The 54,477-nt window shown below is 60.5% G+C and carries 56 protein-coding genes, 1 tRNA gene and 1 pseudogene (1 of these 58 running past the window's edge); 24 read left to right on the top strand and 34 right to left on the bottom strand.

The annotated features are described in order from the left end of the window. On the top strand, positions 1-481 hold the 3' portion of the coding sequence (locus FP026_RS01965) for an NmrA family NAD(P)-binding protein (RefSeq protein WP_149632949.1). Its footprint begins 350 nt before the window's first position; the window shows 481 of its 831 coding nt (coding positions 351-831); its start codon lies beyond the left edge, outside the window; the stop codon is at positions 479-481. Then, positions 478-957 carry a DUF1772 domain-containing protein gene (locus tag FP026_RS01960; RefSeq protein ID WP_149632948.1) on the top strand — a complete coding sequence of 160 codons (480 nt, stop codon included), beginning with the start codon at positions 478-480 and terminating at the stop codon, positions 955-957. Before FP026_RS01965 ends, FP026_RS01960 begins: the two co-directional genes overlap by 4 nt. 144 nt (positions 958-1,101) lie before the next feature. Here the strand turns inward: FP026_RS01960 and FP026_RS01955 are convergent, their stop codons facing one another. From FP026_RS01955 to FP026_RS01930, 6 genes are all read right to left on the bottom strand, one after another. Beyond that, complete coding sequence (locus FP026_RS01955; protein ID WP_149633144.1) at positions 1,102-2,253, bottom strand: GGDEF domain-containing protein; 1,152 nt, start codon at positions 2,251-2,253, stop codon at positions 1,102-1,104. Positions 2,254-2,453: 200 nt separating this feature from the next. After that, entirely contained in the window at positions 2,454-3,494 is a 1,041-nt protein-coding gene (gene pyrC, locus FP026_RS01950; protein WP_149632947.1) for a dihydroorotase, read from the bottom strand. A gap of 143 nt (positions 3,495-3,637) precedes the next feature. Further along, positions 3,638-4,270: a nucleoside triphosphate hydrolase gene (locus FP026_RS01945; RefSeq protein ID WP_149632946.1), complete on the bottom strand. Its 633-nt coding sequence runs from the start codon at positions 4,268-4,270 to the stop codon at positions 3,638-3,640. After that, entirely contained in the window at positions 4,267-5,076 is an 810-nt protein-coding gene (locus FP026_RS01940) for an ATP-binding cassette domain-containing protein (protein ID WP_188112471.1), read from the bottom strand. Before FP026_RS01940 ends, FP026_RS01945 begins: the two co-directional genes overlap by 4 nt. Next, complete coding sequence (locus FP026_RS01935) at positions 5,052-6,116, bottom strand: ABC transporter permease (RefSeq protein ID WP_149632945.1); 1,065 nt, start codon at positions 6,114-6,116, stop codon at positions 5,052-5,054. Before FP026_RS01935 ends, FP026_RS01940 begins: the two co-directional genes overlap by 25 nt. Positions 6,117-6,292: 176 nt before the next feature. Continuing rightward, complete coding sequence (locus tag FP026_RS01930; protein WP_149632944.1) at positions 6,293-7,318, bottom strand: sugar ABC transporter substrate-binding protein; 1,026 nt, start codon at positions 7,316-7,318, stop codon at positions 6,293-6,295. A gap of 246 nt (positions 7,319-7,564) precedes the next feature. Here FP026_RS01930 and FP026_RS01925 point away from each other — a divergent pair, with 246 nt between their 5' ends. After that, a complete protein-coding gene (locus tag FP026_RS01925) occupies positions 7,565-8,812 on the top strand; it encodes an ROK family transcriptional regulator (RefSeq protein ID WP_149632943.1) in 1,248 nt (415 codons plus the stop codon). Continuing rightward, entirely contained in the window at positions 8,796-9,230 is a 435-nt protein-coding gene (locus tag FP026_RS01920) for an RbsD/FucU family protein (protein ID WP_149632942.1), read from the top strand. The genes FP026_RS01925 and FP026_RS01920 overlap by 17 nt, the downstream gene beginning before the upstream one ends. Before the next feature lie 201 nt (positions 9,231-9,431). On the opposite strand, the gene FP026_RS01915 is transcribed toward FP026_RS01920, so the two are convergent. The 5 genes from FP026_RS01915 to FP026_RS01890 all read right to left on the bottom strand — a co-directional run bounded on the left by FP026_RS01915 (position 9,432) and on the right by FP026_RS01890 (position 14,951). Further along, positions 9,432-10,469, bottom strand: a complete 1,038-nt coding sequence (locus FP026_RS01915; RefSeq protein ID WP_149632941.1) for a 4-hydroxyproline epimerase — start codon at positions 10,467-10,469, stop codon at positions 9,432-9,434. Positions 10,470-10,648: 179 nt separating this feature from the next. Continuing rightward, a complete protein-coding gene (locus FP026_RS01910) occupies positions 10,649-11,941 on the bottom strand; it encodes an alpha/beta hydrolase (protein ID WP_432444082.1) in 1,293 nt (430 codons plus the stop codon). Positions 11,942-12,502: 561 nt separating this feature from the next. After that, on the bottom strand, positions 12,503-13,384 hold the full coding sequence (locus FP026_RS01900; RefSeq protein ID WP_149632938.1) for an aldo/keto reductase: 882 nt from the start codon (positions 13,382-13,384) through the stop codon (positions 12,503-12,505). 211 nt (positions 13,385-13,595) lie between these two features. Continuing rightward, on the bottom strand, positions 13,596-14,240 hold the full coding sequence (locus FP026_RS01895; RefSeq protein WP_149632937.1) for a TetR family transcriptional regulator: 645 nt from the start codon (positions 14,238-14,240) through the stop codon (positions 13,596-13,598). Between the two features lie 12 nt (positions 14,241-14,252). Next, positions 14,253-14,951, bottom strand: a complete 699-nt coding sequence (locus FP026_RS01890) for a class I SAM-dependent methyltransferase (protein WP_149632936.1) — start codon at positions 14,949-14,951, stop codon at positions 14,253-14,255. A 224-nt stretch (positions 14,952-15,175) separates the two neighbouring features. Here FP026_RS01890 and FP026_RS01885 point away from each other — a divergent pair, with 224 nt between their 5' ends. Continuing rightward, on the top strand, positions 15,176-16,102 hold the full coding sequence (locus FP026_RS01885) for an oxidoreductase (protein ID WP_149632935.1): 927 nt from the start codon (positions 15,176-15,178) through the stop codon (positions 16,100-16,102). A gap of 47 nt (positions 16,103-16,149) precedes the next feature. Here FP026_RS01885 and FP026_RS01880 read toward each other — a convergent pair whose 3' ends face one another. Continuing rightward, positions 16,150-16,617: a BA14K family protein gene (locus FP026_RS01880; RefSeq protein ID WP_432444073.1), complete on the bottom strand. Its 468-nt coding sequence runs from the start codon at positions 16,615-16,617 to the stop codon at positions 16,150-16,152. 147 nt (positions 16,618-16,764) lie between these two features. Between FP026_RS01880 and FP026_RS01875 the strand changes: the two genes are divergently transcribed. Continuing rightward, positions 16,765-17,214, top strand: a complete 450-nt coding sequence (locus tag FP026_RS01875) for a MarR family winged helix-turn-helix transcriptional regulator (RefSeq protein WP_149632934.1) — start codon at positions 16,765-16,767, stop codon at positions 17,212-17,214. Beyond that, complete coding sequence (locus tag FP026_RS01870; RefSeq protein ID WP_149632933.1) at positions 17,211-18,767, top strand: MDR family MFS transporter; 1,557 nt, start codon at positions 17,211-17,213, stop codon at positions 18,765-18,767. Before FP026_RS01875 ends, FP026_RS01870 begins: the two co-directional genes overlap by 4 nt. Before the next feature lie 124 nt (positions 18,768-18,891). Here FP026_RS01870 and FP026_RS01865 read toward each other — a convergent pair whose 3' ends face one another. After that, positions 18,892-19,482, bottom strand: a complete 591-nt coding sequence (locus FP026_RS01865; RefSeq protein ID WP_149632932.1) for a TetR/AcrR family transcriptional regulator — start codon at positions 19,480-19,482, stop codon at positions 18,892-18,894. Positions 19,483-19,652: 170 nt separating this feature from the next. Between FP026_RS01865 and FP026_RS01860 the strand changes: the two genes are divergently transcribed. After that, positions 19,653-20,534 carry a haloalkane dehalogenase gene (locus FP026_RS01860; protein ID WP_149632931.1) on the top strand — a complete coding sequence of 294 codons (882 nt, stop codon included), beginning with the start codon at positions 19,653-19,655 and terminating at the stop codon, positions 20,532-20,534. Positions 20,535-20,694: 160 nt separating this feature from the next. On the opposite strand, the gene FP026_RS01855 is transcribed toward FP026_RS01860, so the two are convergent. Further along, on the bottom strand, positions 20,695-21,138 hold the full coding sequence (locus tag FP026_RS01855; RefSeq protein ID WP_149632930.1) for an SgcJ/EcaC family oxidoreductase: 444 nt from the start codon (positions 21,136-21,138) through the stop codon (positions 20,695-20,697). Between the two features lie 61 nt (positions 21,139-21,199). Between FP026_RS01855 and FP026_RS01850 the strand changes: the two genes are divergently transcribed. Further along, a complete protein-coding gene (locus FP026_RS01850; protein WP_149632929.1) occupies positions 21,200-21,640 on the top strand; it encodes a MarR family winged helix-turn-helix transcriptional regulator in 441 nt (146 codons plus the stop codon). Positions 21,641-21,777: 137 nt separating this feature from the next. Here the strand turns inward: FP026_RS01850 and FP026_RS01845 are convergent. The 3 genes from FP026_RS01845 to FP026_RS01835 form a co-directional block, all read right to left on the bottom strand. Next, positions 21,778-21,854: transfer RNA gene (locus FP026_RS01845), tRNA-Arg, on the bottom strand. A gap of 125 nt (positions 21,855-21,979) precedes the next feature. Then, positions 21,980-23,470, bottom strand: coding sequence for a sensor histidine kinase (locus FP026_RS01840; protein ID WP_246665211.1), 1,491 nt, complete (start codon positions 23,468-23,470; stop codon positions 21,980-21,982). Between the two features lie 202 nt (positions 23,471-23,672). Next, positions 23,673-25,682: a HAMP domain-containing methyl-accepting chemotaxis protein gene (locus tag FP026_RS01835; RefSeq protein ID WP_149632927.1), complete on the bottom strand. Its 2,010-nt coding sequence runs from the start codon at positions 25,680-25,682 to the stop codon at positions 23,673-23,675. Positions 25,683-26,101: 419 nt separating this feature from the next. Between FP026_RS01835 and rpmH the strand changes: the two genes are divergently transcribed. Genes rpmH through yidC form a run of 3 tightly spaced genes read left to right on the top strand, consistent with a single transcriptional unit; the run spans position 26,102 to position 28,465 of the window. After that, on the top strand, positions 26,102-26,236 hold the full coding sequence (rpmH, locus tag FP026_RS01830) for a 50S ribosomal protein L34 (RefSeq protein WP_149632926.1): 135 nt from the start codon (positions 26,102-26,104) through the stop codon (positions 26,234-26,236). Between the two features lie 25 nt (positions 26,237-26,261). Then, on the top strand, positions 26,262-26,663 hold the full coding sequence (gene rnpA / locus FP026_RS01825) for a ribonuclease P protein component (protein WP_092715044.1): 402 nt from the start codon (positions 26,262-26,264) through the stop codon (positions 26,661-26,663). Continuing rightward, complete coding sequence (gene yidC / locus FP026_RS01820) at positions 26,663-28,465, top strand: membrane protein insertase YidC (RefSeq protein ID WP_149632925.1); 1,803 nt, start codon at positions 26,663-26,665, stop codon at positions 28,463-28,465. Before rnpA ends, yidC begins: the two co-directional genes overlap by 1 nt. 122 nt (positions 28,466-28,587) lie before the next feature. Here the strand turns inward: yidC and FP026_RS01815 are convergent, their stop codons facing one another. Next, the gene (locus FP026_RS01815) at positions 28,588-29,649 is read right to left on the bottom strand and encodes a DMT family transporter (RefSeq protein WP_149632924.1); all 1,062 of its coding nucleotides are present in this window, start codon (positions 29,647-29,649) and stop codon (positions 28,588-28,590) included. A 262-nt stretch (positions 29,650-29,911) separates the two neighbouring features. Here FP026_RS01815 and yihA point away from each other — a divergent pair, with 262 nt between their 5' ends. After that, positions 29,912-30,571: a ribosome biogenesis GTP-binding protein YihA/YsxC gene (yihA, locus tag FP026_RS01810; protein WP_149632923.1), complete on the top strand. Its 660-nt coding sequence runs from the start codon at positions 29,912-29,914 to the stop codon at positions 30,569-30,571. Positions 30,572-30,694: 123 nt separating this feature from the next. On the opposite strand, the gene FP026_RS01805 is transcribed toward yihA, so the two are convergent. The 3 genes and pseudogenes from FP026_RS01805 to FP026_RS30080 form a co-directional block, all read right to left on the bottom strand. Beyond that, positions 30,695-31,408, bottom strand: a complete 714-nt coding sequence (locus tag FP026_RS01805; protein WP_149632922.1) for an anti-sigma factor — start codon at positions 31,406-31,408, stop codon at positions 30,695-30,697. Then, positions 31,405-31,725 (bottom strand): annotated as a pseudogene (locus tag FP026_RS01800) (sigma-70 family RNA polymerase sigma factor); the annotation flags it as partial. The gene FP026_RS01805 and the pseudogene FP026_RS01800, both read right to left, overlap by 4 nt. Next, positions 31,719-31,880, bottom strand: a complete 162-nt coding sequence (locus FP026_RS30080) for a hypothetical protein (protein WP_188112470.1) — start codon at positions 31,878-31,880, stop codon at positions 31,719-31,721. The pseudogene FP026_RS01800 and the gene FP026_RS30080, both read right to left, overlap by 7 nt. Positions 31,881-32,075: 195 nt before the next feature. Between FP026_RS30080 and argB the strand changes: the two genes are divergently transcribed. Further along, complete coding sequence (argB, locus tag FP026_RS01795) at positions 32,076-32,963, top strand: acetylglutamate kinase (protein ID WP_120662855.1); 888 nt, start codon at positions 32,076-32,078, stop codon at positions 32,961-32,963. Between the two features lie 154 nt (positions 32,964-33,117). Here argB and FP026_RS01790 read toward each other — a convergent pair whose 3' ends face one another. Then, on the bottom strand, positions 33,118-33,888 hold the full coding sequence (locus FP026_RS01790) for an isocitrate lyase/PEP mutase family protein (protein ID WP_149632921.1): 771 nt from the start codon (positions 33,886-33,888) through the stop codon (positions 33,118-33,120). 217 nt (positions 33,889-34,105) lie between these two features. Here FP026_RS01790 and FP026_RS01785 point away from each other — a divergent pair, with 217 nt between their 5' ends. Together FP026_RS01785 and FP026_RS01780 are read left to right on the top strand one after the other, a co-directional pair. Continuing rightward, positions 34,106-34,810, top strand: a complete 705-nt coding sequence (locus FP026_RS01785; RefSeq protein WP_149632920.1) for a pyrimidine 5'-nucleotidase — start codon at positions 34,106-34,108, stop codon at positions 34,808-34,810. Positions 34,811-34,923: 113 nt separating this feature from the next. Beyond that, a complete protein-coding gene (locus FP026_RS01780) occupies positions 34,924-35,559 on the top strand; it encodes an EF-hand domain-containing protein (RefSeq protein ID WP_149632919.1) in 636 nt (211 codons plus the stop codon). A gap of 62 nt (positions 35,560-35,621) precedes the next feature. On the opposite strand, the gene FP026_RS01775 is transcribed toward FP026_RS01780, so the two are convergent. Further along, a complete protein-coding gene (locus FP026_RS01775; protein ID WP_149632918.1) occupies positions 35,622-36,494 on the bottom strand; it encodes an LOG family protein in 873 nt (290 codons plus the stop codon). Between the two features lie 214 nt (positions 36,495-36,708). Here FP026_RS01775 and dapD point away from each other — a divergent pair, with 214 nt between their 5' ends. From dapD to FP026_RS01760, 3 genes are all read left to right on the top strand, one after another. Then, complete coding sequence (gene dapD, locus FP026_RS01770; protein WP_149632917.1) at positions 36,709-37,566, top strand: 2,3,4,5-tetrahydropyridine-2,6-dicarboxylate N-succinyltransferase; 858 nt, start codon at positions 36,709-36,711, stop codon at positions 37,564-37,566. A gap of 158 nt (positions 37,567-37,724) precedes the next feature. Further along, on the top strand, positions 37,725-38,918 hold the full coding sequence (gene dapE, locus FP026_RS01765) for a succinyl-diaminopimelate desuccinylase (RefSeq protein ID WP_149632916.1): 1,194 nt from the start codon (positions 37,725-37,727) through the stop codon (positions 38,916-38,918). Beyond that, entirely contained in the window at positions 38,905-39,504 is a 600-nt protein-coding gene (locus FP026_RS01760) for a hypothetical protein (RefSeq protein ID WP_149632915.1), read from the top strand. Before dapE ends, FP026_RS01760 begins: the two co-directional genes overlap by 14 nt. A 9-nt stretch (positions 39,505-39,513) precedes the next feature. Here FP026_RS01760 and arsC read toward each other — a convergent pair whose 3' ends face one another. From arsC to def, 6 genes are all read right to left on the bottom strand, one after another. After that, positions 39,514-39,915: an arsenate reductase (glutaredoxin) gene (gene arsC, locus FP026_RS01755; RefSeq protein ID WP_149632914.1), complete on the bottom strand. Its 402-nt coding sequence runs from the start codon at positions 39,913-39,915 to the stop codon at positions 39,514-39,516. Then, a complete protein-coding gene (gene truA / locus FP026_RS01750; RefSeq protein WP_149632913.1) occupies positions 39,893-40,699 on the bottom strand; it encodes a tRNA pseudouridine(38-40) synthase TruA in 807 nt (268 codons plus the stop codon). Before truA ends, arsC begins: the two co-directional genes overlap by 23 nt. Then, positions 40,699-41,646, bottom strand: a complete 948-nt coding sequence (gene fmt, locus FP026_RS01745; protein WP_149632912.1) for a methionyl-tRNA formyltransferase — start codon at positions 41,644-41,646, stop codon at positions 40,699-40,701. The genes truA and fmt overlap by 1 nt, the downstream gene beginning before the upstream one ends. Positions 41,647-41,716: 70 nt before the next feature. After that, complete coding sequence (locus FP026_RS01740) at positions 41,717-42,139, bottom strand: type II toxin-antitoxin system VapC family toxin (RefSeq protein ID WP_149632911.1); 423 nt, start codon at positions 42,137-42,139, stop codon at positions 41,717-41,719. Then, positions 42,136-42,417 (bottom strand): plasmid stabilization protein, encoded by a 282-nt coding sequence (locus tag FP026_RS01735; RefSeq protein ID WP_141694455.1) that lies wholly within the window; start codon positions 42,415-42,417, stop codon positions 42,136-42,138. Before FP026_RS01735 ends, FP026_RS01740 begins: the two co-directional genes overlap by 4 nt. Positions 42,418-42,483: 66 nt before the next feature. Further along, entirely contained in the window at positions 42,484-42,999 is a 516-nt protein-coding gene (gene def / locus FP026_RS01730) for a peptide deformylase (RefSeq protein ID WP_149632910.1), read from the bottom strand. 186 nt (positions 43,000-43,185) lie between these two features. Between def and FP026_RS01725 the strand changes: the two genes are divergently transcribed. The 3 genes from FP026_RS01725 to FP026_RS01715 all read left to right on the top strand — a co-directional run bounded on the left by FP026_RS01725 (position 43,186) and on the right by FP026_RS01715 (position 47,895). Continuing rightward, positions 43,186-44,364, top strand: coding sequence for a DNA recombination protein RmuC (locus FP026_RS01725; protein ID WP_149632909.1), 1,179 nt, complete (start codon positions 43,186-43,188; stop codon positions 44,362-44,364). A gap of 103 nt (positions 44,365-44,467) precedes the next feature. Beyond that, positions 44,468-45,367 (top strand): ribokinase, encoded by a 900-nt coding sequence (locus FP026_RS01720; protein ID WP_149632908.1) that lies wholly within the window; start codon positions 44,468-44,470, stop codon positions 45,365-45,367. Between the two features lie 194 nt (positions 45,368-45,561). Further along, complete coding sequence (locus FP026_RS01715) at positions 45,562-47,895, top strand: methyl-accepting chemotaxis protein (protein ID WP_149632907.1); 2,334 nt, start codon at positions 45,562-45,564, stop codon at positions 47,893-47,895. A gap of 79 nt (positions 47,896-47,974) precedes the next feature. On the opposite strand, the gene FP026_RS01710 is transcribed toward FP026_RS01715, so the two are convergent. Next, positions 47,975-48,919: a nucleoside hydrolase gene (locus FP026_RS01710; protein ID WP_149632906.1), complete on the bottom strand. Its 945-nt coding sequence runs from the start codon at positions 48,917-48,919 to the stop codon at positions 47,975-47,977. A 230-nt stretch (positions 48,920-49,149) separates the two neighbouring features. Here FP026_RS01710 and FP026_RS01705 point away from each other — a divergent pair, with 230 nt between their 5' ends. Next, the gene (locus FP026_RS01705) at positions 49,150-49,581 is read left to right on the top strand and encodes an Hsp20 family protein (protein WP_149632905.1); all 432 of its coding nucleotides are present in this window, start codon (positions 49,150-49,152) and stop codon (positions 49,579-49,581) included. Between the two features lie 157 nt (positions 49,582-49,738). After that, positions 49,739-49,996: a DUF1150 family protein gene (locus tag FP026_RS01700; protein ID WP_149632904.1), complete on the top strand. Its 258-nt coding sequence runs from the start codon at positions 49,739-49,741 to the stop codon at positions 49,994-49,996. Between the two features lie 163 nt (positions 49,997-50,159). Here the strand turns inward: FP026_RS01700 and trmB are convergent, their stop codons facing one another. The 4 genes from trmB to lnt form a co-directional block, all read right to left on the bottom strand. Continuing rightward, positions 50,160-50,861 (bottom strand): tRNA (guanine(46)-N(7))-methyltransferase TrmB, encoded by a 702-nt coding sequence (gene trmB / locus FP026_RS01695; RefSeq protein WP_149632903.1) that lies wholly within the window; start codon positions 50,859-50,861, stop codon positions 50,160-50,162. After that, complete coding sequence (metK, locus tag FP026_RS01690) at positions 50,858-52,111, bottom strand: methionine adenosyltransferase (RefSeq protein WP_149632902.1); 1,254 nt, start codon at positions 52,109-52,111, stop codon at positions 50,858-50,860. The genes trmB and metK overlap by 4 nt, the downstream gene beginning before the upstream one ends. A gap of 188 nt (positions 52,112-52,299) precedes the next feature. Continuing rightward, positions 52,300-52,719 (bottom strand): helix-turn-helix domain-containing protein, encoded by a 420-nt coding sequence (locus FP026_RS01685; RefSeq protein WP_112343842.1) that lies wholly within the window; start codon positions 52,717-52,719, stop codon positions 52,300-52,302. 151 nt (positions 52,720-52,870) lie between these two features. Beyond that, a complete protein-coding gene (gene lnt, locus FP026_RS01680; RefSeq protein WP_149632901.1) occupies positions 52,871-54,472 on the bottom strand; it encodes an apolipoprotein N-acyltransferase in 1,602 nt (533 codons plus the stop codon). Between the last annotated feature and the right edge of the window lie 5 nt (positions 54,473-54,477).

Genomic DNA, 54,477 nt, shown 5'->3' with positions numbered 1-54,477 from the left:
GGTGCTGCGCGCCAGCTGGTTCAACCAGAATTTCAGCGAGGGTGCTTTCGTCGACGGCCTTTTGCAGGGAAAGCTCGCCTTGCCGGCCGGCGATGTGCCGGAGCCTTTCATCGATGCCGACGACATCGCCGACGCGGCCGTCGCGTGTCTCACCGACCCCCGTCATCGCAACCAGACCTACGAACTGACGGGACCCCGCGCCCTGACCTTTCGCCAGGCGGTGTCCGAAATCGCGGCGGCCTCCGGCAGGATCATCGGGTATGAAACCGTTCCGATAGGTGCTTTCATCGCCGAGATGACCGCCTATGGCCTGCCGAAAGAGACGACCGATCTCCTGCATGAGCTTTTCACGCAGGTGCTCGACGGCCGCAACTCGCCTGTCATGGACGGCATCCGCCGGATCCTCGGCAGGCAGCCGAAAGACTTTTCCGATTATGCCCGACAAACCGCCGCAACCGGCATCTGGAGTGCCCAGTCATGACCTTTCCGATCACGAATATCGCCCTCATCGTCGCAGCACTCAGCAGCGGCCTTCTCGCCGGCGTCTACTTCGCCTTTTCGACCTTCATCATGCAGGCCTTCGCCCGCCTTCCCGTCGATCAGGGGATCGCTGCCATGCAATCGATCAACACGACGATCGTGCGCTCGCCCTTCATCGTTCTGTTCCTGCTGACGGCCGCGCTGTCGCTCTTCATCGCGGTGATGGCAATTCTCTACTGGCGGGGCAGCATCAGCATGCTGATGCTGGCGGGTGCGGCGCTCTACATCGTCGCGAGCTTTCTTTCGACGATGGTGTTCAATGTGCCGCTCAACGACGCGCTCGACAAGGTCGACGGCCACTCCGCAGAGTCGGCACGGCTATGGTCGACCTATCTCAGCGACTGGGTCTGGTGGAACCATGTACGCACGGTGGCTTCCCTATTAGCCGCCTGCGCCTTCGTGAAAGCCCTGTTCTGAACGCATCGGAAGAGCAGCCGTACGCCCCTGAAGATGACCGGCTAGAGCATTTCCAGGAAAAGTGCGCAGCGGTTTTCCGTCCGGAATGCGTTGGGAAATGAGAAGATAGAGCGTTTTCGCGATTCGAAGAAAAGCGGAAATGCTCTAGACGGCGTGCAGATAGGCCGCAACCTCGACACGGTTGCGGCCGTTGCGCTTGGCCTCGTAGAGCGCCTTGTCGGCGGCACGAAGGACGTCGTCGAAACCCAGGCCCTTGATTGTGCCGGTGGCTACCCCGGCACTGACGGTGCAGACCAAAGTCTTGTCGTCGATGCTGATCGCCCGTGCCGCAAAGGCATCACGCACCCGCTCTGCGACCTGCTCCGCGCGCCCCGGCAGCGCATTGTCGAGAACGAGCGCAAATTCTTCGCCTCCCAGACGCGCTACCGTGTCGGAAGGCCGCAAACCGAAGGCGAGCTCCTGGCCGAAAAGCTTGAGCACAAGGTCGCCGGTGGCGTGGCCGTGCTGATCGTTGATGGTCTTGAAGCGGTCGATGTCGAAGATGATGACGGCCATGGACGGACCGAAGCTGCGGCGACCGTAGAGATCGAACAAGGCCCGGCGGTTCAGCAGCCCGGTCAGAGAATCGGTGATAGCCTCCTGGCGGTGGAATGCGGCCTGGCGCCACTGGTGCAGCGCAAGCGACAATGCACCGATCCCGGTCATCCCCGCAATGCAGACGGCAAGGCTGACATCCTCCGCCCAATTGTCCGGCGCATGGCCAAGCACGAGCTTGCCGTCGGCGATCAACACAGCCGCGCAGAGCGCAAAGGAAATGGCGGTCAGCGTGTAAAGCACGGTGATACCGTAAAGAGGCGTGGGCGCTTCACGTCGGCTCAGCCAGTATTCGCGCGCCGTCAGAAGCAAAAGGACACTGATGACGATATTGTCGCCGATGAAGGCCAGCCCGTCGTAGCCGGCGAGCATAGGTCCCCCCGAAGCGCCGATGCCGGTCAGGCAGCCGAGAGCAAAGCGAGCTTTGGAGAGGTGGCGCGTGCGGAACTGATGACCTGCCATCCAAATGGTCGCAAAGCCGACGAAAAACAGCACGAAAGTCAGGATAGCAAGAAGCGGCCGCGGCTGGTCGACATAGGCGCCATAGATGAAGATCCCGGCGACGAGAGGCACAAGGCCGGCAGAGCACGTCAGGAGAAAGGTATCGGGCCGGCGGGAAAACCAGCTTCCGACCAAAGTGACCGCGAGGCAGGACGCGGAAACGCCGAGGGCCAGAAGTAGGGAGTTATAATCGACCAGCATCATGCTCTTTCAACGGTTTCATTTTCTACCGTAGGGGGATCGATGACACGCTAGGCTTCAAGGGGTATCAAATTGGTTACGGCAAATAATAAAGAAAATATATATCAGTAAAATATACGTTCCATATCGCGGCAAATACGGATGAATTACTACAATATTGCGTGTAAATTTTAATTTACTTATATAATATAAATCTAAATTCAGCCTTCAACATCCCAATGCAGAGGAAACATGGGATCGAAGACGGTGAGCGGACCGGCGCCCGTTTCGATCTTGGCCGGGAATGTCACGGCATCGGGGCGACGCACCAGAGTGATGCTGTCCTCGTTGACCGGCAGCCCGTACCAGGCGGGTCCGTTCAGCGATGCGAAAGCTTCCAGCCTCTCCAAAGCACCCTCCTGCTCGAAGACATGGGCAAGGCAGCTCATAGTATTGATCGAAGTATAGATGCCGGCGCAACCGCAAGCGCACTCCTTCAACGGATCGACATGGGGAGCCGAATCCGTGCCGAGGAAGAACCTGGTATCGCCACTCGTTGCAGCCGCGCGCAGCGCCAGGCGATGACTTTCGCGCTTGGCGACCGGCAGGCAATAATAGTGTGGGCGAATGCCGCCGACGAGGATGGCGTTGCGGTTGATGATCAGATGATGCGTCGTGATCGAGCCGGCGAGGTTTGCCTTCGCCGATTGGATGTAGTTGATGCCATCCGAGGTGGTCACGTGCTCCATCGTGACCTTCAACTCCGGCAGTCGCTTGCGCAACGGATCGAGCACGGTTTCGATGAACACGGCCTCGCGATCGAAAATATCGACCTCGGGCGTCGTCACCTCGCCATGGACGCAGAGCGGCAGGCCGATCTTCGCCATGCGCTCCAGCACCGGCATTGCCTTGTTCAGATCGCGCACGCCGCCGTGGGAGTTGGTCGTTGCGCCCGCCGGATAGAGCTTGACCGCCGTAATCAGGCCGCTCCCCTTGCCCTCCTCGACATCGTCGGGGCTGGTGTGTTCGGTGAGGTAAAGCGTCATCAGCGGCTGGAAGCGATCACCGGCCGGCAGCGCTTTAAGGATACGCTCGCGATAGGCAGCGGCGTCCGCCGTCGTCACGACGGGCGGCACGAGATTGGGCATGATGATGGCGCGGGCGAAATGCCTGGAGGTATCGCCGATCACGCCTTCGAGCATGGCTCCGTCACGCAAATGCAGATGCCAGTCGTCGGGACGGCGGATAGTGAGCTTTTGCATGGGCGCGACCTCTGGAATGTGAGCGCGATCTAGCCCGAAAGCTGCCTCGGCCTTTTCGGGATCGTGCTCTTTGATAGTGCGCTTCGATAGCACCAACCGCCATCGCAAAACAATCCGCGAGCGCAGTTAAATGACAGAGAAGCTCAATCCTGCACGATATCGATGGTAACGTCTGCGCGGCGGCGGTTTTCCAGAATCAGCCGGCCATTCGGGAGATCGTTGCCGTAAACCTTGGCGCTGGCCGCCTCTTCGTCGAGATCGTAGCCTCTCCAGCGCGCCCACAGCCGCTCTTCCAGCACTTCCATGGGTGGAGCAAGCATGATCGAATAGTCGAACAGGCCCTCCAGCTCCGCCCATTTGCCCTGGCTGAACAGCAAGTAGTTTCCCTCGACGACGATGAAGCGGTGATCGGCCGGGACAATGCGGGCCGAGGCGATGGCAAGCTCGCGCGAGCGGTCGAAGACCGGTACCAGCACCTCCTGGTCGGCGGCGCGCACGGCTTTGACGATGTCGAGAAAGGCGCGGACGTCAAAGCTTTCCGGCACGCCCTTCCGCTTCAAAAGTCCCTTCTCGATCAGGACGGCATTGTCCATGTGGAAGCCGTCCATCGGCAGGACTTCGGCGCTTTCGCCCCTCGCCTCCAAGGCCTTGGCGACATTGTCCGCCAGTGTCGACTTGCCGGCGCCGGGAGGGCCGGCGATCGCCACCAGGAAGCGTTTCGCGTTGCCGGCGCGTGCGATGATCTCGCCGGCAACATCGTCAAGAGAGACGCTCATGCAGCGACATTCTCGACCGGCGGCGCTTTGGCGCCGGTCATGAAGGCAACGGCGTCGGACATGGTATATTCCTTCGGATTGATGACGGTCAGCCGTCGTCCAAGACGATGGATATGAATACGGTCCGCAACCTCGAAGACATGCGGCATATTGTGCGAGATCAGAACGATCGGCAAGCCGCGCGCACGCACATCAAGGATGAGTTCCAGAACCTTGCGGCTTTCCTTGACGCCGAGTGCGGCCGTCGGCTCGTCCATGATGACGACCTTGGAACCGAAGGCGGCGGCACGCGCCACGGCGACACCCTGGCGCTGGCCGCCGGAGAGCGTTTCCACCGCCTGGTTGATATTCTGGATCGTCATCAGGCCGAGTTCGGTGAGCTTATCGCGGGCGCGCTTTTCCATCGCCGGCCGGTCGAGCATGCGGAAGACGGAGCCGAGGACGCCGGACTTGCGGATCTCGCGACCGAGGAACATGTTGTCGGCGATCGAGAGCGCCGGCGACAGCGCCAGGTTCTGGTAGACCGTTTCGATGCCAGCCTCGCGCGCTTCCATCGGCGACCTGAAATGAACAGGTTTGCCTTCCAGCTTGATCTCGCCTTCATCGGGTGTCACCGCGCCGGAAATCGCCTTGATCAGCGAGGATTTTCCGGCGCCGTTGTCGCCGATAACAGCAAGGATTTCGCCGGGATAGAGATCGAAATCGGCGTTGTCGAGCGCGGTCACGCGCCCATAGCGCTTGACGAGGCCACGCGCGGTGAGAAGGGGTTCGCCAGTCGTGGTCATGCCGATACCTTTCTGATCCATTGATCGATCGCGACGGCGCCGATGATCAGCACGCCGGTCAGGAGGACCTTCCACTGCGGATCGGCTCCGAGCATATTGAGGCCCATGGAGACGACGCCGACGATCATGGCGCCGAAGAGCGTGCCGAGGATCGAGCCACGGCCGCCGAAGAGCGAGATGCCGCCGATCACCGTCGCGGTAATCGCCTGAAGATTGAAGTCCGTCACGGCCGAAGACGGTGAGACCGAGCCGTTGCGGCCGATCGAAACCCAGGCGGCAAAGGCCGCGATCAGTCCCGAAACGCCATAGACGGCGAGCAGCACCTTCTTGGTCTGGATGCCCGACAATTTCGCCGCTTCTGGATCGTCACCGACAGCATAGACATGCCGGCCCCAGGCGGTGTGGTTGAGAATATACCACAGGCCCAGCACCAGCAGCACCATGGCGATGACGCCGAGGGTCAGCACCGCGCCGCCAAGCCGGAAGCTGATCGCGAAGAGATGCAGGAGCGGCGCCTTTTCATCGACATCGGTGTCGCGGATAGTTTCATTGGCGGAATAGATGAAATTCGTCGCCATGACGATATTCCAGGTGCCGAGCGTCACGATGAACGGCGGCAGCTTCATGTTGGCGACGAGGAAGCCGTTGAGCAACCCACAGAGGCCGCCCGCGGTCATGCCAGCGATAATGGCGACCGGCGCGGGCAGGCCGTAAGTGACGGCGACGTTGCCCATGACGACGGAGGAAATGACCATGATCACGCCGATCGACAGATCAATGCCGGCGGTCAGGATGACCAGCGTCTGGGCAGCGCCGAGAATGCCGACGATCGCGATCTGCTGCAGGATCAGCGTCAGCGTATAGGCGGAAAAGAACCGCCCGCCGATCGCGATACCGAAGATCACGATCGCCATCACCAATACGATCAACGGCACGGCGGCCGGCGTCGAATGTAGAAAGTGCTGCACGCGCTTGAGAAAAGAGGCATCGTGCTGCTCGAACGACGCGACGTTCTTGTCGCTGCCGTCGAGAACACGTTCGAATTCCTGTGCTCCGGACATATTATTCCTCCGCCACCGCGCTCATGCACGGAAACCGCCGGCTGTTAGGGGCCAGCCGAGGAGATAAACCCCGGCCGACGTGACTGTTGCGATTGTCTGCTCCCTTATAAGAAGAGCCGCGCCAGCAGGCGCATGACGCGGCTCCCGAAGGGATTATATCACATTTCGTAAGGGGCTTAGCCCCAGCACTTTGCCGTGCCTTCCTTGGTGTCGATCGACTTCAAGCCGGAAACCGGCTTGTCCGTCACCAGCGACACGCCGGTGTCGAAGAAGGACTTGCCTTCGGTCGGCTTCGGCTTCTCGCCGCTATCGGCGAACTTCTTGATCGCCTCGACGCCGAGGGCAGCCATCATCAAAGGATACTGCTGTGACGTTGCGCCGATCACGCCTTCCTTGACGGACTTGACGCCCGGGCAACCGCCGTCGACGGACACGATCAGAACCTGCTTTTCCAAGCCGACGGCCTTGAGCGCCTGGTAGGCGCCGACAGCGGCCGGTTCGTTGATCGTATGGATGACGTTGATGCTGGAATCCTTCTGCAGGAGGTTTTCCATGGCCTTGCGGCCACCTTCCTCGTTGCCGTTGGTGACATCATGGCCAACGATGCGTGCATCGGTTTCGTCGCCGATCTTGTTCGGATCCTTCGGGTCGATGCCGAAGCCGATCATGAAGCCCTGGTCGCGCAGAACGTCGACGGAAGGCTGCGACGGCGTCAGGTCGAGGAAGCCTATCTTGGCATCCTTGGCCTTATCGCCCAGCGTCTTGTTGGCCCATTCGCCGATCAGCTTGCCGGCAAGAAGGTTGTCCGTGGCGAAGGTCGCGTCGGCAGCGTCAGCCGGCTCCAGAGGCGTATCGAGCGCAATGACCAGCAGGCCGGCGTCGCGTGCCTTCTTGACCGAGGAAACGATACCCTTCGTGTCGGAAGCGGTGATCAGAATACCCTTGGCGCCACTGGCAATGCAGCTTTCGATGGCGGCGACCTGGCTTTCGCTGTCACCGTCGATCTTGCCGGCATAGGACTTCAGCGTCACGCCGAGTTCCTTGGCCTTGGCGGTCGCGCCTTCCTTCATCTTGACGAAGAAGGGATTGGTATCGGTCTTGGTGATGAGGCAGGCGGAAACGCCGGCGGCCTTGGCAGGCGCTGCAAATGCGACGCCGATCGCCAGAGCAGCAACTGCTGCGGAAATAACGGATTTCTTCATTCAATCCTCCCGATGTTTGAAAAGCCGAACCCTCCGGCGATGACCGGCCGGAACCCGGCGTGGAGACGCGAAATGCCTGTCGGATTATTTCCGGTGGACCTCCTCCAAGGTCATTTTCACGTCCTCGACGCCTATATCTGAGCTTAAAGATTTCCGGCTGTCAATAAATAAATCGGATTGAATTATTAATTCGATGTGGCATTTTGGAAAAAAATAGGGCATGGCCATGATGGAAGGAGCAGGCCCATGTCTCTCGTGCACGGCCCGGAGGACACACCCACAATACCGGCGATTCTCGACCCCTCCGGGGGTGCGAACCAGGTTGGCGTGCGCGCCCATAACGAACGGCTTGTGCTATCGCTCGTGCGCCGTCATGGTGCGCTCTCGAAAGCCGATATCGCGCGGCGGAGCGGGCTTTCGGCGCAAACCGTGTCCGTCATCATGCGCGAACTGGAAAAAGACGGGCTGCTGTCCCGCGATGCGCCGGTACGCGGGCGCGTCGGCCAGCCATCCATTCCGATGCGGCTCAATCCGGACGCCGTACTCTCCTTCGGGGTCAAGATCGGCCGGCGCAGCGCTGACCTCGTGCTGATGGATTTCGTCGGCGGCATCAGGATGCAGCTCCACCAGATCTATCCCTACCCGCTGCCACAGGACATTATCGCCTTCGTCGCGGCCGGCATCAAGGAACTTGAGGGACGCCTCAGCGACGAGCAGCGCCGCAAGATCGCCGGAATGGGCGTTGCCGCGCCGTTCGAGCTCTGGAACTGGGCCGAGCAGGTGGGCGCGCCGCCGGGAGCGATGGATGTCTGGCGTGGTTTCGACCTAAGAGCCGAAATCGCCTCGCGCGTGACTTACCCTGTCTTCATGCAGAACGACGCCACCAGCGCCTGCGGTGCCGAGCTGGTCTTCGGCGTCGGGCCACATTATCCGGATTTCGTCTATTTCTTCATCGGCTCGTTCCTTGGCGGCGGCATCGTCTTGAATTCGTCCGTCTTCGTTGGCCGAACGGGAACGGCCGGCGCACTTGGTCCCCTGCCCGTGCGCGGCCGCAACGGCGAGAACCGCCAGCTTCTGGAGATCGCCTCGATCTTCGTGCTCGAAAATCTTCTGCGGGATCATGGTTTCGACCCACGCCCTCTTTGGTATTCGGCCGATAATTGGATCGATTTCGGCGAGCCGCTGGAGATCTGGATCCAGGATACGGCCAAGGCATTGGCACAGGCTATCGTCGCCTCCGCCTCCGTTCTTGATTTCAGCGCCGCCGTCATCGATGGCGGCTTCCCCGCCTGGGTGCGGGAACGCGTGGTGCGCGCAACCATGAAGGCAGCGGCGGAGCTGGATCTTCAGGGGGTCGTCATGCCCGAGATCATCGAGGGTGCCGTCGGGCCGCAGGCACGCGCCGTCGGCGGCGCCAGCCTGCCGATCTTCGCGCGCTACCTGATCGACCAGAACGTTCTTTTCAAGGAGATTGAGCATGCTGAAGGGCATTGACCCGCTATTGAGCCCGGAGCTACTGGCGACGCTGCGCGCCATGGGCCATGGCGACGAAATCGCCCTTGTCGACGGCAACTATCCGGGCCTCGAGCACGGCCGCCGCCTGATCCGTCTCGACGGCCACGGCGTCATCCCCGTGCTCGATGCCGTGCTGAGCGTACTGCCGATCGACGATTTCGTGCCGCAGGCGATGTTCCGGGCGACCGTCAAGCAGGATCGCGATGCTATCGACCCCGTTCATGCGGAGATGATCGAGTGCTGCGCCCGGCATGTGCCCGACATGCGGGTCGTGCCGCTGTTGCCGGCGGAATTCTATGAGCGGGTCAGGCAGGCGCATGCGCTGATACAGACCAGCGAGCCGCGGCTCTATGGGAATATCATTCTGCGCAAGGGTGTGATTTATCCAGCAAAATAGCAGGCCCGCCCCTCATCCGGCCTGTCGGCCACCTTCTCCCCGCTTGCGGGGCGAAGGGGATGGGGGCGCCTACAGCCTTCTTTCCAGAAAATTGCTGAGACGAGATTGAGAGGTAGTCCCCTCTCCCCGCATGCGGGGAGAGGGTTAGGGTGAGGGGCTAACTCTCTGCCCGACCTAGAGCAGCCCAGCCTTCACTCGCCCTCAAATATCCCCCGCCGAAGGTCCCCAGACATCCGTCATGGCAAAGCCTTCCGCCATCGGGTCGAAAGGATCGAGCGCCACCTGGCTCAAGCCGAAGGTGAAGCCGCGGCCAGTGATCGTCGGGATGATGGCCGCCTTGCCGGCAACCTCGGTCTCCGCCTGCAGACCGACTTCGAATTCCGAACCGATGATCGAGCGGGACTTGAAGACATCGCCGACCTTAGCCTTGCCGCGGGCATGCAACGTCGCCAGATTGGCGGAGTTGCCGGTACCGCAGGGCGAGCGGTCGGCGCGGCCGGGCCACATGGTCGTGCAGGTGCGGATGGCGCCATCGGCATCGACATCGCGGAACATCACATAGGCGACGCCCGAGATCGCCGGAATTTCGGGATGGACCACGGTCATCGCCCGATTGATCGCTTCCTTGATGATCATGCCGGCCTGAACCAGGGCCGCCGCATTCGCCTTTTCGATCTTCAAACCGATCTGGCCGACATCGACGAGCCCATAGAAGATGCCGCCATAGCAGAGATCGAGCTTGATCCTGCCCCATTGCGGCGTGTCGAGTTCGACATCCAACTCATGCACGAAGGACGGCACCATGGTCAGCCGCACTTTCTCGCAGCGTCCGTCGCGGCAGGTCGCCGTGGCGCGGACGAGGCCGGCCGCCGTGTCGAGCGTTACCACCGTCTCCGGCTCCTTCATCTCGACGATGCCGGATTCGAGCAGGGCCGTGGTCACGCAGATGGAATTCGAACCCGAGCTTGCATGCGCCTGATCCGGCTGCAGAATGATGAAGCCGGCATCGGCCTCGGGGTGCTTCGCCGGCAACAGCAGGTTGACGGAGCCGATCGGCGCACCGCGCGGCTCCAGCACGAGGAAACGGCGCAGCTCCTGGCCCTTCGGATCAGTATTCAGCCAATGCAGCTGCTCGGCAATGCTGTTGCCCGGGATCTTCGGGACGCCGCCGATGGCAACCTTGCCGATTTCCCCTTCGCAATGAACGTCCAGCAACTGGATCGTGCGCTTCCATCTCATCTCATAGGCTCCAATCAGACATGTCGCGGTATGCCGCCGTCGACGCGGATATTCTGGCCGGTGATGTAGCCGGCGCCATCCAACCGGCAGGCCCTTCTGATATATCAGATCGATTAACGTGGCTATGGCGTTTTGCAGCAGCGATGAAAGCCGCCGCAGCTGGTCAAGTCATAATAGCACTATTGCTTCAATGCTTCCCCGACATTGCTGCCGGTCGCCTCGACGCTGTCGCCCAGCGAGCCGACGGTATTGCCGGCGGAAGCACCGACACGGCGCCATTGTTCGCCGTAGTTCCGACGAGTGCGCGGATCGAAGATGGCAATCGGGGCGCTGACGGCCGCGCCCGCCACACTGCCCACCGTTTGTGCGGCCCCCATGGCGACGGCGCCGACCGCGTCGCCGATACCCACATCGGAATCGGTGATCGTCTGGCCCTCGATCAGCCGGGCTCCGATCAGCTTCACCACTTCAGGGCTTTCGGCGAACTTACCATGGTTCAGGCCATCGCCGGTCTTAAGCTTGGTGAGATCGAGAACGGTGATGCCCTGCTTCTCCAGCTCGCTGCGATAGGGTTCGGCCGCCGGATCGATCTGGCCGAGGCGATCTATGTTGCCGGAAATGCGTCTTGAGAGGGAGAGCGCGCGATCGTCACGCGAGACGAATAGCGTGAAATGCGGCTTGTCCTTGCCAAGTGCTGCGAACTGCCTCCCGAAGACATCGACGTCGAGATCGGGAGAGGCCAGGATGACGTTCTTGATCTTCGGTGCGACGCGGCCGTTGCGGATCGCCATCTGCCGGAGGGATTCGACCGCGAGCCAGCTTCCCATCGAATGTGCCATGACGGTGATATCGCCGACGGCGGGATCGGCCGCGACACGCCGCAGCAATTCCTCCAGCGAATCGCGGGAATAGTTGGTGCTTTCCTTGTCGTAGGCATAGTCGAAGATGCTGGCGCGCGACGGCCAGGTGAAGACGATCGGCGCGACGTCGGCATGGGAATCGTGAACGATCTGCGCGAAACGATAAACGGCATCCTCATAGCGGTTGTTGAAGCCATGCACGAAGATCAGCACCCGCTTGTTCTTCGGCAGTTCCGCATGCAGCCAGGCGCGTCCATCCGTTTCGGTCGCCAGCGATTTGACACCAAGGGTGACGAAGTTCTTCAAGGGGTTGCCGGGCAAGCGGCTCGGCCACTGAACCTGGCCGACCTTGCGATTGGCCTCTGGCGGGATGGAGACGCTGACGGCATCCACCTTCAGGCCCAGGCCGCGCTCGCCCGAGAAGAGAATTGCCGGATCCTGGTCCGGCAGGCGTGTCGTGGCAACGAGAAGATCGACCTTCGATGTGCCCGGCACGTTTTCGGAAACGGGCTGCATGACGCCGATCGGGCGACCGCAGGCGGTCAGAGACAAGGTGACAACCATGGCGGCAGTTCGGAAAAACGCCCATTCCCATCGGTGCGAACCCGCCATGTGCTGCATCATGCAACCTTTCCTTACCGCCAGAATGTTGCGCCACTCTACGCATGCATATCCACTGCGCAAGCGAGTCCGGCGGTTCTTTGGCTCATGACGCGATGCTAATTCGCGACGGCATTGCAAAGGCGCAACGCAATCGCCCAAAACCGCTAACTGATAATCTGGCTGAAAATAAAAAAGAGCCCGATGCGGGAGGAGGATGCATCGGGCTCTTGATCCGGATTGGCAACTGGGAGGAGGAGGAGTGTTGCCAATCATTGAAGGAGCGCTGGGAGGAGGAGTGCGCTGCCTTCGAGTGATTAGATATAACGAGCGGGTCGGGATGAACAGGCCGGCTTTCGCAATGCAGCAATGCACTGAACGCATCACTCACCTCACAGACGCCGAAAATATCGCATATTTCCGGCATTTTCGGGGGTGTGACGCCTATTTTGCAGTCGTTATTTACCCAAATCCAGAGATTCACATGATTGTGATCGTCGTTTTTGCATTGGAAGCACCTCTCACTGCCATCCGACCGGTGAGCAATCTCCCACCGGCCGGGTGACTTTCAATTCAAGCGGCCTTGAACGCCTTCTTGCCTTCGGCATCCAGCGCGGCAAACTCCTCGTCGGAAAGGACGATATCGACCGCCGCGGTGTTTTCCTCGAGGTGTTTGACCTTGCCCGTTCCGGGGATCGGCAGCATCACCGGGCTGCGCTTCAGCACCCAGGCAAGCGCGATCTGGCTCGGCGCGGCATTATGCTTCTTCGCGATGGTATCGAGCAGCGAGCCCTCCTTGGCGAGATCGCCAGCGGCAAGCGGGAACCAGGGGATGAAGCCGATGCCGTGCTTTTCGCAATAGTCGAGCACGTCCTCGCTGGTTCGATCGACCAGATTGTAGCGGTTCTGCACCGTCACCACCTTGAAATGCTTCGATGCAGCCTCGATGTCGGCAACAGAGACTTCGCTCAGGCCGGCATGGCGGATGATACCGTCATCCAGCAGCGATTTCACGGCATCGAATTGTTCTGCCGCAGGCACCTTGGGATCGATGCGATGGAGCTGCCAGAGATCGATGCGGTCGACGCCGAGATTGCGCAGGCTTTTGTGCGCCTGCTGGATCAGATATTCGGGACGGCCCACGGGCACCCAGACATTCGGTCCGGTTCGGGTGAGCCCGCCCTTGGTCGCGACGACGAGACCGTGGCCATAGGGGTGGAGCGCCTCCTTGATCAGACGTTCGGAGACGTCCGGACCATAGGAGTCGGCCGTATCGATGAAATTGATGCCGAGTTCCGGCAGGCGCCTCAGCGTGCGGACGGCTTCGTCATGGTCCTCCGGCTCGCCCCAGATACCCGCGCCCGTGATGCGCATGGCACCGAAACCGAGACGATGAACGGGAAGGTCACCACCGATCTTGAACTGACCGGACTTGGCTGCATCAAATGCTGACATGGTTATAGTCCCTTTTGCTGATGTGAAATGTGTTGAGCGTTTCGGCATCCGGGGAGGAGCCGAGATTTGACGGGCAAATCGAATTTTCGCGAGGGAGAGATGGGCGTCGCGACCGATACTACATGGGTCTGCGGCGCGGCTTATGCAATGTGTCGATGCACGATGTGTCGGGACCGATCAGGCGGCTTCCCTTGGGTCTAGTCTGGCACCGTCATGTGCGCCGTTGCACCTGTTTGCCGAGATCGGCAAGCGTGGCCCAAAGCTCATCGAACAGGTTGCGGGCGAACTGCTCCACCGAAACGTCCTGTGGAGATTGCATCCAGCGCTCGCTGCCGATGCGCAGCATCGTCACGACGGCGGCCGCAAGCATGCCAAGGCGGAGATGCTCCTCCTGGCTGCCGCTGCCCCGGGCAAGCAGCGCGTCCGCGAGCTTCTTCTCCAGCTTGGCGTATTTCAGCTGGTCGCGGGCTTGAAGCGTCGGCGTATTGTGAATCAGGGCGGCCAGAGCAAGGCTTTGCGGATCGGCGACGGCAGTACGAAGGGCAGAATTGACGGCCGCCTCAATGACGTCGACGATCGACGCATCTTCGGGCTGGACGGCAACCGCGCCGATCAGCTCGCGGGCAAAACTGTCCTGCCAGGCGCTGACCACATCCTCCTTGCTGGGGAAATAATCAAAGAAGCTGCGCTTGGAAACGTCGGCCGCTTCGGTGATATCCTCGATGGTGGTGGCATCGAAGCCACGCTCGAGGAAGAGCTTCAGGGCGCTGGATTCGATGCGTTCGCGCGTCTGACGGCGCTTGCGCTCGCGCCGACCTTCCTTCACCGCGATATCGACATCCGGCTTATGCGCCATCCACTACCCCCGCTACGCATTTGCTTCGGGCCGCCCCTTATCGGCATGGCCGGGTTCCGGCATTAACGCACCGATTCCGACGCCCTCTCCGGTGCTACGATATTTGGAACCGCCGATCGAGAGCTCCAGCGGATTTTGCCGCGATATCCTGTAGACACCGGCGGGCGGGATGTTGCGTACCGTGCCGCCGATGCGCATTGCCTTCAGGCCGAGACTTTCCAGGATCGCCTTCTGCACCGGACAGCGCGGGCCATAAGTGAACTGATAAAAGGCCCCTCCGGGTTTCATCGTTTCGAAGGCACCGCCGACGATGGCCTCAACTTTCAAAGGCGGCATGGACAGCAGCGGCAAGCCGCTGACGACGGCGCCGAAAGGCGCGTCATCGAAAAGGCCGCATTGGCCGAGCTGCGCCGCATCCATGTGCACGATGCGCGCCTCGGGAAAGCGTCGGCGCAACCGAACGGCAAATTCCTCGCCGAACTCGACGAGCGTGAGCGCGCTTTCCGGAATACCACGCGCCAGCAACGCGCGTGTGAATACACCGGTGCCCGGGCCAAGCTCGAGGACCGGGCCATCGAGCGGCTCGATTTCCTGCGTCATCAATCTCGCCAGCCGCTCGCCCGAGGGCGCAACTGCGGCGACGCGCAAGGGATTGCTGACCCATGAGCGGAAGAACTGCACAAAATCAGCGCATGAAGTCTTTGTCGTCATTCCGCAAATCCAATCTCGGACACGATACCATATGTGGGGTGATGAGGACCGAGCAGCGTGGCAATTCAAAGGCATGCCGCGCCATTAAACCCTCTAAATCGCTGATATGCAGGCGTGAGCGTGAATTTCGTGCCCACATATTTTCATCTATTGCAAACTTGCATTTAGTATAGAAATAACCAGATACAATGGGCAATGGCAATCTCTTTACAGGAGTTTCCGCAATGCCAGACTGGACAGTGAAGGATATCCCGCCACAGACGGGCCGCATCGCAGTCATCACCGGCGCCAACAGCGGCATAGGCTACGAAGCGGCAAAGGCTCTGGCGGGCGCTGGCGCAAAGGTCATCATCGCCTCGCGCAACGAGACCAAGGCCAATGAAGCGCTCGCCAAGATCCGCGCGGCGACACCTGCAGCGGACGTCACGTTCGAACCGCTGGATCTCGCCAGCCTCGATTCCGTCGCCCGCACCGCAGGCCGTATCGGCGCCACTGTGCCGCGTATCGATCTGCTCATCAACAATGCCGGTGTCATGGCCATTCCCGATCGGCATGAGACGGAAGACGGCTTCGAGATGCAGATGGGCGCCAATTATATCGGACATTTCGCCTGGACAATGCGGCTGTTGCCGAAGATTTTCGCCGCCGACAACCCGCGCGTTGTCACCGTCAGCAGCTTGGCACATCGCAGCGGCAGGATCAATTTCGACGATCTGCAGTGGCGCAGGCGCTATCGGTCCTGGTCCGCCTATTGCCAATCGAAGCTGGCAACGCTGCTGTTCAGCCTGGAGCTCGACCGCCTCGCCCGCGCCGAGGGCTGGAAGCTGAAAAGCATTGCCGCCCATCCCGGCTACGCCGCGACCGGCCTGCAGACCACGGGTCCGCGCATGGGCCGCGACCGGGCAGGCGGTCTCGAAATCATGACGAAATTGCTGGGGCCGCTTCTATCGCATACGGCAGCGGCCGGCGCCCTGCCGACGCTCTTTGCCGCCACCTCACCCGCGGCGGAGGGCGGCGCCATGTATGGCCCTAATGGTTTTTACGAACTCAGGGGGCCGCCGGTGCGCGCCAAGATCGCTTCGCATGCCCGCGACCAAGCCATCTGGCGACGGCTGTGGGATGTTTCGGAGCAGTTGACCGCGGCAGCCTGAAACGAATCCCTCCCCGCTGCGCGGGGAGGGATCGAATAACCGTCACGTCACGAGCTCACGCACTGGCGGCGCGGGCCTTTGCTCGGCTGATAGGTATTGTCGGAAACGCGATAGGTCTTATAGCGGCTCGCGCACCAGCGAACGTGAGCGCTGCCACGTGGCGGCTGTGAAACGGCCCCGCCGATGATCGCACCGGCGGTGAAGGCGGCCATCGGATACCACCAGCCATCATTATAACGGCGGTAGCCCGGACGGGCATAGCGATAGCCGCGATGGCCGTGCCAATAGCCCGGGCGATGATGCGGGCGGTAGTGCGGCCGATAATGCCGGCGATAGTGCCGGTTGTGATGGCGATATTGGACTTCGATCACCCCGGCGGCAGGCTGGCTTTCGGTCTGCTGGATTGCCGGCTGGATCAGGGGTTGGATCGGCGCGGCGGCGGCCGGATCGAAAGAGGTAATGCTAAGCAGAGCGCTCAGGGCAGTCACTGTCACGGTTGTCAGGAAACGTTTCACAGCTCTCCTCCTCCTCGCGGGTCGCAACAGGGTTGAACGACGCGCATTGATTGAAAATGTTTCATAATATTATTGCTTGCGCAAGTACATCCCGCGCGATAGATCTATAGGTAGGAAGCCTACCTATCTATTAGCAAGTGAGGCTCGATGAGCAAAACCGACGGCTATCACGGGATCGAAGACGCGTATGCGCTCGCCGAAGCGCTGCGGCCTGCCCTCCATCGTCTTTATCGGCAATTGCGGCGCGAGAGCGACGAAGCCGAGCTGTCGCCGCTGCACGGCCTGCTGCTGGTCGCCATCATCCGCCAACCAGGCATCGGCGTTGCCGAGCTGGCGCGGATGGAGAAGCTGCGCGGACCGACGATATCAGGGCATGTGAAGGCCATGGAGCGGGATGGGCTCATCGCGCGCGCGGAGCCGGATCCGAACGATCGGCGCCGCAATGGCCTGATTGCCACCGAGAAGGGGCAGGAATTCATTCGCCGCCTGAAGCAACGGCGAACCGATTGGCTCGCCTCGGAGCTCGTCAAACTATCGCCTCAACAGCGCGAAGCCATCCGTGCCGCGATCGAACCGCTGATGGAGATCGGTCAATGAACGCCGAAAGTATGAACACCGCTCCGGTGCCGGTGCCGACGAAGGCCGATCAGCCCGACCGCCGCGAGATCCGCGCCGTCATATTCGGCTTGATGATCGTTCTCGGCCTCGGCGCCATCGACCAGAGCATCGTCGCGACCGCGCTGCCGCGCATCGTCAGCGATCTCGGCGGGTTGACGCATCTTTCCTGGGTCGTCAGCGCCTATGTGCTTGCCTCGACCAGCACCATGCCGCTCTATGGCAAGCTTAGCGACCAGTACGGCCGCAAGCCGATGATCTATGCGGCGATCCTCATCTTCCTTTTGGGTTCGGTGCTGAGTGGCATGGCGCAGACGCTGATGCAGCTCATCATCTTCCGGGCGATCCAGGGCATCGGCGCCGGCGGATTGCTGCCGCTGGCGCAGATCATCATCGGCGATATCGTGCCGCCGGCGAGACGCGGGCGCAATCAGGGTTCGATCGCAGCGGTCTTCGCCATCTGCAGCGTCATCGGCCCGATCGCCGGCGGCATCATCACCGATCTCCTGTCGTGGCATTGGATCTTCTACGTCAACCTGCCGATCGGCGCCGTCGCCCTCGTGATGATCGGACGGGCGCTGAAGCGGCCGCATCAGGCACGCAGCCGCCGCATCGACTATCTCGGCGCGGCGCTGCTGACCGGCTGCACGACGAGCTTCCTGCTGGTGCTCGCACTCGGCGGCAATGAATGGGCCTGGAACTCGCCTGAGATCTTCGGCCTCTCCGCCGTCGCGCTCGTCCTTTTCGTCTTTCTCATCCTTCACATCCGGCGCGAGCCCGAACCGGTGCTGCCGCCCGATCTCTTCCGCAACCGGCTGTTCGTCGTCGCCTGCCTCGTGCTGGCTTTGACCTTCATGGGCATGCTCGGGGCAAGCCTGTTCTTTCCGCTGTTCTTCCAGATGGTCATGGGGGTCAGCCCCTCGCATTCGGGCCTGCTTACCGGTCCGCTGATGATCGGCGTCGTCATCTCCTCCATGGTCAACGGGCGCGTGCTGCTGCACCGCTTCGGACGCTACAAGCCGGCGCAGCTCTGCGGCCTCAGCCTGGCAACAGCTGCCTTCGCGACGCTCGCCTGGGCGGCGGCCACCAGCCAGGGCTTCTGGGTCATCGAGCCCACCGTTTTCGCCCTCGGCCTCGGTCTCGGCCTGGTCATGCCCACGATGACGATCGCGGTGCAAAATGCCCTGCCGCTTGCCCATCGCGGCGTCGGGACGGCGACGCTTGCCTTCTTCCGCTCGCTCGGCGGCCTCATCGGCGTCACCGGCTCGGGCGCCATCCTGGCCTATCGCGTGCAAAATGCCGGCGGCGTATTGGATGGGGTCCACATATCATCCCTGACAGAAGCCGGCATGAAACAACTCGCCACCGCCTCCCCTGAGGCTCACGCCGCGGCAATAGCGCTCTATCGTCACGCAATCGCCATGACTTTCGCGACGGGAACCGCCATCGTGGCACTGGCGGTGATCGCGCTGCTGTTTCTGCCGGAATTGCCGCTGAAGATGGATCAAGGACAGGAAAAGGCACGCCGCAGCTGAGCTGCGCACGGGCAAAAGCAATTGCGAAACGGCAGCGCAACGCATCCACGAGAGACGCGTGCGTGAAGCCGCTACTCGCCTCATGCTCAATCTGCTTATGCCAGGTTGATTTCCAACCTCCCGCTCAGACGCCGCCGACGAAAATCGTCGCAAAGGCAATGCGTTTGAACCTGTCGAGAGGCTCTGGCCCGCGTTCCACCTTCATTCGCAGAATTGCCCCTTCCCACGAGCTGAGCAGAAAATCCGCAAGATCGTTTGCGGGAAACCGCGTGCCGATCTCGCCGGCCTGCTGAGCCTCTTCGATACAACGCACGAACGGCGCAAGCCATTCCCGGTAGATCTGGGAAAGCCGTTCGCGCAGCAGCTCGCTCGTCTGCGAAACCTCGATGCTGAAATCGCCGATCAGGCAGCCACGAAAATAGTCGTCGGCTGCGAGGCGTTCGGTGATGATGTCGAGATAGCGCAGCAGGCGATCGCGGGGACGCAGCGAGCGATCGTTCAATGCTTCCCCGACGAGCTTTCGCGTATGCGCGAAATAGTGGTCGAGAACTTCGACAGCGAAGGCTTCCTTGGAGCGGAAGTGATTGGTGAAGGACCCTTGCGGCACGCCCGCTTCGGCAACCACGTCCCTGACACCGGCCGCGTGGTATCCTTTGCGGAACATGACGCGCATCCCGGCTTCGATGATTTCATTTTTGTTCGACGGCTTTGACATGACTTGACAATACGTACGTCTGTATTAATAGTCAAGACGCGGCCGAAGGGCATTCCAAATAGGTGGATGCCGCCTCCGTCCGCCCCCGGCTGAGCCGTGGGAAGACATACATGTCGCTCGCATCGCGCCCTCATAAAATACGGACGTCCATATTTAAAAAGGAAAGCCTCATGTCTCTCAATATGCAACAATCTCGCGTAGAAGTCCTCGACATGCATATGGCCTATAGGGAAGCAGGGCAGAAGGATGCACCGGTTGCTCTCTTCCTGCACGGCAATCCCACCTCGTCCTACATCTGGCGGCATATCATGTCAGATGTTTCGCCCGTAGCCCGCTGCATCGCGCCCGATCTCATCGGCTTCGGCCAATCGGACAAACCCGACATCGAGTATCGTCTTATCGATCACATCCGCTATCTCGATGCGTTCATCGACGCCCTTGAAATTTCCTCGGCCTATCTTGTCGCCCAGGATTGGGGCACTGCACTCGCGTTCGAACGCGCGGCGCGCCGACCGAACTTCGTGCGAGGCCTCGCGTTCATGGAATTCATCCGGCCGATGAAAAGCTGGGACGAGTTTCACCACGAGCCGGCGGCCAGAGAACTGTTTCAGAAATTTCGCACGGCAGGCATCGGCGAAAAACTCGTTCTGGAAGATAATGTCTTTGTGGAGCGTGTTCTTCCCGGCTCTATCGAGCGTCAGCTCACCGAAGAGGAAATGTCGGCGTATCGCGCGCCGTTCCCCACGCCTGAAAGCCGGCGTCCAGTGTGGCGTTTTCCCAATGAACTGCCGATCGCCGGTCAGCCTGGCGATGTGTCGGCGCTTCTGGAAAACGCCCATGCAGCGCTACGGGAAAGCACCTATCCGAAGATACTTTTTGTCGGAGAGCCTGGGGCGCTGGTTTCTCCAGAATTTGCCAGAACCTTCGCGTCCACTCTCCACAACTGCGAAGTCGTTCAGCTCGGCGCAGGCGCACACTATCTGCAAGAAGACCATCCTTCGGCGATTGCGGCTGGTGTTCGGCGCCTGATCGGCGATGCTACGCAAAAGTAGGCCGTTCATCGGCAAGCGCTTTTCGCGAACCAGATATTTGGCTTCGGCCATGAGATTGCGGTGGAGGAATCTGCATACCTCCACCGCGTATCGATGGATTCCGGCGCGGTATCGCTACGCAAGCAGAAGCCCCGCTTTGCTTCCGGCTCTGAAGAGCGCGTCAACTCTGCAACTTACGCTGAGCTTCCGCTTTGCCGTCCTCGGGCAGGTCCATATTGTGCATGACGGCAATTGACCAGGCGTCTTGTTCGCGCACGATCACCATGTTGATCAGCCCATGGCGTTCAGGCCATTCATTCCCTTCCGGATCACGCGCGCCCGTCATGCTCCAGTGAATGTCGAGCGCGATAACATCGGGGCGGATAGGATGCATTTGGGTTTTGATGGCTTCGAGGTGACTATCCTTGAACATCGTCTCGAATATGGGCCTGTGAAACTGCTCGATCGATGATCGACCCGTTGCCTTCATTCCAAATACGTTAGTGAAATCGGCGTCTTGCGCAAATATCGCGGAAAAGGCGCCAGCATCGTGGCTATTCCATGCGGCGACGAACGCATCAACGATTTGTTGCGCGGCTTGTCCAACGTCCGGATGCAGTGACATCTCACGTCCCCTCCTTTAGTATGAATGCCATACTATATGGCAACCGGACTTAATTGGAAATATGGTAACACCTTACACGCAATCACTTCTGCTCTACGCCTATCAAGCGTCCGCACACGCGCTCACCCAGACGCTGCACGAGCGCGGCCATCCAGCCATCCGACCGAAGCATGGTGCAATCTTTGCCAATATTGATGAAGAGGGAACCAGAGCCAGCCTGCTTGCCGAGAGGGCCGGCATGGGCAAGGCCGCGATGGGCGAGCTGATCGATGATCTGGAACGTCTTGGCTATGTCGAGCGGGCGCCGGACCCTACGGACAGGCGCGCCAAACTCGTCACCCTTGGGCCGAAGGCGCGGCAGGTGATGCAGATCGTTCACGAATTTAACGACGGGATCGAACGACGATATCGTGAGCTATTGGGAGAGCAAGCCTATCAGATGCTGCGCACCGCCCTGCGGACCATCGCGGCAAAGGACGACATGCAGCCCAGAATGCGTTAGGGCAAAGCAGCAGGCAGACATTCTGGCGGGTTACAACATTCGGCGGTGGCATCGTCGGCCGCACAACCTATAGCGAATGCTTGCTTAGTTCGAAGCCAAGCCAAGTAGCTTAAAGCTTGTTCCGATATAATGGAAAATGGCGCACCCGAAGAGATTCGAACTCCTGACCCCCAGATTCGTAGTCTGGTGCTCTATCCAGCTGAGCTACGGGTGCGTGGCCGAAACGGAAGAAACCGTTGGCGTGGGCGGTTCTCTAAAGCGTCCCTTGAGGGAATGCAAGTGGATTTGTGAAAAAGATCGCGATTTTCGTGCATATTGGCGCCAAGCAGCTGAAAATAATCATCTTTCTTGGAAGCTTCTGCTGCGATAGTCGTCAAGGGATACCGGGCGGTCAGGAATCTCGATGCGGAACTGCGTGCCGGCTACCGGCTTTTCGACGAGTGCAATAGTGCCGCCATGGGCAAGGACGAGCTCACGGGCGATCGCCAGACCAAGGCCGGTGCCGCCGGAACGGGCCGAACCTCGGAAAGCGGTGAAGAGATTTTCGCGCGCCTTCTGCGGCATGCCGGGGCCAGTGTCATCGACGGTGATGCTGACGACACTGCCGATTCGATGCGCCCATACCGTGATGCGCCTGACACTGTCTGGATCCGTCTCGCCGAAAGCAATCAGTGCCTGATGGGCATTGCGGCAGAGATTGTGAATGACGCGGAACAGCTGCTCGCTGTCGGCATCGACCTCCAGATCAGGACTGAGCTGCTCGGCGAATTCTATGCCGCTGTCGGGATCGATCGCGAGGATATCGCGAACTTCGCCGACGAGCTCGAGGAGACGGATCTTGCGCCGGCGCGGCGCCGACTCGGAGGTCTGGCCGTAAGACAGGACTTCGGTCGTATAACCGACCGCACGATCGATGGTGCGCAGCAGCTTCGGCGCGAAGCGCTTGACCATCGGATCATCCACATCGACAAGACGGTCCGACATGAGTTGCGCGGCCGAGAGGATGTTGCGCATGTCGTGATTGATCTTCGAAACGGCCAGCCCGAGAGCGGCGAGATTCTTCTGCTGCTTCAGGGTCTTCTGCAGTTGCGACTGCATCGAGGCGAGATGGCGGCCGGCCACGGCAAGCTCGTCGCCTCCCCTGTCGGGAACGAGGATACGGCCCGGATCCTCAGGATCGTCCGAATAGGCCTGCATGCTGTCCGTCAGCCGGCGGATCGGGCGGATCATCATGCGGTTGATCGCAAAGAAGATCAGCGTCGCCGTGAACAGCGAGATCAGGATGGAGACGAAGAACACACTGACCGAATAGGCCAGCATCGCATTGCGCAGGCGGGTATCCTTCAGCACTACCTCGATGCCGGTATTGGCATCGCCGCCGACGGGGCCGAAAACACGGATGATGCGGTTACCGCCAAACAGCAGCGTATCGAGCGCATCCTTGATCGCAGTCGGCTGGGACACGTCGCTAAGATCGTATTTTTCATCGACGGAGGCCGGCATTTCGGCTGTGGCCAACAGGCGCGAGGTGCCGTCCTTGCGCAGAACGATGGCCCGCGTTCCCGTGGCCATCAACGTTTCCTTTTGCAGCGCACGGGGCAGTTCGGCCGGCTGCAGGCCGTCGATGACGATCGCGGCAGCGGCGGCCGTATTCAGCCGATCCTCCAGCCAGCGCAGCCGCATATTGGCGACGGAGGGCACGAAGATAAGGACTTCCGCCACGGAAATGAAAACAACGGTCAGAATGAGGAGCTTGCCGGAAAGGCCGCCGAAGATGCCCGTGGGCCGGCAAAACTGGGACAGGACGCCCTTGGCGACCTTGCCGCCCATTGCGGCGTCCTTATCCTGCCCACTGTCCATTTCAATTGTCCCGCTTCGCTGCAGAGCGACCTGATGGCGACCTAATCGAAACTAGATAATAGGTGATTGCAGGCTTTTTTCCAATCGACTCCGCGCTTGGACAAACAGACAAGGCCGGCCGTGCCGCTCGGGCGCCTCCGCCGGCCTTCTATTTGGCCTCATGGCTGAAGGATCAGAATTCTTCCCAAGCCTTCGCCGCGGTGGCCGGTGCGGCCGCCGCCCCGCCGCCGAACGCGGTCGCGACCCTATCGATCATGCGGCGTGCCGGCGACGCGGTGGGACGATGCGTCTCGGTGCGCGCGGGCACGGGTGCCGCGACGTTGACGGCATCCACCTTGAAGCGCGAAACGAGATGGACAAGGCCGTCGGCTTCGGCCGCCAGGCGATGGGTCGCGGCCGAAGTCTCCTCGACCATGGCGGCATTGCGCTGGGTGACTTCATCCATCTGGTTGACGGCCTTGTTCACCTCGGACAAGCCCGTTGCCTGTTCGCGCGCCGCTGTCGCTATCGAATGAATGTGATCGTTGATCTTCAGCACCCGGGCCTCGATGGAGGACAGTGCCTCGCCGGTCGCCTGCACGAGCTTGACGCCGACCTGCACCTCGCCGCCGGACTTGCCGATCAGCGCCTTGATATCCTTGGCAGCGGTGGCGGAGCGCTGAGCGAGCTCGCGCACTTCCTGCGCGACGACGGCGAAACCCTTGCCCGCCTCGCCGGCGCGCGCTGCCTCGACGCCCGCGTTCAATGCGAGAAGATTGGTCTGGAAGGCGATGTCGTCGATCACGCCGATGATCTGGCTGATCTCGCCCGATGCCTGCTCGATGCGGCCCATGGCGTCGATCGCGTTGCGAACCACCGTGCCGGAACGAGCCGCGTCGTCCTTGGCTTCGCTGACCATGACGCTCGCCTCGCGCGCCCGTTCCGTCGAATTCTGGACGACAGAGGTGATCTCGTCTAGCGCGGCCGAGGTTTCCTCCAGTGCCGCCGCCTGCTGTTCGGTGCGCTTGGAGAGGTCATCGCTGGCGTGGCGCAGCTCATTGGTGTTGGAGTTGATCGAACCGGTGGTCCCGCGCACTTCGCTCATGGTGCTCTTCAGCGTCGCAAGCGTCGCATTGACGTTCTGCTGCAGTTCGGCAAAGGCGCCCTGGAATTCGCCCTTCATCGCCTGCGTCAGGTCGCCGTCAGCCAGGCTCGCGATGACGCGGCGAACCTCGCCGATGCCTCTATCGACGCTCATCAGCAACTCGTTGACGTTGCCAGCGAAGCGATTGAGGTTGACGTCGCCGTAATCCTTCTCGATGCGGTGGCTGAAATCGCCGGCCGCCGCGGCCGAGACCGCGAGAGACATGCTCGACTGAAGCTCGTCGCTCTTGGCGCGCATGGCCGTTTCCTCGGCATTCATACGGCGCACGGCATTGCCGTTTTCCTTGAAGACGTCGACGGCCGCCGCCATCTCGCCGATTTCGTCGCCACGGCCGGCAAACGGCACCTCTATGTCGAAATGGCCGTCGGCGACATTCTTTATCGCATCGGTCACCTTGCGGATCGGGCGGCTCAGATGGACGGTTCCGATATAGCCGCCGAGGCCGACACCGGCCACGATACCGGCGATCATGATGCCGAGGACCACCCACAGGACATTGCCGTGGAAGGTAGCAATTTCGGCCTCCACCTTTGCAAGTTCCGCCTTGTCGGTCTGGACGACCGCATCGATCTCTGCCTGGAAAGCCTTGCGGTTGGCGCGGTTCGCCTCATTGTTGCCCTGCTTGCCTGCGGCATCCGGGCCATCGGTCACGCCAAGCCTGGCCGTTTCCGTGCGAAAGGCGCGAAACTCCTGGGCACGGGTCTGTAGCTTGGTGAATTCCGGCTTCTGCGCCTCCGGCACTAGAGGGGCCCAGTTCGTCAGCACCTTGTCGATTTCGTCGAGATCGGCCATCAGCCCATCGGCAAAGGGTTTGGAATCCTTTGCGGCAGCCGCGGCATAGATACCGCGCGCTTCCATGACCACTGCGGTCACGTAGCGATTCAGGCGCTCGCCCATGTAAGCGCGGCTCGCCGTCTGCTCATAGTTCTGTAATTTCTGGTCATATTGATGTAGCGCATAAAGGGCAGTGGCGCCAATCAGAAGCGCCGCCCCGGCCATGACAGATACAAGCAGATTTATTTTGCCGCGAATTTTCACAATACCCCTCCGGCGCAGATCCCATCCCCTATAAATCGATGGGTTTCACCACACAGATTTAGATATCGACTAAAATCATTAAAGTTATATTGAGTTATTTTTAATCTAAGCGCCTCACATTCTTCACTATACTTGCCATATATTTTAGGAATTGCGCAATTTATATTTAGGGTTGCGCACGCATTCCGCTGGGAGTAGTGGCCAGATAGCAACCAGCCGCCGCCGATTGCGCGAAATTGCCGGAATTCAAGGAATCTGCGCCCATATAATTGACTTCCGGGGCCTTGATCCGTATAAGCCCGCGCACGTCCGGTCATGGAGCCTGCTTTTGCGGGCCAAGTCCGTTCGCCATAATCAACAACGCTCCTTGCTATTGAAGCAAAGCTCAAGAAGGGCCGCACTCCGCGGTGTTTAAATAAATGAAGCGTACCTACCAACCATCCAAGCTTGTCCGCAAGCGTCGCCACGGCTTCCGTGCGCGCATGGCCACCAAGGGCGGCCGCGCGGTTCTTACCGCTCGCCGTAACCGTGGTCGCAAGCGTCTTTCGGCCTAAGGGCCGAAGTGCCCGATGATCCAGTATGGCGGGCAAATTGACGAATGAACGACCCAAAAAGACTGTCGGGCGGCTGAAAAGCCGGCCGCAGTTTCTTGCCGTCCGCGAAGGCGAGAAGCGCCGAGGCAGCTTCTTCCTGATAGAAATGCTGGACCACAAGACCGCCGACGCCGAACCCCGCGTTGGTTTTACCGTTACCAAAAAACATGGCAACGCGGTGGAGCGCAACCGCATGCGGCGCAGGCTGAAAGAAGCCGTGCGGCTTCACGCCGGATTTGCAATGCAGCCCGGACACGACTATGTGGTTGTCGCGCGACGCGAGGTGCTGACCGCGCCTTTCGAAAAACTGGCGAGCGAACTCGTAAGCCGCATCGAAACCAGGCCGAAACACCGGCGGTCGGAAATGGACCGCTCCAGGAAAGTATGATGGAAAACAACCGCAATTACTTCATTGCAATTGCACTGTCTGTGCTGATTGTTCTCGGCTGGCAGTTTTTCTACATGAACCCGCGCCTCGAAGCGCAGCGCCAGGCCGAGCAGGCCGCCAAGCAGCACCAGCAGACCCAGCAGGCTCAGACGACGCAGTCGCCTGCCGCAGGCACCGCCGTAAACGGTTCGCTGCCGGCAAACGGCCAGACGGCGCCGACGGTTCTCAGCCGCGACCAGTCCGTCGAAAAGACCGCTTCCTCGCGCGTCGTCATCGATACGCCGGCACTTGCCGGTTCCATCAACCTGGAAGGCGCCCGCCTCGACGATCTCCGTCTCAAGACCTATCACGAGACCGTCGACAAGAGCAGCCCGATCATCACCCTGTTCAGCCCGGCAGACACCAAGGACGGCTACTTCACCGAGCTCGGCTATGTCGGCAGCGAAGCAACGGGCGCGGTTCCCGGCCCGTCTACCACCTGGACACTTGCAAGCGGCGACAAACTGACCGACAAGACGCCGGTGACGCTGTCCTACACCAATGACAAGGGCATCACCTTCACCCGCACGATCTCCGTCGACGATCGCTACATGTTCACGATCAGCGACAAGATCGCCAACAGCGGCCAGGCACCGGTTTCGCTGTCGAGCTACGGCCGCGTTACCCGCTACAACAAGCCCGAGACGCCTTCTGCCTACGTTCTGCATGAAGGTTTCATCGGCGTCATCGGCGATGACGGCCTGATCGAGACCAAATATGCATCTACCGAAAAGGAAGCCACGACGCCCGCCAAGGCGACCGGCGGCTGGCTCGGCATGACGGACAAGTACTGGGCTGCAACCATCGTGCCGCCGCAGTCGACCGCATATGATGCCCGCTTCTCGCACTTCACCGACGGTACGCCGCGCTACCAGGCCGACTACAAGGAAGACGCCGTCACGGTTGCTCCCGGCCAGTCGATCGACTTGAAGAACCTCGTCTTCGCCGGTGCCAAGGAAGTTCCGGTCATCGACCGCTACGAGACCAGCTATTCGATCCCGCGCTTCGACCGCCTGATCGACTGGGGCTGGTTCTATTTCATCACCAAGCCGATGTTCAAGCTGATGGACTTCTTCTTCCGCTACTTCGGCAATTTCGGCGTCGCCATCCTCTGCACCACCATCGTGGTCAAGGCGCTCTTCTTCCCGCTCGCCAGCCGGCAATATGCCTCAATGGCGAACATGAAGCGCATGCAGCCGAAAATGGAGGAGCTGAAGGCCAAGTTTGACGACGACCGCATGGGCCTGCAGCAGGCGACCATGCAGCTCTACAAGGAAGAGAAGATCAACCCAATCGCGGGCTGCTGGCCGGTGCTTCTGCAGATCCCGATCTTCTTCTCGCTCTACAAGGTGATCTACATCACCATCGAGATGCGCCATGCACCGTTCTTCGGCTGGATCCAGGACCTTTCTGCGCCGGATCCGACCTCGATCGTCAACCTGTTCGGCCTGCTGCCCTTTGCGGCTCCGACCTTCCTGCATCTCGGCGTCTGGCCGCTGATCATGGGCGTCACCATGTTCTTCCAGATGCGCATGAACCCGACCCCGCCGGACCCGACCCAGGCGATGATCTTCAACTGGATGCCGCTGGTATTCATGTTCATGCTGGCAAGCTTCCCGGCCGGCCTCGTGATCTACTGGGCCTGGAACAACACGCTCTCTGTCATCCAGCAGTCGATCATCATGAAGCGCCATGGCGTGAAGGTGGAGCTCTTCGACAATCTGAAGGGCCTCTTCAAACGAAAACCGGCGCCATCGAAATGACGAAAAAAGCCCCGCTTCGGCGGGGCTTTTCTTTATTTGGCGGAAAGTCCCACCGATAAGAACGCCGGCATCGATAAACCGTATGCCGCAAAGACGCGCCAAGGCCCCTTATGCCCGGTTATCTAGTCGTGGGAATGGCGATGGTGCAGGTCGGGGTAATGAGGATGCTTATGCCGCAGCGGCTGGTGGCGATGCCAATGCGAATGCGGCTCGCTTACCGGGCCGTCATGGGAATGTTGATGATGCTCGTCATGGACATGCGAGTGCTCATGTTCGAGCATCTCATGCTCATGCTCGTGGTCGTGACGCTCGGCTAAATGAAGCCATAGGCCAATCGCCATGAGGACGCCTGCCGCAATGAGCTGAAACGTCACATGCTCGCCGAAGATCATGACCGCAAGCACCGCGCCGATGAATGGCGCTAACGAAAAATAGGCACCCGTGCGAGCAGTCCCAAGGTGGCGAAGCCCAAGCATGAACATCACCAGGCTGACGCCAACGCCGAGAAAGCCGACTAACGCTCCCGCTCCGAAAAGACCGGCATTCGGCAGCGACGCACCCAAGCCGAGCGCCAAGACAAGGTTGCTGGTGCCCGCAAAGACGCCCTTGATCATAGCGATCTGAACCGGATCAGCCGACGACAATTTGCGCGTCAGATTATTGTCTATGCCCCATGAAAGGCAGGCGGCTGCAATGAAGAGGCTGCCCGCATCAAGCCGCAGGGCTTCACCATTCCACGTTAGCAGCACCGCACCGGCGAGGATGGCGCCAGCGCCGACCAAAAGCCGCCTGTCGACATTCTCGCGAAAGACAAGCCATGCGATGCCCATGGTCGCCAGTCCCTCCAGGTTGAGGAGCAGCGACCCCGAAGACGCGGAGGTATGGGAAAGCCCCAGCATCAGGAACAGAGGGCCGAGCATCCCACCGAACAGGACGACGAAGGCGAGCCAGGGGAGGTCCGCTCTTTGGAGCGGAGCCTCGACGTTTGGAAGCCCGATCAAACGACGTCCCCAGTGAACGACGGCGAGACCAAGTCCTGCCCCCACATACAAAATGCCCGCCAGCAACCAAGGATCGATCGATCCCATCAGCAGCTTGGAGAGAGGCGCCGACGCGCCGAACAGGATGGCTGAACCGAGAGCAAGGGGAACGCCGGGCCAGAGATGCGTGTGTTTGCTGATCATGACCTATGAGGTATCACAATGAATGATCGCGTCAAAACGGCCCGGCGCAGTTGGGCGACCGGTTTACCGTGAACCATAGGCCTGCCGAAATGTCAGCGGAAGTTCCACAGCCATGCATAACAATTCCGGGCCGGTGGAGGACGGCAATTGCTACCTAGCGGCGGCTATTCTGCTGCGGCCCAGGCCATATGCCGATCAAAACTTGACTTTCATGGGCAAAACCCCGAAGCCAGACCATCAAACCAAACAAAAGACTGAGCAAATGGCAGATCAGACGACCAAAGACGACAAGCCGCTTTTCGGGCGTCCGTGGATTTTCATCCGCGGCGTGCCGGCCATGAAGTTTCTACCGCCGGAAGGGCCGCTGGAAGTCGCTTTCGCCGGCCGCTCCAATGTCGGCAAGTCGTCGCTGATCAATGCATTGGTGGGGCACAAGGGGCTTGCGCGCACGTCCAACACGCCGGGCCGCACGCAGGAACTCAACTATTTCGTGCCCGATGGCTTTTCCGGCGAAGGCGCCGATCTGCCGCCGATGGCGCTGGTGGACATGCCGGGCTACGGCTATGCGGAAGCGCCGAAGGAACAGGTGGATGCCTGGACGAAGCTCATCTTCGACTATCTGAGGGGACGCACGACGCTGAAGCGCGTCTACGTGCTCATCGACAGCCGCCACGGCATCAAGAAGAACGACGAGGAAGTTCTGGGCCTGCTCGACAAGGCCGCTGTTTCCTACCAGATCGTGCTCACCAAGACCGATAAGATCAAAGCCGTCGGGGTGCCGAAGCTGATCGCCGATACGACGGAAAAGATCCGCAAGCGCCCCGCTGCCTATCCCTTTGTTCTCGCGACTTCCTCGGAGAAGGGCGAAGGTCTCGATGAGCTGCGTCAGGCGATCGGGCAGACGGTCGGGATCGACGTCTGACGCTCGCCTCCACGGAATGAGGCCGCCGCTCCCTGCCCGCTCCCGAACAGGCGGGTCGGAAGAAGGTACGGAGCGCACTGAAAAGAGTTTCAGCCGCAATTGCGTTTCCGCAATACGCGTTCATCAAGGGAAATGGATCGTACCGGAAGCGACGACATCGCCCGTAGGCTTGCCGGTTGGCGAACCGCCGAAGGGCTCGACGCTGACCGCGATGATCGCGCCTTCGGTCAACTTGCCGTGTAGTTCCGGCGGCAGAACGATTTCGCCGTCGCCGGTCTGCGGCAGGACACCCAGAGCCTCGGCGGGATCGCTGCCGCGAATCAGCCATAACTCCAGCGATTTCTCTTCCGGTTTGCCAGCAGCGATCGGCGTCACTTTCAGGCGCCCATTGGCGGCGTCATAATTGGCCAAGAGATTGATGGGGCTGTTTTGGCCGGAAAGGGATGCGGTGAGCTGCTTGCCGGGGGCAGGCCGCAAGGCGCCCTCGTTCGTGATGGCGAAGACAAGCACGCCGGCTGCCACAAACAACGAGCCGAAAGCGGCCGAACGCCAAAGCATGAGTGAATTCCAGAGATGGGCGCCGAACGCCACTTCCCCGAAAATCCTCTTTTCGATCTTCGGAAATACGGTGGCCGCCGGCGTCACCGCTTCATATTCTTCGTTGAATTCCGATAGGTTCTGTTCCCAGCGGCTGACGATGGCGGCAAATTGGCGATCGCTGCGCATGCGGCGCTCGACCTTCTGCCGATCCTCCAAGGAAAGCACGCCAAGCACATATTCTCCGGCCAGGACTTCATCGCGGGAGCGGCCTCCCTTGCTTTGATCGGGCGTACTCATCGGTCCATGCACTCTCTCAGTCTGATCAGGCTTCGGCGCAGCCAGGTGCGCATAGTATTCAATGGCGCAGCGTGTTGGTCGGCGAGCTCTTGGTAGCTCAAGCCCTCGACATAGGCACTGCGAACGGCCCGTGCGCGATCAGCTTCCAACTCTTCCATGCACCTGTCAATCCGCCTTCCCTCTCCCTTCACGATTGCTTGCTCTTTAGGACCGGGTTACAGGTCGGCGAGATCGTAGGCCGTATCTATTTCGTCGGCTACGGGCTTGTGGGCGCGGACGAAATCGATGGACCGATTGGGCGCGATTGCCATCAGCCAGGGCATTGCCACCCCATCGACATCAGTAAATTGCTCGGCGTGCCTCCATCTCCTCGCTCGCCATCCAATTTCCCGGGGGTGACGCCCGCACCATCTTTAGAAGAAAACTGTCCGGCGGCAAACGTGCCGAGGCCATCAATTTCGGCGACGCTCATGTGACATAGCGTCAACTAAAGCGCTGCGCGATCTTCCAGATACGCTTTTCGCGCTTTAGGTCTTTGATTGTGCGCAAGTCGTTGCGGCAAAACCGCTGCACACTTTTGCGCAACATGCCTTTAATCCCGAGATCATTATTCCCTCTGTCAAAAACTTGAGATAAAAGGCCCGCGAACAATTTCGAAGGGTGCACCATGTCCGAAGCCCAAAGCGAACTCCAAGCCAACCTGCTCGCACAGGCGCTGCCCTACATGCAGCGTTATGAAAACAAGACCATCGTCGTGAAATATGGTGGCCACGCCATGGGCAACGTCGAACTCGGCAAGGCGTTTGCCGCCGATATCGCCCTTTTGAAGCAATCCGGCGTCAACCCGATCGTCGTCCACGGCGGCGGCCCGCAGATCGGCGCCATGTTGACGAAGATGGGCATCGAATCGAAGTTCGAAGGCGGGCTGCGCGTCACCGACCAGAAGACGGTCGAGATCGTCGAAATGGTGCTTGCCGGCTCGATCAACAAGGAAATCGTCGCGCTGATCAACCAGACCGGCGAATGGGCGATCGGCCTTTGCGGCAAGGACGGCAACATGGTCTTCGCCGAAAAGGCGCACAAGACCATCAAGGATCCGGACTCCAACATCGAGCGCGTGCTCGATCTCGGCTTCGTCGGCGAGGTGGTCGAAGTCGACCGCACCCTGCTCGACCTGCTTGCGAAATCCGAGATGATCCCGGTCATCGCCCCGGTCGCCCCCGGCCGCGACGGCGCGACCTACAACATCAATGCCGATACCTTTGCCGGTGCCATCGCTGGCGCGCTGAGCGCCACGCGCCTGCTGTTCCTGACCGACGTCCCGGGCGTGCTCGACAAGCAGGGCCAGCTCATCAAGGAGCTTTCCGTGGCACAGGCGCATGCGCTGATCGCCGACGGCACGATTTCCGGCGGCATGATCCCGAAGGTCGAGACCTGCATCGACGCCATCAAGGCGGGTGTTCAGGGCGTCGTCATCCTCAACGGCAAGACGGCTCACTCCGTGCTGCTCGAAATCTTCACCGAGCACGGTGCCGGCACGCTGATCGTTCCGTGATAGTAGGGCTCAGGCGCTCCACGGAAGACCCGTGGGGCGCCGCTAGAGCATTTCCGCTTTTCTTCGAAACGCGAAAACGCTCCATCTTCTTATTTGTTTACGCATTCCGGACGGAAAACCGCTGCGCACTTTTCCTGGAATTGCTCTAGGCCGTTCAGGACGGCCGGTAGATGGCTTCGGCCTCGCTTTTCAGCATTCCCATGACCGATCGGTAAGGCGCTGGCCCATAGCTTATGCGGCTGACGCCCAGCCTGGCCATCGTCTCGTTATCAGGCGTGGTCGGACGCACCATGATGTTGACAGGCAAAGGGGAGTGTTCGCAGAGCGCGCCGATCAATTCCGGATCGACCAACCCCGGCGCGAAAAAGCCGCTGGCACCCGCTTCGGCGAAAGCATCGGCGCGACGAAAGGCATCATCCAGCAGAAGCTGATGATGCGCAATATCGCTTTCCTGCAGGAACAGATCGGTGCGGGCGTTGATGAACAGCGGCATCTCGCGGCGATCGGCCATGTCGCGGATTGCGCGGATGCGCGCCACCTGCGTTTCGATAGGATGAACGCCCTGGCCGCCGATCACCTGATCCTCGAAATTGATGCCGACGGCGCCGTGATCCATGATCTTTTCGACATTGGCGGCGACTTCTTCGGGTTCGACGGCATAACCACCCTCGAAATCGACCGACAGGGGCAGCGGGCTCGTCACCGAGATCAGCTTGGCGGTCACCGCCAGCAACGACAAAGGTATCGCCTGGCCATCGCCGAAACCATTGGCCGCAGCGACCGACCAGCTTCCCGTCGCCAGCGCCTTCGCACCCGCTTCCGTGACGGCCTTGGCGGAGCCCGCATCCCATATATTGAAAAGGATCACCGGCTCACCCTTGCGGTGCAGCTGCGCGAATTCCTGCGCCTTTTCCACCTGACTCATCGCATCCCCTCCGAAAAGCCCGGCCGGGCGAATTTCTCTCCATAACCCCAAGAAAGCGTAAGCCCTCCCTCACATGGAAATAGAGTAAAAGCCCGGAAATCAATAGTAAAATCATAGCCGGCATTGAAGTAGACGGCAATCTCCTCAAAATGGTCCGCATGTTGCGGCACGCATATTTTCCTTCCCCTTTCGGGAGACGGCGTGCGATAAGCTCTCCATGAGCCACACAAAAACACTATCCGAGCCATCAGATTTCTCCGATATCCGCGATTGGGTATTCGATCTCGACAACACGCTCTATCCGCATCATGTCGATCTCTTCGCGCAAATCGACAAGAACATGACCGCCTATGTCTCCGCCCTCCTGCAGATGGAGCGGGAAGAAGCGCGCAAGCTGCAGAAGCAATATTACCTCGAGCACGGCACGACCCTGCAGGGACTGATGATCCATCACGGTATCGATCCCAATGATTTCCTGGAAAAGGCGCATGCGATCGACTATTCGGCGTTGACGCCGCAGCCGGAGCTCGCCGCCGCCATTAGGGCGCTGCCGGGACGCAAGTTCATCTTCACCAATGGCAGCGTCAAACATGCCCAGGCGACGGCGGGCGCGCTCGGCATTCTCGACGGTTTCGACGACATTTTCGATATCGTTGCGGCCGAATACGTGCCGAAACCCGCCGGCTCGACCTATGACAAGTTCATGAGCCTCAACCGTGTGGACACGAAGAGAGCGGCCATGTTCGAGGACCTGCCGCGCAATCTCACCGTACCCAAGGCTCTCGGCATGAAAACCGTGCTGCTGGTGCCCCAAAACCTCGAGACGACCGTTGTCGAATGGTGGGAGCGCACCACGGGCGAGGACGATCACATCGACTATGTGACCGACGACCTGACGAGCTTCCTCAAAGCGTTGATTTAACCACTCATCAGGGCGGGGTTACGAAAGTTTCATCCGCCTTACAGAGGTTTAATTGGTCGTTTTCGACCATCAGCCGTATCGTTTGACCATTCCTCGACACGAAAGGAAAAACGATGAACGGGAAAAAATTTCTTCTTGCGGGACTTTCCGCTGGCCTTCTGGTTGGCGCTGCCGCCCAGGCAAGCTTCGCTGCCCAAGGCGACGAGGCACGGGGCGGGCATGGCGGACGCTGGCATGGACCTCGTTTTTCGCCGGAAATCGTCTATGTGCGCATGCTGAAACAATTCGGCCAGCCCGGCGACACGAAGGTCACCAAGGATGAGGTGAAGACCGGCGTCGACAAGATCTTCGACCAGATCGACACCAATCACGACGGCGAAATCACCCCCGGCGAACTGCGCACCTATCGCCAGGAACGCATCAAGGAATGGAAGGTCGAGCGCGCAAAGGCAGATGGCGATCAGGGCAATAATCAGGCCCAGAACGATCAGAGCAAGGGCGATCAGACTGAGGCCGACAACAATGGCGACAATAATGGGCCGCGCCGTCATAGACCGCATGGCCGCTTCATGCACGAAGCAGGCATGATGCGCGGAATGATGATGTTCCATCGCATCGACAAGGATGAAAACGGCCAGATCAGCAAGCAGGAAGCCGAAGACGCCGCCAGCAAGCTCTTCGACCGCATGGATCGCAACCATGACGGCGTGATCTCGCTGGACGACATGCCGAACCGGCCGCTGCTGTAAACCGATCGATCAATCCGCTCCGAGAGCCCGCCCTCGCCTTTGCGACGGCGGGCTTCTCGCTGTCAGTGCCCGTTATCGTGCTCGTAGAAATCCGCGACGATCTTCCAGGCCTCGTCGGCGGTATCGACGAAGCTGATCAGGTTGACGTCGTCGGGCGCGATGGTGCCGAACTCGGCCAGCGCTTCGAAATTGACGATGCTGCGCCAAAACTTCTCGCCGAAGAGAATGAGCGGCAGGCGCTCCATGCGGCCGGTCTGGATCAGCGTCAGGCATTCGAACAATTCATCGAGCGTGCCGAAGCCGCCCGGAAATACCGCGATCGCCTTGGCGCGCACCATGAAATGCATCTTGCGGATCGCGAAATAGTGGAAATTGAAGCTGAGTTCCGGCGTCACATAGGCGTTCGGCGCCTGCTCGTGCGGCAACACGATATTGAGGCCGATCGACGGCGCTCCTTCTTCGGTCGCACCGCGATTGCCCGCTTCCATCACGCCCGGGCCGCCGCCGGTGACAACGACATATTCGTGAAAGTCGAAGCCGGCGGAATAGCGGGAGCAAAGCCGGGCGAACTTGCGCGCCTCCTCGTAATAGACCGATGCGGCCTCGAGATTGGCGCGCTGCGTGTCGTTGCGGGCGGCCCATGCATTGGTGCCGGGCGCGGGAATGCGCGCGCCTCCGAACATGACGACGGTTGATTTGATGCCGCGTTCCGTCAGATACATTTCGGTCTTCAGCAGTTCGAGCTGCAGGCGGATCGGCCGCAGTTCCTCACGGCACAGAAAATCCTCGTCCGCATAGGCAAGCCGATAGGAAGGCGACATCGACTGCGGCGTGCGCGGCACGGACTCGGCCCGCTTCTTGTCCGCCGAGCTCGTCTTCAACGGGTCCCAAACCCCGTCCTTACGCCTCAGCCTGCCGTTCTTCCCCTTGCTCATCTATTCATGCCTTTCGAAACGATCATGACGGGCCATTCCCGCCCTTGGACGAGAACGGCCAAGCTCTTGCATATGCCCCTAGAACGCCTTGAATCCAAGCTCAATCGGCGCGGAAAAGACATTCCATTTTCAAACTCCATGCTATAGGACCAATCGACCGCTTCCGGACCCTTGCCGGAAATCATGATAGGCACTGACGTTTTAAGGAATTCCCATGAGCGCTAACGATCTCGCCTCCCTCGAAAAGTCCATCGAGGCCGCCTTCGACAATCGCGACAATGTGAATACGTCGACGCGCGGCGAAGTCCGCGACGCCGTCGAGACGGCGCTCAATCTCCTCGACAGCGGCAAGGTTCGCGTGGCCGAGCGCGGTGCTGACGGTAACTGGACCGTCAACCAATGGCTCAAGAAAGCGGTTCTGCTTTCCTTCCGCCTAAACGACATGAAGATCGTCGAGGGCGGCTCCGGTGGCGCCACCTGGTGGGACAAAGTTCCCTCGAAGTTCGAAGGCTGGGGCGAAAACCGCTTTCGCGAAGCCGGCTTCCGCGCGGTGCCGAACGCCGTCGTGCGTCATTCCGCCTATATTGCCCCCAATGCCATCCTGATGCCGTCCTTCGTCAATCTCGGCGCCTATGTCGGCGAAGGCACCATGGTCGATACCTGGGCAACCGTCGGCTCCTGCGCCCAGATCGGCAAGCACGTGCACCTCTCCGGCGGCGTGGGCATTGGCGGCGTGCTGGAGCCGATGCAGGCCGGCCCGACGATCATCGAGGACAATTGCTTCATCGGCGCCCGCTCCGAAGTTGTCGAAGGCTGCATCGTCCGCGAGGGTTCGGTGCTCGGCATGGGCGTCTTCATCGGCAAGTCGACCAAGATCGTCGATCGCGCCACCGGCGAGATCACCTATGGCGAAGTTCCGCCCTACTCGGTCGTCGTCGCCGGCTCGCTGCCGAGTGGCAATACCATGGCGAACGGCCAGCCGGCTCCCAGCCTCTATTGCGCCGTCATCGTCAAGCGCGTCGATGAAAAGACCCGCTCGAAGACCGGCATCAACGAGCTGCTGCGCGATTGATTCCGTAATTTTTTGGAGCGCGATCGTTATATCGCGCTTCCCTCATGCTTGCCGGGTGAGCATGGCTGTGCGATTGCTGGAATCGCGGCAAAGATTTTCGACTCGTCACCGATCCTTTGCCATCGCTTTGCCATTTCCCGCCGGATAAGTTGCCTCCGATGACCGTTACCGATCCCGTCTCCAATCTGCAGACCCTCATTCGCTGTGCCTCCGTCACCCCGGCCGAAGGCGGCGCGCTGACCGCGCTTGCCGACATGCTGTTGCCGCTCGGCTTCAAGGTCGAGCGCATGACGGCGAGCGAACCGGGAACGCCCGATATCGAAAACCTCTATGCGCGGCTCGGCACGGATGGACCGCATCTGATGTTTGCCGGGCATACGGATGTCGTTCCGGTGGGCGATGCCACTTCCTGGAGCCACCCGCCCTTTGCCGCCGAAATTGCCGATGGCGAGCTTTTCGGCCGCGGGGCCGTCGACATGAAGGGCGGCATCGCCTGCTTCGTGGCCGCCGTGGCGCGCCATATCGAGAAGAACGGCAAGCCTGCCGGCTCGATCTCCTTCCTGATCACCGGCGATGAAGAGGGGCCGGCGATCAACGGCACGGTCAAACTGCTGCAATGGGCCGCCGAGCGCGGTGAGACATGGGACGCGTCTCTCGTCGGCGAGCCGACCAATCCCGACCGGCTCGGCGACATGATCAAAATCGGCCGCCGCGGCTCGATCTCCGGTTTCATCACCGTCCACGGCGTGCAGGGCCATGCCGCCTATCCGCATCTCGCCGACAATCCGGTGCGCAGCATCATCAAGCTGGCGGAAGCGTTGCTCGACCCGCCCTTCGATGCCGGCACGGACAGTTTCCAGCCGTCCAACCTCGAAGTGACGAGCATCGACGTCGGCAATATCGCCACCAACGTCATTCCCGCCAAGGCGACGGCCGCCTTCAACATCCGCTTCAACGACACATGGACCGCCGATACGCTGAAGGCTGAAATCATTGCCCGCCTGGACGCGGCGGCCACCGGCGAGACGTTGCGTCCCGGACGGACGCCGGCAAAATACGACATCACCTGGTCGGAGCGACCGAGCCATGTCTTCCTGACGCGCAACAATGCGCTGATCGCCTCGCTCTCTGCGGCCGTCGAAAACATCACCGGTCAAAGGCCTACGCTTTCGACCACCGGTGGCACGTCCGACGCCCGCTACATCAAGGACTACTGCCCTGTCGTGGAATTCGGTCTTGTCGGCCAAACCATGCATATGGTCGACGAACGGGTGGCGCTCTCGGATCTCGAAACGCTGACCGAGATCTACCAGACCTTCATACAGCGCTGGTTCGAGAATGCCGACCTTTAGGGAAGTCCAATATTATCTGTCCGGTCTATGGCTGCTGATCCGCATGGATGCGCGCGGCTTCCAGTATCTGGACATATCGGACCGCGGCATGCTGCGCTCGTTCTGGGCCATCCTCTGGAGCCTGCCGTCGATCGGCATTTCATGGTTATGGTGGCAGCAGGCCTATCTGACCGCCATGCCGCCCGAAACATCCACGGGTCTTGCCTTCTTCCTGCGTCTGGCGCTGGTCGAGGCTGCGAACTGGCTGATACCGCCCATTCTCGCCGGCTTGTTGCTTTTGGTCTTCCGTTTCGGCGACAAGTTCACGCCGATCGTCGTTACCGTGAACTGGCTGTTCGTGCCGGCGAATTATCTGAACGCACTGCTCGTCGCCATGATCGTCTTCGTCCCCGGCTCGAAGGGCTTGGCAGCACTTTTATCGCTGGCGCTGACCATGGCCACCATCTTTGCGCTGGCGCGCATCCTCAGGATGATCTGCGGCACGCATCCGCTTTTCGTCGGCACGCTGACGCTGATGCTGCTCATTCCAAACCTGCTGCTGACCGACTTCCTGCAGCGCTTCCTCGGGGTCTATCCGCCGGGTTGACGTCCGCGCCTACCGGACCACGACCTCACCATCTTCCTTGGTAAAGGGGCCGATATCCGGATTCGGCAAGATATCAAGCACGAGTTCGGAAGGGCGGCAGAGGCGCACGCCTTTCTCAGTCACCACGATCGGGCGGTTGATCAGGATCGGGTACTCGATCATCCGATCAAGCAGATGATCGTCGGTGAGATCAAGGTCGCCGAGACCAAGCTCGTCATAGGGCGTTCCCTTTTCCCTCAGAACATCGCGCATAGTTAGACCCATGGCAGAGACGAGCTTCACCAACTCTTCCCGGCTGGGTGGCGTCTTTAAATATTCGATGACGACGGGCTCCTCCCCGGACTGCCGGATCATCGCCAACGTGTTGCGCGACGTGCCGCAAGCGGGATTATGATAGATCGTCACTGTCATCGGCATTCTCCCCTTCGCCGCCAGGCAAACCGGCGTCATCGCGATAATCCACCTGCATGAAGTAGAGCCCGTCCGGCGGGGCGACGGGGCCGCAGGCCTTGCGATCTTTGGCTTCGAGCGCCGCGCGCACGTCGTCGGGCGTCCATTTGCCCTCGCCCGCAAGCTTAAGCGTGCCGGCGAAAGAACGGATCTGGTTGTGCAGGAAGCTTTGCGCCGTGGCGCGGATCTCGATGAGCTCGCCGCTGCGCGTCACGTCCAGCCGGTCGAGCGTGCGCACCGGGCTGTTTGCCTGGCAATGGGCCGAACGGAAGGTGGTGAAATCATGCAGCCCGACCAGGGTCTGTGCCGCCGCATGCATGACCTCGTGATCAATGTCCTTCGGCACCCACCATACGCGGCCGGCTTCCAATGCAAGGGGCGCGCGGCGGGCAATGATGCGATAGAGATAATGGCGGCGGACGGCCGAAAAACGCGCGTCAAAACGCGCGTCGACTTCGACGATATCGAGAATGGCAATCCGCTCTCCGGCAAGCCTCAGATGGGCATTGAGCGCGTTGCGCAGCGTATAGACCTTCCATTCCTTGGAGAGATCGGCATGCATGACCTGACCCATGGCATGCACGCCGGAATCGGTACGCCCTGCGCCGCGGATGGAAACCGTCTCGCCGGTCAAGGACAGGATGGCGCCTTCGATCGCGCCCTGCACGGAGGGGCCGTTCTCCTGGCGCTGCCAGCCGACATAGGGGATGCCGTCATATTCGACGGTCATTTTATAACGCGGCATCAGGCTTGCTCCGACGCAAGCACGGTGCCCGGCGTGATCGGCGTGCCGCGCAGGAAATCGGCTGCCGCCAAGGGCTTGCCGCCGGCCTTCTGCAGCTTCGTCAGTCTGACGGCGCCGGAAGCGCAGGCAATGACGAGATCATCCGTCAGCACCTGGCCGGAGGCTCCTGTGCCCTCGGTCAATTCCGAGCCGAGCACCTTGATGCGCTCGGACCTGCCGGCGATTTCGGCTTCGAACCAGGCGCCGGGAAACGGCGACAGGCCGCGAATGTGATTGTGAACATCGGCCGCCGGCCTGCTGAAATCGATACGGGTTTCGCCCTTGTCGATCTTTGCGGCATAGAGCACGCCTTCGGACGACTGGTTGGTCAGCGGCAATTCGTCATGCTCCAGCTTGTTCATGGCTTCCGCCATTGCCTTCGCGCCGACAAGCATCAGCCTGTCATGCAGCTCGCCGGATGTCATGGTGTCGCCGATCTCGACCTCGCGCGTCAACGCGACCGGGCCGGTATCGAGCCCCTTGTCCATCTTCATCACCATCATGCCGGTCTTGGCGTCGCCGGCCATGATCGCACGCTGGATGGGAGCCGCACCGCGCCAGCGCGGCAGCAGCGAGGCATGGCCGTTGTAACAGCCGAGGCGCGTGCCGGTGAGGATCGCTTCCGGCAGCAGCAGGCCATAGGCCACGACCACGGCGACATCGGCATCCAAATCGCGGAAGCGTTGGCGCTCGTCGGTATCCTTGAAGTTGATCGGTGTGAATACCGGCAGCCCCAGCAATTCGGCCGCCTGATGCACCGGCGATTTCTGCAGGTCCAGCCCGCGCCGGCCGCCGGGGCGCGGCGGCTGCGTATAAACGGCGCGAACCTTATGTCCGACATCGATCAAGGACCCCAATGTCGGCACGGAGAATTCGGGCGTTCCCATGAAAATGATGTTGAGCGACATGCGATCCATCCGCCTAAGATTATCAAGTTTCGAGTGACCCGAGCGGCATCAGCGCTGTCGTAGCCAAAAACTAGCCGCCTTCAAACGGGTTTATGAGCTTGAGATCAAGCCCCTCGAAGTCTTTTGTGTTGCGCGTCGCCAATGTCGCACCATTCGCGAGACAGATGGCGGCTATCATGGCGTCCTGCACGGAAATCTGGTGGCCGGAGCGTTCGCGACGGGCGCGAATGCGGCCCGTTAACAGCGCGCTGTCTTGATCCAGTTGCAAGATGCGCCCCATAAAGTGATGTCCCATAAGAGAGTCAAGGCCCTCGAAAAATCGCTTTGATCGATCCCTCAGCAGCACCTTTTCTGCACCATAGGACAGCTCCATTAGAACGGGAGAGCAGAGATACAGGGTCTCCATCTCCTGCCGCTCAAACCATTCACCGACGTTTGGAGATAAATTCGCCTTGGTGATTTCCGAAACCACATTCGTATCGAGAACAATCATTCAGAGCCACGGCGCTCCGCCTCTCTGCGGCGAGCCTCATCCGTGGCAGACATGAAGTCGCGATGTTCTTCATCGCTCAATGCAAGACCGGCGAAGGCAGAACGCAGCTGGCCGAGCGTCGAGCCGGCCTTTGCAACATTCTCCAATCGCGTAGCATTGAGGCCCTTTCGAACCTGAATCTTGATTTCTTCCGAGAGACTGTGGCCAGCGCGCTTCGCCTCGTCGCTAAGCTCTCGCTTCAAGCTCTCGGACATGTCTCTGACTAATATATCAGCCATTCGCGCCTCCATTTTGATATCAATGATATCATAGACGTTTCAAGCCGATCTTTCAACGGCTGGAGATCACAGAGCCTTCGACTTGGCAGCCTTGGTGAACTTCTTGATCACCATGTCGCGCTTGAGACGGGAAATATAGTCGATGAAGAGCACGCCGTTCAGGTGGTCGATCTCGTGCTGCACGCAGGTCGCCAGAAGGCCTTCGGCTTCCGTGAGCTGCTCCTTGCCGTCGCGGTCGAGATGCTTGACGGTGACGCGTGCGGGGCGCTCCACCTCTGCGTAGTAATCCGGAATGGAAAGGCAGCCTTCCTCATAGACCGAACGCTCATCCGACGACGTGACGATCTCCGGATTGATGAAAACCAGCGGCTTCTTCTCTTCGCCTTCGCGCGCAACGTCGATGACGAGCATGCGGCGGGCAACGCCGATCTGGATCGCCGCAAGGCCGATGCCCGGCGCGTCGTACATGGTTTCCAGCATGTCGTCGGCGAGGCGCTGAGTTTCGGTATCGATGCGCTCAATGGGCTTCGAAGCCTGGCGGAGCAGCGGATCGGGCAAAATGATAAGTGGCTTGATCGTCATGACGTTTCCCATAACGCATCTTGTTGTGCGATGGAATCGTCAAGATGGCCGCGAGGGCGTGTTTTTTCAACGACAGCCATCTGGATCAGCGCGAATGACCCAAAAATTCTGTTCACGTTTTGATCTGGATATTCACGACAATTTTGCTATGGTGCCGATAAGAACTTCACCAACGCGCTAGGTTTCATGTCCTTCATCATCTTCGGCCAAGCCATTTCCACGGTCCAGGTTCTGGCCGGCCTCGTCATCCTGCTTGCGATCGCAGTGATCGTCCTTTTCGTCCGCGGCAGAGCACGCGCGGAGGACGATATGCTCGACGCCGAGCATACGATGGCGGAACTGCTGCGATCGCAGGCGGAGATGCAGGGGCGGCTTGCCACCATGGCAGAGGTATTCGGCTCCAGGCAGGCCGAGCTCAATCAGGCCATCGGCCAACGTCTCGACGGCATGTCGCAACGGGTGACGGCGACGATCGGCGAGCAGACGCGCTCAACGCATGAGAACCTGCGCCGCCTGCAGGAGAGGCTCGCCGTCATCGATGCGGCGCAGACCAATATCCAGACGCTCGCAAAGGACGTCGTCGGCCTGCAGGCCATCCTGTCCAACAAGCAGACACGCGGCGCCTTCGGCCAGGCGCGAATGGAGACCATTATCGCCGATGGACTGCCGATAGGCGCCTACGCATTCCAGCCGACCCTTTCCAACGGCTCGCGGCCGGACTGCACTATTCGCATGCCGAACGGCTCGCCGCCGCTTGTTATCGATGCCAAATTTCCTCTGGAGGCCTGGAACGCCATTCGCGCCGCCTCCAGTCCCGAACATGGCAAGATCGCAGCCCAGCAGTTCCGCAGAGATCTGGAGCTGCATATTCGCGACATTGCCGAGAAATATCTGATGCCCGGCGAGACGCAGGATACGGCCTTTCTCTTCGTGCCGTCCGAATCGATCTTTGCCGAGATCCACGAGAATTTCGAAGCGATCGTGCAGAAAGCTCAGCGCGCGCGCATCGTCATCGTCTCACCTTCGCTGCTGATGTTGTCGATCCAGGTCATCCAGGCGGTGCTGAAGGACCAGCGCATGCGCGAGCAGGCCCATGTCATCCAGAGCGAAGTGGCGCATCTGATGGACGATCTCTCGCGGCTCGACGAACGCGTGCGCAAGCTGCAGGGCCATTTCGCCATGGCGCAGAAGGATGTCGACATGATCGTGACCTCGGCCGACAAGCTGGCACGCCGCGGCGAGCGGATAGAGGCGTTGGAATTCGAGACCGCCAAAGAGCCGATGAAGGCGCGCACGGAGGACAGGCCCAAGCCTGTCGACAACCGCACCAGCCAACTCAAGCTCAGGGTAGTTGACGAGGACTGATCGCTTCGGGCAGTGTCGCGCCCAATCGACGCATGATCCACAAAGACATAAGGCGGCCTTCGGGCGGGATCATGCGAGACCAACACCCAGGGCAGGACATCGCATGATCACTATTTTCGGTTCCATCAACATGGACCTCATCGCCACCACGGATCGCTTGCCGAAGCCGGGCGAAACCGTCGCCGGCAACAGCTTTTCCACCGCCGCCGGCGGCAAAGGTGCCAACCAGGCGCTCGCCGCGCGCCGCGCCGGGGCAACTGTGTGCATGAGCGGGGCAGTCGGCAATGACGGCTTTGCTGAGCCTGCGCTTGCCTTGCTCGATGCGGCCGGCACCGATCTTTCGACCGTCAGACGCGTATCCGAGCCGACCGGCACGGCTCTCATCCTGGTGGGGGGCGACGGCGAGAACATGATCGCCGTTGTTCCCGGCGCCAACGGCACGAATGCAGCCGAGCACGTCATCGCTGCCGTCGCCGCATTGAACTCCGGCGATACGCTGATGCTTCAGCTCGAAATCCCCGTCGCCGCCGTCGAGATGGCGCTGAATACCGCGAAGGCGAAGGGCGTGCGCACCGTGCTCAACCTCGCGCCCCTGATCCCGGAGGCGGCGCGCCTCGGCCGGCTTGCCGATATCGTCATCGCCAACGAGACGGAATTCGAAAGACTGGCTGGACAGGACAATATGTCGGCGGCCGAGCGAGAAGCAGCCCTCGTCCGCCTGCATGGCGAAACCGGCCAGACGCTGATCGTCACGCTCGGCGGCGATGGCGTCATCGCCATCCGCGATGGTGAAGTTTCACGCGCGAAGGGCCTAGTCATCGAGCCGGTCGATACGGTCGGTGCCGGCGACACTTTCTGCGGTTATTTTGCCGCGAGCCTCGATCAGGGCCTGGATTTTAACGCCAGCCTACGCCGCGCCGCCGTCGCCGGTTCGCTGGCCTGCCTGAAGCCGGGCGCGCAACCGTCCATCCCGATTGCGAGCGAAGTCGCCGAAAAGCTTTAAGGGTAAATTTCGTGAACCTTGCGAAGCGCAATTAATTAAATTTTTGCGCTTCCATATCATTCTCCTCTGGCCTGGCGTGTATGGCCTTCCGGCTGCGGCAGGAATTTTAAACGGCGGCCCCATGACGGGGCCATCCTGCGCCGACCTTGCATCTGGATAATGTGTATCCGACGCATCGCTTTTTCGAGGAAATGATGTTCATCTTTCGTATGAAGTCGCTTGCGGCCAAGCTGATCTTGGTCACCGGGCTAGCGATTGCGCTCGTATTGCTGGTTTCCAACTTTTTATTGATTTCCCAGACTCGCGATCGCGTCGAAGCGCTGACGATGGATCAAGCCAATACCGAGGCTAAATCCATCTCCAATGAAATCGCCGCCAATGTCGGCGAAATGGCCAGCGCCGCCCGCTCCATGGCCGCCATCATCGGCCGCGGCCACGAAGGCCACAGCTTCGACCGCAAGGGCATGATCAACATCCTCAAGGCGAATGTCGAACAGAACGCCTTTGCCTTCGGCAGCTGGTTCTGCGAACAGCTCGGCGCACTGGACGGCAAGACGACGGAGCTCGCCAACAACAAGGATGAAGGTGTCAACGACAAGGGCGCCTTCACACCCTATTGGTCCAAGACCAAGGACGGCGGCATCCAGTTCTCCACCTTCGACAACGATTACACGGCCGCCTGGTGGAAGCTTGCCGCCGACAGCGGCAAGGGTGCGATCACCCCGCCCTATCTCGCTCAGGGCACTGACGTTCCCACAACCATGAGCTCGATCGCCTATCCGGTGATGTCCGGCGGCAAGCTGATCGGCATCGCCGGCGTCGACATCTCTCTTGCCTCGCTTTCCACCAAACTGCAGAAACTTCAGCCTTTCGGCACGGGTCGCGTCCTGCTGGTTTCCCAGGATAACAAGTGGCTCGTCGCGCCGACGCCTGACCTGCTGATGAAGGACTATAACGGCTCGGGCGCTGACATCATCAAGGCGGCACTCACCGCCTCCTCCGCAAATGTCCTCAGAAACCTCTCGGAAAACGGCGGCGAAGAATTTGATCGCGTCGTCTACCCCTTCGCCGTTCCAGGCCTCAACGCGACGTGGGTCGTCCTCATCGATGTGCCGCACAGCGCGATCGCAGCGCCGGTGCGTGACCAGACCTACATGATGATCGTCGCCGGTATCCTGGTGCTCGCCGCCGTCATGCTGGCTCTCTATGCCGCCGTGCGCGGCTTCGTGCAGACGCCGCTCGCCGGTCTCGTCGCCAGCGTCAATCGCCTCAGCGCCGGTAACTATGCCGAGCCGGTTGCCGGCCAGGCCCGCGCCGACGAAGTCGGTTCCGTCGCCAAGGCGCTGGAAGGCTTCCGCTTCAAGCTGGCCGATACCAAGCGCCTCGAAGGCGAAGCCAACGATCAGCGCCTGGCTGCCGAGGGCGAGCGCCGCCGTTCGGAAACCGAACGCGGCGAGAGCATCGCGCTGCAGCGCCAGATCGTGAGTATTCTGGGACAAAGCCTGGCCGAACTCTCGAAAGGCAATCTCAATCAACGGATCACGGACGACTTCCCGGGCGAATACGCCCAGCTCAAGCAGGACTTCAATGCCGCGCTAGCAAGCCTCGAAGAAACCGTGCACACCGTCAATGTCAGCGTCGGCAACATTGGCGGCGGCACCGGCGAAATCAGCAACAGCGCCTCGGATCTCGCCCGCCGCACCGAGCAGCAGGCGGCAAGCCTCGAAGAGACGGCGGCAGCCCTCAACCAGCTCACCGCGCAGGTCAATTCGAGCGCCGAAAACGCCCGCGTTGCCGCAAGCAGCGTCAATGCCGCGTCCCAGGATGCCGAGCATTCCGGCGAGATCGTCCAGCGGGCCATTTCCTCCATGCATGGCATCGAGCAGTCGTCGCAGGAAGTTTCGCGCATCATCGGCGTCATCGACGAGATCGCCTTCCAGACCAACCTGCTGGCGCTCAACGCCGGCGTCGAGGCCGCCCGTGCCGGTGAAGCCGGCAAGGGGTTTGCGGTCGTCGCACAGGAAGTCCGAGAGCTCGCTCAGCGCTCGGCCAATGCCGCCAAGGAAATCAAGACCCTGATCAATGCTTCGGCAGGGCAGGTCAAGGAAGGCGTGGATCTGGTCGGCCGCACGGGCGATGCCCTGCACAAGATCGCCCAGCAGGTGATGGAGATCAACGGCTTGATCCGGCAGATCTCCGCCTCTGCGAGCGAGCAGGCCATCGGGCTCAAGGAAATCAACTCCGCCATGAACCAGATGGATCAGGTGACCCAGCAGAACGCGGCGATGGTCGAGGAAACCACGGCTTCCAGCGTGGCGCTCGCCGAGGAAGCCCAGACGCTGAAGGCCCTTGTCGCGCGCTTCCGCACCGCAGGCGCCGCGCAGGACAATGCCAGCGCATTGAGAGCCACCGCCCAGCAGATGCGGGCGCCTGTCTCTCCGCGCAGGGCGGCCGCGCCGACGCGCAAGCCCGTGCCTCAGACCCAGGGCGCCAATGCGCTTGCCCAGGACAGTTGGGAAGAATTCTAAGCCGGCTCAGTTTGATGAGTAAAAAGGCCGCCGGATCGTTCCGGCGGCCTTTTTGTTGGTCCCGATCAGATAGTCCCATTCAGATGCGGGCGAACCGTTCCGTCAAAAGCGCGAAGAATCCGTCCGCATCGACATCGCGCATCACCTTGGCATTGTGCTTGCGGTCAGTGACGTGCCACCAATCGACAACGGTCATACCCACCGTCAGCTCCGACGTTACCTCGATCTCGACATTGCACTCGCGGCCCTTGAAGAGCTCGGGCTTCAGAAGGTAGACGATGACTGTGGGATCATGCAGCGGGCCGCCGTCTGAACCGTATTTCTCGATATCGAAACGCTCGAAGAACTGCAGCATTTCGACCATGGCCTTGGCCGGGGGCGTCCCGACTGCAGCGATGCGCTCGACGCGATCCCGGCGCGTCAGCAGCTTGTGGGTGACATCGAGCGGCATCATGACGATGGGAACGCCCGAACGGAACACGACGTCTGCCGCCTCCGGATCGACATAGATGTTGAACTCGGCCGCCGGCGTGATGTTGCCGCCCTCGAAAAAGCCGCCGCCCATCATCACGAGTTCGCGCACGCGACCAACGATGTCAGGCTCCTTCTGGAACGCCATTGCGATATTGGTCAGCGGGCCGAGCGTGCAGAGGGTCACGGCGCCCTCCGGCTCCTTACGCAGCGTATCGATGATAAAATCGACGGCGTGGCCCGGCTGCAGTTCCATCGTCGGCTCGGAAAGTTCCGGACCGTCAAGGCCGGTCTTGCCATGCACATGTTCGGCCGTGACCAGCTTGCGCTTGAGCGGCGCATCAGCGCCGGCAAACACCTTGACGTCGCGACGATCGCAGAGCTCGCAGACGATGCGGGCATTCCGGCTCGTCAACCGCAGCGGCACGTTGCCGGCGACCGTGGTGATGCCAAGCACGTCGATCTCCTGACGGCTACCGAAGGCGAGGAAGATCGCCGCGGCATCGTCCTGACCGGGGTCGGTATCGATGATGATTTTTCTGAGTTCGGTCATATCTGTGGCTTTCCTCCGGTAAAGATCGACAGGCTTTGTCGCGGGTCCGGTCAGGCTTTGTCAAGCGTTCGAAAGCTGTGTGACGAACGAATCGTCACGGCGGAATTCCATCTCGCAAATGCGAAAGCGCGATGGCTTGCACTCACAAGCGCGTACTCCCATATTAGGGACAACCGGGTGCTGAAGATCAGGTCCGGAACGGTCGCTTGACACCCAAGGACTTTGAGACGATGAGCCGGACGACTCCTTTTGCCAGCCCACTGCTTCTGGGCTTCGATACCATGGAAAAGACGCTGGAGCGGATTTCCAAGGTCAGTGACGGATACCCTCCCTACAATATCGAACGCATGCCTGCGGACCGCCTGTCGAGCGAGCCGGAGCGGCTGCGCATCACGCTGGCCGTCGCAGGCTTTTCGGAAGAGGAACTCGATGTCAGCACCGAGGAGAACCAGCTTCTGATCCGCGGACGCCAGATCGAACAGGGCGAGCGCGACTATCTCTATCGCGGCATTGCCGCCCGGCAATTCCAGCGCGTTTTCGTGCTTGCCGACGGCATGCAGGTGCTCGGCGCCACGCTGAAGAACGGCCTGCTCTCCGTCGACCTCATCCGGCCGGAACCGGACCGCATAGTAAAGAAAATTAACATTTCGGTCTCACAGTAGGACAACGGCCTAGGCCGGAGGATCTTGGGCCGAATCGGCCTGAAATCTGAATCCGGCCTGGAATCAAATAGCTGGAGCTTGATATCGCCTGGAAGCCGCTTGCGGCTTTCCGCATCACGCTTTGGAGCCGTTGGTCCCTCATACTGGAGGTACGAGCATGTTGTTGAAAGAAGCTACCGCCCGCCTGACCCAAACCGAGCTTGCCGATATCGGCACCGGCGAAGTCGCCTACATCAGAAAAATGGACTGGTCCGAAGTATCCCGCTGCTTTCCGGAAGCGCCGAGCATCGACCCTGATGTCGATCTCTGGGCACTTTTCGGAGCCGACGGCACGCCGATCCTTTTGACGGACAATCGCTCCAGCACCTTCTACCGTGCTGCGGAAGACGAATTGAAGACGGTCAGCCTGCACTGACCTGAAGCGTCGCCCAACGGTGAAATTCACCGTTCGCAAGGACCGCATCGAACCGGGCCCCATCCTGCGACGCATGCGCATGATCCAGACCGCCTCAAGCAGCGGTCCATGCAGGATGATGCGGTCATCGAGATCTCAAATTTTTGCCCTGGGAAACGAGCAATCAGACTCTTTTGAAGGTCAGATAGGCGGACGATCGCCCCTCGCGCCGAGCCTTGGCCTCATAGCGCGTGCTGGGCCAGCCCTCGTAGGGCGTCAACCAGTCGGCGGCATTCCGGGCGGTCCACTCAAAGCCGCCATGCGCATGGCAATGCTGCAGAGTCCAGTTGACATAGGTGTCGATGTCGGACGCGAAGCAGAAGAGGGCTCCGGGCTTCAGGACGCGATGAAAGCGGGCAAGGTTCACCTGTGAAACGAAGCGGCGCTTCCAGTGCTTCTTCTTCGGCCAGGGATCGGGATAGAGCAGGTCGATCTGGTCGAGGCAGCCATCCGGCAGCCAATCCAGCACCTGCGTCGCGTCGTCATTGTAGACGCGGATATTGTGCGCGCCGGCTTCGTCGACACGCGCAAGCAGCTTCTGCATCGAATTGACGAAGGGTTCCACGCCGATGAAGCCGGTCTTCGGCTGCTCCAGCGCCCTGTGGATCAGATGCTCGCCACCGCCGAAGCCGATTTCCAGGCGCAGACGCTCGGTCGGCACCTGGAAGAGATCGTTCAGCGGCTGCGGCGCCGGGGCGGAAAGATCAACGATGTACTGCGGCAGCAATGCTTCCAGCTTTTCAGCCTGCTGGCCGCGCAAGGCCTTGCCCTTGCGCCGGCCGAAGAATGCTTCCGTCGCCCGCGACCGGCGCTCGGTCTCGATCATGCGGCTTCCCGGAGCTTTACGGCTTCCTTGAGAGCCTTCACCAGGTCCGTGCGCTCCCAGGAGAAGGAACCGTCACGGCCGGCCTTGCGGCCGAAATGGCCATAGGCGGAGGTCTTGGCATAGATCGGCTTGTTGAGGTCGAGATGACGGCGGATGCCGGTCGGCGAAAGGTCCATGTTCTTGCGGATGGCCGCTTCGACCTGGTCTTCGCTGACGCCCTTGCCAGTGCCATGCAGGTCGACATAGATCGACAGTGGCTGGGCAACGCCGATGGCGTAGGACAGCTGGATCGTGCAGCGATCGGAAAGACCTGCGGCAACGACGTTCTTTGCGAGATAGCGAGCAGCATAGGCTGCGGAGCGGTCGACCTTGGTCGTGTCCTTGCCCGAGAAGGCGCCGCCGCCGTGCGGCGCTGCGCCGCCGTAGGTGTCGACAATGATCTTGCGGCCGGTGAGGCCGGCGTCTCCGTCCGGGCCGCCGATGACGAACTTGCCTGTGGGGTTGATGTACCACTTGCAATCGGAGGCGATCTTCAGATCGCCGAGCGCTTCAACGATATAGGGTTCGACGACGGAGCGAACCTTCTTCGAATCCCAGCTTTCATCGAGATGCTGGGTGGAAAGCACGATCGAGGCCACTTCGGACGGCTTGCCGTCGACGTAGCGGACCGTCACTTGGCTCTTGGCGTCCGGGCCGAGCTTGGCAACGTCGCCATCGCCCTTCTTGCGGGCGGCAGCGAGCAGCTGCAGTATCCTGTGCGAATAGTAGATCGGTGCCGGCATGAGATCCGGAGTCTCGCGGCAGGCATAACCGAACATGATGCCCTGGTCGCCGGCGCCTTCGTCGCCCTGCTGGTCGGCGGCATTGTCAACGCCCTGGGCGATGTCGGCCGACTGCGAATGCAGAAGCACGTCGATGCGCGCCTTCTTCCAGTGGAAGCCGTCCTGCTCGTAGCCGATATCCTTAATGGCACGGCGGGCGGCGGCCTTGAACTTCGAAGGATTGATGACGTCGTTGCCATCCTTGTCCTTCTTCATCAGGCTCGGCGGCAGGCGAACTTCGCCGGCGATGACGACGCGATTGGTGGTGGCGAGTGTCTCGCATGCGATGCGCACGGTCCAGGGGTTCACGCCGGTCTTCGTGGCCTCGCGGTAAACCAGATCGACGATTTCATCGGAGATGCGGTCACAGACTTTATCCGGGTGACCTTCGGCAACAGACTCACTCGTAAACAGATAATTCGCGCGCATGCGGGATTCCCCTCAAAGAACAAATCTCTGCTTTTGATATTCGTCTCCAGCTCGAAAAACAAGTCGCACAAGGACATAAATATATCTTTATATCCCCGCCCAAGTGATAAAATTTTGCCGTAAATGCGGAAAAGGCGGCCAAAATGACCGCCTCTCGACTTTACCGGTTTTGACCCCGCGTCGAAGGGCTACTCGGCGTCCGCCTCGGCTGCGAGCGCCTTGACCAGCTCGACGACCTTGCGCCGGACCTTGCCATCGGAAATTTTCACGAAGGCGCGATTGAGCTGCAATCCTTCGGAAGAAGACAGAAAGTCGACGACGTAGTTGGAGCTGGACGCCTCGGCCATACCGCCGGCGGTGGCCGAATGCTCACCCGGCGCATCCTCGAAGAAGAAGGAAACCGGGACATTGAGGATACTGGAGATATTCTGCAGGCGGCTGGCGCCAACGCGGTTGGTGCCTTTTTCGTATTTCTGAATCTGTTGAAACGTAATTCCCAGGCTTTCGCCGAGCTTCTCCTGGCTCATGCCAAGCATCGTGCGGCGGAGGCGTATGCGGCTACCGACATGAATGTCGATTGGGTTAGGCTTCTTTTTATTTTCAATCATCATAATACCCTAACATAGGTTGAATTCAGGACCTGCCACCCGGTACCCTTCACCACCCCTATAACGCCACGTTGCAGCCGACGCCCCCAAGGCCTCCAGTCTACGTTCGAAAGGCGGACACTAAGCACTATGCAATTTTAGGGTTTTTTGGTCAATTCACCCTGGAAATAAAACCCATGCGTGAAATCAGCGCCATTATGCCGACTACCCCGACAATCAACCAAAAGTATATTTTCCTGGCTTTGTCGTCTATGCGCGACAGGGTTGCGCCACCCAAAGTGGTATCAATGAAGCCTTGTTGATTATAATCAATACCAGAAAGGACACGCCCGTGGGGATCAACAAAAGCTGAAATGCCGGTATTGGCGCTTCGAATCAGCGGCAACCCCTGCTCCACTGCCCTCACCCTTGCCTGGAGGAAATGCTGGTATGGACCGGGCGTGTCACCGAACCAGCCATCATTCGTGACATTGAGGATGGCATCGGCCTGCCGGATCTCCGGCGTCATCTCATTCGGAAAGATGATCTCGTAGCAGATCAGCGGATAGAATTTGAGGCCATCGGGCAAGGTCAGCAATTGCCGCTTGGCCGCCGCGGAAAACCCTCCGGGCAGTTCCACGACATTCTCGATGCCGAGATAGCTGAGGATGTGTTCGAAGGGCACATATTCGCCGAAAGGCACGAGATGGGTCTTGTCGGATGCGCCGATGATCTGGCCGCGGCCATCGATGACGTAGATCGAATTGTAATAGCGAGGCTCGACGCCCGGTCCCATGTCTTCGACGCGGACGGCGCCGGTGATCAGGACCTGATCGTCGTCGAGCTGATCGGCAATGCGGGCAAGGGCATCCCGGTTATCGGTCAGGATGAAGGGCACGGCGGTTTCGGGCCAGACGATGATGTCAGGCCGCTTGCCGCCGTTTGCCGGCGGCTGAACCGAAAGCGCCAGATGCCTGTCGAAGATGGCGGCGCGATCGGCAGCCGTATCCATCTTGGTTTCCTGGTCGATGGAGGGCTGGACGATGCGCACGACCGGCGCGGTCTTGGCATCGGCGAGCGGAGCTTCCGGCTGGCTGAGCGCGTAATAGCCATAGCCGAAATGAGCTGTAACGATGAGGACGGCGAGGCCTACTCCCGGCAGCCGCCCCTGACGCGTGCCGAGCAAGGCCGGTACCGCGAAGACGAAGACGGCAAGCACGGTGACGCCCAGCATGCCGATCACATGCGCCGACTGCATCATCAGCGGAATGGGCATGGCGCCATAACCGATGGCGTTCCAGGGAAAGCCGGTGAAGAGAAAGCTGCGCAGCCATTCCACTATGCCGAAGCTGAAGGCGAGCGCGGCGATGCGCCCCATGCCGTCCGACCAAAGGATGCGGGCAAGCACGGTCGCCACGCCGTAGAAAACCGCAAGAAAGGCAGGAAGGCCAAGGATCGCCAGCGGCAAGGCCCAGGCGAACTCATCGGCATCGATCAGCAGCGCATGGCCGAGCCACCAGAGACCTGCGACGAAATAGCCGAAGCCGAACAGCCAGCCGGTGAAGAAGGCCGGCCACAGCCGTCCGAGCAGGCCGCTGTCCGGGCCTGCGGCAACACCATCCAGCAGCCACACCAGCAGCGCGAAGGAGACGAACATCGCGGCGAAAAAGCCGAAAGGCGGCAGCGCCAGAACGCCGATGGCACCGGCAAGAATCACAAGCAACGCACGTTTGAAACCCCAGACGAGGATCACCCGGCCCGAAAGCCATTCCATGCGCC

The organism is Martinezella tropici (genome assembly GCF_008370325.1).
In the GTDB taxonomy this organism is placed as follows: Bacteria; Pseudomonadota; Alphaproteobacteria; order Rhizobiales; family Rhizobiaceae; genus Rhizobium; species Rhizobium tropici_B.
Note: the sequence above shows the minus strand (reverse complement) of the source record. Positions and strands in the feature narration are given on the sequence as shown.

Excerpts from the sequence above, each read along its gene's own strand:
- FP026_RS01700 (WP_149632904.1), top strand. The coding sequence starts at position 49,739 with ATGTTGTTGAAAGAAGCTACCGCCCGCCTGACCCAAACCGAGCTTGCC.
- FP026_RS01895 (WP_149632937.1), bottom strand. The coding sequence starts at position 14,240 with ATGGCGCATAAGCCGGATGTCGATATCGCGGTGAAGGAAGGTCGGCGC.
- FP026_RS01945 (WP_149632946.1), bottom strand. The coding sequence starts at position 4,270 with ATGAGCGTCTCTCTTGACGATGTTGCCGGCGAGATCATCGCACGCGCC.
- truA (WP_149632913.1), bottom strand. The coding sequence starts at position 40,699 with ATGCCGCGTTATAAAATGACCGTCGAATATGACGGCATCCCCTATGTC.
- arsC (WP_149632914.1), bottom strand. The coding sequence starts at position 39,915 with ATGACAGTGACGATCTATCATAATCCCGCTTGCGGCACGTCGCGCAAC.
- FP026_RS01900 (WP_149632938.1), bottom strand. The coding sequence starts at position 13,384 with ATGTCAGCATTTGATGCAGCCAAGTCCGGTCAGTTCAAGATCGGTGGT.
- FP026_RS01940 (WP_188112471.1), bottom strand. The coding sequence starts at position 5,076 with ATGGATCAGAAAGGTATCGGCATGACCACGACTGGCGAACCCCTTCTC.
- yihA (WP_149632923.1), top strand. The coding sequence starts at position 29,912 with ATGGCAGATCAGACGACCAAAGACGACAAGCCGCTTTTCGGGCGTCCG.
- FP026_RS01935 (WP_149632945.1), bottom strand. The coding sequence starts at position 6,116 with ATGTCCGGAGCACAGGAATTCGAACGTGTTCTCGACGGCAGCGACAAG.
- FP026_RS01850 (WP_149632929.1), top strand. The coding sequence starts at position 21,200 with ATGGTAACACCTTACACGCAATCACTTCTGCTCTACGCCTATCAAGCG.
- def (WP_149632910.1), bottom strand. The coding sequence starts at position 42,999 with ATGACGATCAAGCCACTTATCATTTTGCCCGATCCGCTGCTCCGCCAG.
- FP026_RS30080 (WP_188112470.1), bottom strand. The coding sequence starts at position 31,880 with ATGAGCGTCGCCGAAATTGATGGCCTCGGCACGTTTGCCGCCGGACAG.
- FP026_RS01865 (WP_149632932.1), bottom strand. The coding sequence starts at position 19,482 with ATGTCAAAGCCGTCGAACAAAAATGAAATCATCGAAGCCGGGATGCGC.
- fmt (WP_149632912.1), bottom strand. The coding sequence starts at position 41,646 with ATGTCGCTCAACATCATTTTCATGGGAACGCCCGAATTCTCCGTGCCG.
- rnpA (WP_092715044.1), top strand. The coding sequence starts at position 26,262 with ATGGCGGGCAAATTGACGAATGAACGACCCAAAAAGACTGTCGGGCGG.
- FP026_RS01920 (WP_149632942.1), top strand. The coding sequence starts at position 8,796 with ATGCTGAAGGGCATTGACCCGCTATTGAGCCCGGAGCTACTGGCGACG.
- FP026_RS01725 (WP_149632909.1), top strand. The coding sequence starts at position 43,186 with ATGTCCTTCATCATCTTCGGCCAAGCCATTTCCACGGTCCAGGTTCTG.
- FP026_RS01840 (WP_246665211.1), bottom strand. The coding sequence starts at position 23,470 with ATGGGCGGCAAGGTCGCCAAGGGCGTCCTGTCCCAGTTTTGCCGGCCC.
- FP026_RS01715 (WP_149632907.1), top strand. The coding sequence starts at position 45,562 with ATGTTCATCTTTCGTATGAAGTCGCTTGCGGCCAAGCTGATCTTGGTC.
- FP026_RS01870 (WP_149632933.1), top strand. The coding sequence starts at position 17,211 with ATGAACGCCGAAAGTATGAACACCGCTCCGGTGCCGGTGCCGACGAAG.
- FP026_RS01955 (WP_149633144.1), bottom strand. The coding sequence starts at position 2,253 with ATGCTGGTCGATTATAACTCCCTACTTCTGGCCCTCGGCGTTTCCGCG.
- FP026_RS01960 (WP_149632948.1), top strand. The coding sequence starts at position 478 with ATGACCTTTCCGATCACGAATATCGCCCTCATCGTCGCAGCACTCAGC.
- FP026_RS01910 (WP_432444082.1), bottom strand. The coding sequence starts at position 11,941 with ATGGCGGGTTCGCACCGATGGGAATGGGCGTTTTTCCGAACTGCCGCC.
- lnt (WP_149632901.1), bottom strand. The coding sequence starts at position 54,472 with ATGGAATGGCTTTCGGGCCGGGTGATCCTCGTCTGGGGTTTCAAACGT.
- argB (WP_120662855.1), top strand. The coding sequence starts at position 32,076 with ATGTCCGAAGCCCAAAGCGAACTCCAAGCCAACCTGCTCGCACAGGCG.
- metK (WP_149632902.1), bottom strand. The coding sequence starts at position 52,111 with ATGCGCGCGAATTATCTGTTTACGAGTGAGTCTGTTGCCGAAGGTCAC.
- FP026_RS01785 (WP_149632920.1), top strand. The coding sequence starts at position 34,106 with ATGAGCCACACAAAAACACTATCCGAGCCATCAGATTTCTCCGATATC.
- FP026_RS01685 (WP_112343842.1), bottom strand. The coding sequence starts at position 52,719 with ATGATTGAAAATAAAAAGAAGCCTAACCCAATCGACATTCATGTCGGT.
- FP026_RS01735 (WP_141694455.1), bottom strand. The coding sequence starts at position 42,417 with ATGGCTGATATATTAGTCAGAGACATGTCCGAGAGCTTGAAGCGAGAG.
- FP026_RS01740 (WP_149632911.1), bottom strand. The coding sequence starts at position 42,139 with ATGATTGTTCTCGATACGAATGTGGTTTCGGAAATCACCAAGGCGAAT.
- FP026_RS01815 (WP_149632924.1), bottom strand. The coding sequence starts at position 29,649 with ATGATCAGCAAACACACGCATCTCTGGCCCGGCGTTCCCCTTGCTCTC.
- trmB (WP_149632903.1), bottom strand. The coding sequence starts at position 50,861 with ATGATCGAGACCGAGCGCCGGTCGCGGGCGACGGAAGCATTCTTCGGC.
- FP026_RS01925 (WP_149632943.1), top strand. The coding sequence starts at position 7,565 with ATGTCTCTCGTGCACGGCCCGGAGGACACACCCACAATACCGGCGATT.
- FP026_RS01705 (WP_149632905.1), top strand. The coding sequence starts at position 49,150 with ATGAGCCGGACGACTCCTTTTGCCAGCCCACTGCTTCTGGGCTTCGAT.
- dapD (WP_149632917.1), top strand. The coding sequence starts at position 36,709 with ATGAGCGCTAACGATCTCGCCTCCCTCGAAAAGTCCATCGAGGCCGCC.
- pyrC (WP_149632947.1), bottom strand. The coding sequence starts at position 3,494 with ATGCAAAAGCTCACTATCCGCCGTCCCGACGACTGGCATCTGCATTTG.
- FP026_RS01890 (WP_149632936.1), bottom strand. The coding sequence starts at position 14,951 with ATGACGACAAAGACTTCATGCGCTGATTTTGTGCAGTTCTTCCGCTCA.
- FP026_RS01930 (WP_149632944.1), bottom strand. The coding sequence starts at position 7,318 with ATGAAGAAATCCGTTATTTCCGCAGCAGTTGCTGCTCTGGCGATCGGC.
- rpmH (WP_149632926.1), top strand. The coding sequence starts at position 26,102 with ATGAAGCGTACCTACCAACCATCCAAGCTTGTCCGCAAGCGTCGCCAC.
- yidC (WP_149632925.1), top strand. The coding sequence starts at position 26,663 with ATGGAAAACAACCGCAATTACTTCATTGCAATTGCACTGTCTGTGCTG.
- FP026_RS01775 (WP_149632918.1), bottom strand. The coding sequence starts at position 36,494 with ATGAGCAAGGGGAAGAACGGCAGGCTGAGGCGTAAGGACGGGGTTTGG.
- dapE (WP_149632916.1), top strand. The coding sequence starts at position 37,725 with ATGACCGTTACCGATCCCGTCTCCAATCTGCAGACCCTCATTCGCTGT.
- FP026_RS01780 (WP_149632919.1), top strand. The coding sequence starts at position 34,924 with ATGAACGGGAAAAAATTTCTTCTTGCGGGACTTTCCGCTGGCCTTCTG.
- FP026_RS01860 (WP_149632931.1), top strand. The coding sequence starts at position 19,653 with ATGTCTCTCAATATGCAACAATCTCGCGTAGAAGTCCTCGACATGCAT.
- FP026_RS01855 (WP_149632930.1), bottom strand. The coding sequence starts at position 21,138 with ATGTCACTGCATCCGGACGTTGGACAAGCCGCGCAACAAATCGTTGAT.
- FP026_RS01875 (WP_149632934.1), top strand. The coding sequence starts at position 16,765 with ATGAGCAAAACCGACGGCTATCACGGGATCGAAGACGCGTATGCGCTC.
- FP026_RS01915 (WP_149632941.1), bottom strand. The coding sequence starts at position 10,469 with ATGAGATGGAAGCGCACGATCCAGTTGCTGGACGTTCATTGCGAAGGG.
- FP026_RS01790 (WP_149632921.1), bottom strand. The coding sequence starts at position 33,888 with ATGAGTCAGGTGGAAAAGGCGCAGGAATTCGCGCAGCTGCACCGCAAG.
- FP026_RS01710 (WP_149632906.1), bottom strand. The coding sequence starts at position 48,919 with ATGACCGAACTCAGAAAAATCATCATCGATACCGACCCCGGTCAGGAC.
- FP026_RS01760 (WP_149632915.1), top strand. The coding sequence starts at position 38,905 with ATGCCGACCTTTAGGGAAGTCCAATATTATCTGTCCGGTCTATGGCTG.
- FP026_RS01720 (WP_149632908.1), top strand. The coding sequence starts at position 44,468 with ATGATCACTATTTTCGGTTCCATCAACATGGACCTCATCGCCACCACG.
- FP026_RS01805 (WP_149632922.1), bottom strand. The coding sequence starts at position 31,408 with ATGAGTACGCCCGATCAAAGCAAGGGAGGCCGCTCCCGCGATGAAGTC.
- FP026_RS01885 (WP_149632935.1), top strand. The coding sequence starts at position 15,176 with ATGCCAGACTGGACAGTGAAGGATATCCCGCCACAGACGGGCCGCATC.